We start from the raw sequence: 54,540 nt of genomic DNA, 5'->3' as shown, positions 1-54,540 counted from the left end.
TGTGCTGCATTTCATCGCGCAGCTTGGCGGTCGGCTGCGAGCCATTGGCATGGCGGAGCCGGTCGAAACGGGCGAGGATTTTCTCGTCCTCGCTCTTATTGATCCCCGGCACCGGCGCGGCCTTGTCGAGCACCTTGCCGGCCCGCAAGGCGGCGGCGCGGCCAAAGACCACAAGGTCGGTCAGCGAGTTCGAACCCAACCGGTTGGCGCCATGCACCGAGGCGCAGGCCGCTTCGCCGACGGCCATCAGGCCCGGCACGATGCGGTTCGGGTCGTCGGCAGTCGGGTTGAGCACTTCGCCGTGATAGTTCGCAGGAATGCCGCCCATATTGTAGTGCACTGTCGGCAACACCGGGATCGGCTCTCGGGTCAGATCCACCCCGGCGAAAATCTTGGCACTCTCGGTGATGCCCGGCAGGCGCTCATGCAGCACCTTGGGATCGAGGTGATCGAGGTGCAGGTAAATGTGGTCCTTCTTGGGGCCCACGCCCCGGCCCTCGCGGATTTCGAGCGTCATGCAGCGGCTGACCACGTCGCGCGAGGCCAGGTCCTTGGCATTGGGGGCGTAGCGCTCCATGAAGCGCTCGCCTTCCGAATTGGTGAGATACCCGCCCTCGCCGCGCGCACCTTCGGTGATGAGCACGCCGGCGCCGTAGATGCCGGTGGGGTGGAACTGCACGAATTCCATGTCCTGCAGCGGCAGGCCGGCGCGCGCCACCATGCCATTGCCATCGCCGGTGCAGGTATGGGCCGAAGTGGCCGAAAAATAGGAACGGCCATAGCCGCCGGTGGCCAGCACCACCATCTTGGCGCGGAACCGGTGCAGCGTGCCATCATCAAGCTTCCAGGCCATCACGCCCTGGCACTCGCCATTCTCGCCCATGATCAGGTCGAGCGCGAAATATTCGATGAAGAACTGCGCGTCATTGCGCAGGCTCTGGCCATAAAGCGTATGCAGGATCGCGTGGCCCGTGCGGTCCGCGGCAGCACAGGTACGCTGCACCGGCGGGCCATCGCCAAACTCGGTCATGTGGCCGCCAAACGGGCGCTGATAGATCTTGCCCTCTTGGGTGCGGCTGAACGGCACTCCATAATGCTCGAGCTCATAAATCGCCGCCGGAGCCTCGCGCGCCAGATATTCCATGGCGTCATTATCGCCCAGCCAGTCCGACCCCTTGACGGTGTCGTACATGTGCCACTGCCAGCTATCGGGGCCCATATTCTGCAGCGAAGCGGCAATCCCGCCCTGCGCCGCAACAGTGTGCGAGCGCGTGGGGAAGACCTTGGTGATGCAGGCAGTGTTGAAACCCTGCTCGGCCATGCCCAGCGTCGCGCGCAGCCCGGCGCCGCCGGCCCCCACCACCACAACGTCGAATTCGTGGTCGATCAGTTCGTATTCAGCCATTTTTCGATCAACCCCAGAAGACGATTTTGAGCACGGCGCCGGCGCCCAGAAGCGCCACGGCAAGGCAGAACAGCGTGTTGAGCAGCATGGCCAGACGATAGAGCGAGCCGGCGAGGTAATCCTCCAGCGTATCGCGCATGCCATTGCGCATATGGATCGCAGCAATCGCGATCAACCCAGCAAAGGGAATGCCGACAAACCAATTGCTCAGCAGCCCCACCACATCGGCGCGGTCCTGTCCGGCCAGGCGCACCACCACGAACAGCAGCAGCAAAAGAAAGGCAATATTGATCGCCCCGGTCAGCCGCTGGGTGATGAAATGCCGGGTCGAGGCCTTGGCATCCCCGTAATGGGTCTTGGGATCGGCAATGGTCTCTGTCGTTATCACGGTGTCACGCATATCAGGCCATCCACACGAAAACGGTCCAGATCAGGAGGGTGATGACCACCGAGGCGACGAGCGTGGCCCAGGCCATCCTGTCGCGCTGGCCCGGCTCCATCATCACGGCGAAATCCCAGACGAAATGCCTTAGGCCGCCGCACATGTGATGCACCAGGCTCCAGGTGAAGCCGAACAGCACCAATTGGCCGAACCAGCTCCCATAGATGTAGTTGACGCTGGTCAGCGCATCCTGGCCGATGGCCGCGGCAACCAGCCAGATGGCCAGCAGCGCCATGCCGCCATAATTGGCGATGCCGGTGGCACGGTGGATGATGGACATCGCCATGGTGACGGTCCAGCGGTAGATTTGCAGATGCGGTGAAGTGGGGCGGGCTCTGACCGACATGGGGCGTTCCGGGGCCTTTCCTGATGCGGCGCTGTGCCGCGTCCAGTTTGGAATGGTTCGAACCTTTAGCGCCCATTTGTTACCAAATTAAAGCCCTTTGGCGGCCCAGACAGGCAAGTTTCGGCGCAATCCGCACTTTGTTCGTATAGCGCACAGCATGTTCGAGATGCGAAGCGCCTTCGCGCGGCCGGCACACAAGTTCCAACCATTCTGGAGAGGACATTCGGCAAAAAAACCGCCCGCTCACGCTTCCGTGTTCGATCATCGGCCATATGGTAAACAATTATTAGCCGCCTCCGTGGAACTTATGAGTCGACTACGGAGAATTCCCAATGCCCCTGTTTGCCAGCGTCAAATCCCGCATCTATGCCGCCTTTGCCGGCGTCACCGTCATCATCCTTGTCGTCGGCGCCATGTCGATCTTCATGATGGCCTCGGCCGGAAACCTGTTCGGCCAGTATCAGTTTGCGGCCCAGCAATCCCAGGAAATCAATGACTATGTCCGCGACGTGGAGACCTTGCGGCAGGATTTTGAGACCTATCTTCGCGCCCCGTCTGCCGCCGGCGAGGCGCGGGTCCGCGAAATGATCCTGGATGTCGGCACCACGGACGCGGACGGCTACGCCTTCTTCCTGCACGACCCGGTCTCCGTGGCGGCAATCGATGAGGTGACGCTGCAATCTCAGGCCTATGACACGGTCTTCACCGATCTGGTCGCCGCCCTTGGCGATGGCACCCCGGCCCAGGACATCCCCCAGGCCGGCGAGCTGCGTGCGCTGGGGGAACAGATGAGCGTGCTCTACAACGAAATGTCGGATCGGGCCAAAGAGGCGCAGAGCACGCTGGGCCCGCAGATCGTCGACCAGCAACAGCTCCAGTTCTACATTATCGTGGGGGTCAGCCTTGTCGGCCTGATCGCCGGCATCGCGCTGGCAGTCATCACCGCCCGCTGGCTCAGCGGCGCCTTTGCCAATCTGACCTCGATCATGCGTATGCTTGTCGAAGGCAATTACGAGATTGCCATTGCCGGCATCAATGACCGTAACGAGCTCGGCGAGATGGCACGGGCGCTTGAGACATTCCGCAGCAACGGTCAGCAAATGGCCGCGGCCGAAGCCGAAAAGGCTGCCCATGTCAGCCAGACTCAGGCACGCGCGGAAATGATGGCCCGCTTCCAGTCCACATTCGACGGGGTCATTGCCCAGGCCATGCGGGGCGACTTCTCCGGTCGCATTGACGAGCGCTATGACGATCCGGAAATCGACCGCATTTCCGACAATCTCAATGCCATGCTCGGCTCTGTCGAAGAGGCGCTGGGTGAGGCTGAGCAGGTGCTTGACGCCCTGGCCCGCGCCGATCTGCGCCAGCGCATGCTGGGCGCCTATGCCGGGGCCTTTGACCGCCTCAAGACCTCGACAAACAACGTGGCCGACAAGCTGGCCGACATGGTCACCGAACTGCGCGACACCTCGCGCGCCCTAAAGACCGCCACCAGCGAAATCCTTTCTGGCGCCAACGACTTGTCCGAACGCACCACGCGCCAGGCTGCCACCATCGAGGAAACCTCGGCCACCATGGAGCAGATGGCCTCCACCGTCTCGCTCAATGCCGACCGCGCTCGCGAAGCCAGCGCCAGCACCGACAAGGTGACCCAGGTGGTCCAGGCCAGCAGCGCCGTGATGGACGAGGCAACCAGCGCCATGAGCGCCATCGAAACCTCTTCGGGCAAGATTTCCAATATTATCGGGCTGATCGACGACATCGCCTTCCAGACCAATCTGCTTGCGCTCAACGCCTCGGTCGAGGCGGCGCGCGCTGGCGAGGCGGGCAAGGGCTTTGCCGTTGTCGCCGTGGAAGTCCGGCGCCTGGCACAGAGCGCCGCCGAAGCCTCCTCCGAGGTCAAGGCATTGATCGAGCAGAGCGCCGGCGAAGTGCGCAACGGCACCCGGCTGGTGGCCGATGTGGCCGGGCGCCTCGCCGAGATCATCGAGGGCGTCAAGCAGACCGCAGGCGTCATGGAAACCATTGCCAGCGACAGTCAGGCCCAGGCCTCCGGCATTGCCGAGGTCAATGTCGCCGTTCGCCAGATGGACGAAATGACCCAGCACAATGCCGCGCTGGTGGAAGAAATGAACGCCTCGATCGAGCAGACCGAAGGCCAGGCCACCAAGCTCGATACGATTGTTGCGACCTTTACCCTCAGCACGGCCAAATCGCCCACTCAGCAGCCCCGTGCCGTCCCCGCTTCCGGCAATGCCGCGGCCAAGCCGGACGATGCCCGCGGTCTCCTGGGCAAGGTGCAAAAAGCCGCCAAGGCCTATTTCGGCGGCGCGGCCGCCGAGGACTGGAACGAGTTCTAGGATTTGTCACCGCAAGACACGCGATAGTCTCCAGCCACGCTTTTCATCGCACCAATGAAGGTTTATGCGGTCCCTGCATTCTTCGCGGGGACCGCATGATTGATCGCATATCCATTATTGGCGCCAAGCTGCTGGTGAAGAATTGGGGCACCCTGTCCAATGTGACGCTCGACTACCGGCACAAATCGGGCACAGTGCAGCGGCTTGAACGCGAAGTCTACGACCATGGTAGCGCCGCGGCCATGCTGCTGCACGACCCCGAACGCGATACGGTCCTGCTGGTCCGCCAGTTCCGCCTGCCGCCTCTGCTCAACGGGGACGCGCCCGACCTGCTCGAGGTTTGCGCCGGCCTGCTCGATGGCGAGGCGCCGGCCATTGCGGCGGCCCGCGAGGCGCTTGAGGAAACCGGACACGAGCCCAAGGGCGTCCGGCATGTCTGCGACATCTATGCCTGCCCCGGCTCGTTGACCGAAAAGGTGAGCCTGTTCATTGGGGCCTATGACCAGGGCACGCTACGCCATGCCGGTGGAGGCCTCGAACATGAAGGCGAAGAGATCGAGCTGGTGGAACTCGATTTCCCCGAGGCCCTGGCCATGATCCGCGATGGCCGCATCGTCGACGCCAAGACCATCATCCTGCTCCAGCACCTGGCGCTGCAGCGCGCCTAATAGTCGACCAGCTTCTTGTCCGGATCATAGGGCTGGTCCTTGGCGGTGCGCGTCACCGCCTGGCCGCAGCGCATTTTCTTGGACACCGCGTCATAGGCATAGGTCGGACCGCCATGGAGCTGCCATCCCTCGGACAGCGCCTTGGTGACCTTGTGGCAAAAAGCACTGTCATCCTCGCCTGTGAGCAATCGGTAGATCAGCATGAATACCCCCGTTTGTGCTGGCGCCCCAACGCCGGTGATTGATCTTCTCGCCTCTTACAGCTAATCGAAACGACATGCACAGCTTTCCTCAGCACCTTCTCGATGGCCACGCCAATTTCATGTCCGGTCGCTATGCCCGGGAGAAAGAACGCATTCGCGATCTGGCCGAAACAGGCCAGAAACCGACCACGCTGATCATCGCCTGCTGCGACAGCCGCGCGGCGCCCGAAATGATCTTCGATGCGGGCCCCGGTGAACTCTTCGTGCTGCGCAATGTGGCCAATCTGGTGCCGATCTACCAGCCCGACGGTGGGCAGCACGGCACCTCGGCCGCCATTGAATTTGCCATCAAGGGGCTTTCGGTGTCCAACATCGTGGTGATGGGACATGGCCGTTGTGGTGGCATCAAGGCCGCGCTCGATCCGCACATGAAGCCGCTCGACAGCGGCGACTTCATCGGCAAGTGGATGAGCATGCTGGGCGATCTGCCCGGCCAGTTGGGCCAGAATACCGGAATGACAGATGCCGAGCGCCAGACTGCCATGGAGCGGATATCGATCCGGAATTCCATCCGCAATCTGCGCACCTTCCCTTACGTCAAATCGCTCGAAGACAAAGGGCAACTGGCGGTGCACGGCGCCTGGTTCGACATTTCGACCGGCGAATTGTGGATCATGGATAATAATGGCGACTTCATCCGCCCGGTGCTCTGAACGCTGCCACCGACGCATCGACACGCATAACCCGCGCGCTTGATTTGTGTACGGCCGCTTGTCCCGCTTTTGCCCCAAACTTGCACTGGCCCCGCCGCAATCGTGAGCACTAGAGCGGCGCGAAATGCTGCGCAGAGGCGGTCTTTCACGCTTTCGTGATTACCAAAGGCCCGGATCACAAGCACCTCACAGCGCCCGAAAAATGCCCCCGAATGGGTCCGGCTGCGCCCTTCTGCCAGCCATCACCGGCCACAATGCCCAGCGATTGTCTGTCTCACGGAACGCCAATCAGCGCTCCGCCGGCCGGGATGTCCCCAGCCGTTTCTGACACAATCAACATGGAGCAGTCCCATGCAGAAGATCGTCCTCACCTCGCTGTTTGCCCTCGGCCTGACCGGCGCCGCCCTGGCCCAGGCCGCCACCGACTTCGTGGCCGTCGATACCGATATGAATGGTGGTGTGTCGCTGACCGAGGCCCAGGTTGCTTGGCCGGATCTGACCGAAGACGCCTTCACCGCCGCTGACACCGATGGCAATGGCGAACTTTCGGCCGACGAATATGACGCTCTGGTGGCCGCTACCGCTGCTCCGGCCGCCGAGTAAGGCCCGACCTGTCCCGCAGAACGACGGTCGCACCCTCCCTACTCCGGCCGGCGGCTCCGAAATTACGGGACACCCAGCCGGTCACCCCAGTCGTCACGGGGTGGCCGCGGCTTTGAAAACAGGGGTGAAGACACCCCGATCTGGAGAATACTGCCATGAACAAACTTGCCCTGGGTCTGATGGCCCTGACCTTTGTTGCCACCCCGGCACTGGCCCAGACATCAATGACCTTTGCCGATGTCGATCTCGACGCCAGCGGCGAGCTCAGCTTTGCCGAACTGCAAGCGGCCTGGCCCGACCTGACACAGGACGAATTCACCGCCGCCGACATGGATGCCAATGGTAGTCTGAGCGCCGATGAAGTCGCTGCCCTGCAGCCCACAACCCTGCCGGCCCCGGCCCCGATGGACGGAGGCCCCATGGATGGAGGCATGAGCGCACCCGCCGAAGTCCCCCAGTCGCTCTCCGACACTGTCGAAGACTGACGGACGAAGGCCGCCACGCGCGGCCTTCTCCCCCCTAGTCGAGCCGGATCGGCGGCTCGCTCTTTTTCGCCTTGCGCAGGGTCACGATCAGCCCGCAGATCACCAGCAAGGCGCCCAGCACCTCGATCCGCGTGATCGTCTCGCCCAGCACCAGATATCCCGAGGCCAGCCCGGTAATCGGCACCAGCAAGGTGAACGGCGCCACCACCGAGGCCGGATGCCGGCCCAGAAGCCAGCTCCAGATGCCCCCGCCCAGCAGCGTGGCCGGATAGGCCAGGAACACGATCAGCCCCGCATCGCTCCAGGAAAAACCTGCCAGCGCGTCCGCGACCGCCGGCCAGCCCTCGGTCAGCAGCGACAGGGCCAGCAAGGGCACCGGCGCCGCCAGCACCCCCCAGACCGTGAACGACACCGCATTGACCTTGCCCGCCTTCTTGGTCAGCACATTGGCCACACCCCAGCTCAGCGCCGCCAGCAGCACCAGCCCCAGCGGCAACAGATTGGTGGCCTCCAGCCGCTCCGAGGCAATCACCGCAATCCCGGCAAAGGCAATCCCCGCCCCGATGATCTGAAACCGGCTCGGCCGTTCGCCCAGCAGCACAAAAGCGATCACCATGGTGAAAAAGGCCTGCGTCTGCAGCACCAGCGAGCTCAACCCCGCCGGCATGCCCCAGGCCAAAGCCAGGTTGAGAAAGCCATAAAGCGCTACACCAAAGGCCAGGCCGAAGGAAATGACCACCCAGGCCGGCGCCTTGGGGGGACGGACGAACAGCACTGCCGGAAAAGCGGCCGCCGCAAAACGCAACGCCGCCGCCAGGATCGGCGGCAGCGCTTCCACGCTCAGCTTGATGACAACGAAATTGAAGCCCCAGATGGCGACGACCAAAAGGGCGAGAAGGATATGGCGGATTGGCATGCAACTGAGGTCCGGTAAGACGTCGCTTGTACGCCCGGTCCCTCTCCCTCTCAAGGCCGCAAGGCCGCAATCCGTCCATGCATCAACGCAACCGGCCTCCCCAAAGGGAGGCCGGTCGCAAGGGTCAATTCCCTGTTCCCCTTTCGTCGGGGAAAGGGATAGTCAAGCTCAGGCCGCCAGCGCGCGGGCCTTGTAGCCCTTTTCAATCAGCGTCTCGGCAATCTGCACCGTATTGAGCGCCGCGCCCTTGCGCAGATTGTCGCTGACCACCCACAGCACCAGGCCATTTTCCACCGTCGTGTCCTCGCGGATGCGGCTGACAAAGGTGTCGTACTCACCAACGCTTTCCACCGGGGTCGCATAGCCACCCGCCTCGCGCTTGTCGATCACCGATACGCCCGGGGCCTCGCGCAGGATGTCGCGGGCCTCATCGGCACTGATCGGATTGGCAAATTCGAGATTGACCGCTTCGGAATGCCCGACAAACACCGGCACGCGCACGGCAGTGCAGGTCACCTTGATCTTGGGGTCGAGCATCTTCTTGGTTTCGGCCAGCACCTTCCACTCTTCCTTGGTGTAGCCGTCTTCCATGAACACATCGATATGCGGGATGACGTTGAAGGCGATCTGCTTGGGGAACTTGCCCGGGGTCGGGCTGTCATTGACGAAGATGCCCTTGGTCTGGTTCCACAGCTCATCCACGCCTTCCTTGCCGGCGCCCGAGACCGACTGATAGGTCGACACCACCACGCGGGTGATCCTGGCCGCGTCATGCAGGGGCTTGAGGGCCACCACGAGCTGCGCGGTCGAGCAATTGGGATTGGCGATGATATTGGTGCGCTTGGGGTCGGCCAGCCAGCGATCCAGGATATCCCCGTTCACTTCCGGTACCACCAGCGGCACGTCCGAATGATAGCGCCAATAGCTCGAATTATCGATCACGATGGCGCCGGCAGCGGCAATCTTGGGGCCCCACTCCTTGGAGATCGAGCCACCCGCCGACATGATGGCGAAGTCGACCGTCGAAAAGTCGAAATGCTGCAGGTCCTTGGCCTTGAGCACCTTGTCGCCATAGGACAATTCCCTGCCGATCGAGCGTGACGAGGCCAGTGCAAAAACCTCGTCGGCCGGGAACTTGCGCTCGGCCAGAATATTGAGAACTTCGCGGCCCACATTGCCTGTGGCCCCGACGACAGCGACGCGATAACCCATAATGGAACTCCGGTTCCTTACCATTTTCGCCCCCCGCACGATGGCAAGCCATCGCGGTCAATGCTTTTGCGCCTCTCCCCGTCGGGAGTGCGACCCGGGGAAAAGCGTCAGGCGGTTTTGGTGGTTTTGGTCATGGCCGGCATGCCCCCGGTGGTGAACCGGGTGGTGGCAAGAGCTGCTTTGATGCTGCTGCGGCTGCGCATGACGAACTAGGCTTCCTCTAGAAAAGCAGGACTTCTCATACTCCGAAATAGGAAAGAGTCAATGTTCTTGCCGAACGGTCGCCGGCCCGCCCGGTCCATGCCTGGGCTTGATCCGGGCCCCATTTGCAGCGCATACCGCCTCCAGAATGCGCCACCAAACCGGTCCGGGTGCAGCAGGCCAGCCGTCTCTGCCGGCGCAAAGGAAACTGACAACATGCCCGATTTCGACGTCATCGTTCTGGGAGCAGGCGCCGCCGGCATGATGGCGGGCATCGAGGCCGGCAAACGGGGCCGCAAGGTACTGGTTGTCGACCATGCCCGCGATCCGGGTGAAAAGATCCGCATTTCAGGCGGCGGACGTTGCAATTTCACCAATGTGAATGCGACTCACACCTTTGGCCGCGAGCGGTTCCTCGGCCAGAACCCGCGCTTTGCGCTCTCCGCGCTCTCCCGCTATACCCCCGAAATGTTCATTGCCCGGGTCAAAAAGCAGGGCATTGCCTATCACGAAAAGACCCTTGGCCAGCTTTTCTGCGATGGTCCGGCCACCCAGATCGTTTCGATGCTGACCAATGATCTGCGCGCCGCTGGCGCCGCGATCTGGACCGGACGCGAGGTGGGCAGCATCGAAAAGGCCACTGATGGCTTTGATGTGATGATCGGGGACGGGCGGGTGACAGCCTCCAGCCTGGTCGTGGCCACCGGCGGCAAATCCATTCCCAAGATGGGCGCGACGGGCCTGGCCTATCAGATTGCCCGCCAGTTCGGCTTGGCCGTTACCGACACAAGGCCGGCCCTGGTGCCGTTGACCTTCGAGCCGGGCGCGCTCGAGCAGTTGAAGCCCCTGGCCGGCGTGTCGACCAATGCCGTGGTCGGTCACGGCAAGACGCGGTTTGAAGAAGCCCTGCTCTTCACCCATCGCGGACTTTCCGGTCCCGCCATTTTGCAGATCTCGTCCTATTGGCGCGATGGCGACGCCATTTCGGTCGATCTGCTGCCCGGCCAAGACGCACTTGAGCTGTTCCGGGCCGCGCGCAAGGCCACACCAAAACTGCATCTCCAGACAGTGCTGAGTGACAAGCTGCCCCGGCGCCTGGCCCAGCTTGTGGGCGAGCTGATCGACCAGCCCGGCATGATTGGCGATCTGTCCGACAAGAAGCTGATGGCCGCCGCCGAGCAGGTTTCAAACTGGCGCCTCAAACCGGTCGGCTCGGAAGGCTACCGCACCGCCGAAGTGACGTTGGGCGGCATCGACACCACCGGGCTCGACGCCAAAACCATGGCGGCGCGGGACGTGCCGGGCCTGTTCTTCGTCGGCGAAGCGGTGGATGTGACCGGCTGGCTGGGCGGTTACAATTTCCAGTGGGCCTGGGCCTCGGGCTGGGCTGCGGGCCAGGCCGCCTGAAACAGCGCGCGGAAAACTGAGAACCGGTTTCCCGCACGAAGCTATGCCATCTCAAGCAGGCAGAGCGTACGATCCGATCCCGTCGGATCGCCCGGCGCTCTAGAACTTCCAGCCCAACCGTAGTCCGAAATTGGACAGCCCATCATTGGCTGCGCACCAGCCATTATTGGACGTGTGTTCGTAGGTCAGCGTGGCGGTGGCGTTCTCGCTCATATTCACGCCCACCCCCCAGCGTTCGTAGAAATTGACCCGGCAGCCGAAGTTCTGCCGGCCCGGCGCCGCCCCGGTCAGCGCGCCATCATGAATGGCGGCCCCGAGCCCTGCTTCGAGATAGATCGGCGTATCGAAAATCGGCAATTGCCAGGTCAGATTGGCATGCACCAGGCTGTCGCGCCCGGCAAAACTGATCGTGGTGCCGATCTCGGGGCGCGGCGCACCAATCCAGCGGAAGGCATCGATATCGGGGGAAGTGAACAGGACGTCGAAGCTGACATCTTCGACATCGCCCAGATCCCATTCATGCACCAGGAATGGCAGCGCGGCGTGATGCACGCGATGCGCATGCAAACCGATGCGCAATTCGTCCACGACACCGGCCAGCGGATGCGGATCGAGCAAGTCCTGCGCCGCAGCCGGGCCAATCGACAGGCCGATCAGGCTCCCCAGGACAAGACCAATCCACTTCTTCATCTGCTACTCCCGCAACCGAAGCGCATAGAGCCACCCACAATGGCGTGAGTCAATCAGCCCGCAACGGCATCCATGGCAACAAAATTAGCCCGCAAACCTTGACGCATGGTTCTATCATCGTGATCTACCGATCATACAATCTCATGCGAAAGTCATTCATGCCCGCTCCTTTTACGCTCTCCTTGCAGGATCTCGCGCCCATTGCCCAGGGCACCTCAACCCAACAGGCCATGACCGAAACCGTCCTGCTCGCGCGCGAAGCCGACCGGCTGGGCTATACCAGGCTCTGGTATGCCGAACATCATGGCATGCCCTCGATTGCCTCTTCGGTTCCTGAAATCCTGATTGCCAGCGCCGCCGCCGCCACAACCGGCATGCGCGTCGGCTCGGGGGGCGTCATGTTGCTCAACCACGCGCCTTTGCGCATCGCCGAAGCCTATCGCACGCTCGCCGCACTGCATCCGGGACGCATTGATCTCGGACTGGGCCGCGCACCCGGCGGCGACGGCTATGCCATGCGGGCCCTCAAGAGCGGCAGCGGGGAGGAATTCTCCAGCTATCTGGCTGAACTGATGGCGTTTGACGAGGACAGCTTTCCGCCAGACCACCCCTTCTCGCGTGTGCCGGTATCCCCTGGCGGCATCACCCTGCCGCCCAAATGGCTGCTGGGCTCTTCAGGCGCCAGCGCCCAGGCCGCCGGCCAGCTCGGTTTCGGCTATGCCTTTGCCGCCCATTTCAGCCATACCCCGGCCGCGCCGGCCTTTGCCGCCTATCGTGATGCCTTCCAGCCGTCACCGGACTTTCCCGAGCCAAAGACCATTCTGTGCCTCTCGGCGATCTGCGCGCCCACCCAGGAAGAGGCAGAATTCCTTGCAACCTCGCAGGCGGTGAGCTGGGCCCTGTTTGTCACCGGCGAACAGCGCGATCTGATGCCGCCCGAAGAGGCCGCCGCCCGCGTGCTTTCGCCGCAGCAGCAACAGGTCATCGAGCATCAGTCCTCGCTCTGGCTGGTGGGAGACCCGGACCATCTGGCCGCCACCATCACCGAAAAGGCCCACGCCGCCGGGGCCGACGAGGTGATGATCACCACCACCATTTACGACTATGCCCTGCGCCGTCGCTCTTTTGCCCTTCTGGCAAACTCACTGGGCATTGCCCCCCGGCAGGATCAATAAGTGGCGATCATTAACCTCGCGTTCTGCCCGCGCCTCTAGCATCGCCCGGGTTCGAACCTTGGTACAATTGCCATGAGCGCTGCAGCCTTCGTGCTGGCCATAAACCTGTTTATCGCGGGGATTTTTGCCACCGCCTTCGGCGTCGTCGCTGCCTATCAGCGTTCGGCGCTCGGCGCGCGCTGGCTGGCCTTTGCCTACGGGCTTGGCATGGTCAATGTCTCACTTGAGTTCATCCTGCCGTTTCAGGACGACCATCGCCTGGTCAGCTTTGGCATTTTCGCGGTGTTTCTGTTCGCGCTGGCGGGCTGTGTCGTTGGCCTGGCCCATCACTACCGCATCCGCCCGCCCTGGACGCTGCTGGCCCTTGCCGTCATTGCCTCGCTGCTGGTCAATTTCGCCATCCTTGAAATGCCGCGCGCCAGCTTTGTCCGCAATCTGCTCTATCAGGCCCCCTATGCACTGGTGCAGGCGATTGGCGTCGGCGTGATCCTGGCCAACAAGCGCAAGGGCGCGCTCGACCTGGCCTTGCTGGTCATCTATTTCATCTCGGCCTTGCACTTTCTGGCCAAGCCGGTCCTGGCCATGGCCATCGGCTCGGGCGCCGCGCCGCAGGCCTATATCGGTTCGACATATGCCGCTGTTTCCCAGACCGTTGGCGCCGTGCTGCTGATTGCCAATGGCCTGATGATGCTGCTCATCATCGTGCGCGATGTCATGGCCGACATGACCGCACGCTCGGAAACCGACACGCTGTCCGGCCTGCTCAATCGCCGCGGCTTTGAAGATCGCGGCGAGAACGCCCTGACCCTGGCCGCGCGATCAGGCGTGCCTGCCGTGATGATCGTGGCCGATCTCGATCATTTCAAGCAGATCAACGACACCTACGGTCATGCCACCGGCGACAAGGTCATTGCCGCCTTCGCCGCGGTCCTGGAAGAATGCGCGGCTCCACATGCCGTCCTGGGTCGCCTGGGAGGTGAAGAGTTCGGCGCTTTCCTGCCCGGTGCCAATCTGAACACCGGCAAGCTCTATGCCGAAACTGTTCGCCACGCCTTCCGCAGCCTGCCCTCGGATGCAACCGGTCTGCGGGATCCCGCCTCCGCCTCGTTCGGTGTAGCCCAGCTCATGCCTTACGACCATCTCGCCGACCTGCTGCGCCGTGCTGACGGCGCGCTTTACGAGGCCAAGAACGAAGGACGCGATTGCGTCCGCATGGCCATGCCGACGCCCGCGCGCAAGCCGGAGAGCCCAAATATGGCGGATCGCAGCGACCGCTTCAGTTCATAGCCTGCCGCGAAACCAGCTCGCAATCGCCGGTCGGATCGACCCGCAGCGCCAGGTTTTGACGGTCCAGTTCCGCCAGCCAGGCGGTCCAGGAACACGGGCTCATGCCCGCATCGACCCGGCCTTCGCTTTGCTGCGCGAACCGCAATTTGAGCTGGGCCCGTTCCTCACCGAACCGGTCGCGCACCCGGGCAATCGCTGGCCGTCCGCTTCGGTCGGTGACCCAGTTCTGGATATCCCGATGCCGGGTCAGCATATGGGTCTGCTTCATCTCTGGCCTCCTCACCTGCCATAGTCTTAGCCTTGCGCGCGAAACGGGCCGGTCCTCCACCGGTTCCCCCTCGCCCGTTCAATTCTCCATCCACTCGGTGACGAGAACATAACGTTCCATCTCTTCAGGAGAAAAGTAGTAGAGCCGGTCTGGCGGCGTCTCCAGCGCATGCAGCCAGAGCGCCGGGTCCACTCCGGTTTCGCCCAGGTGCCGGGTGATCTCGGCCGTCGCAGACTGTGCATCCGCCATCGCCACCCCGGCCACGCTGAGTGCATCGAGCGGGGTTGCGCTCAGCGCCGCCGCATAGATCTGGTGCACGCCGATGGCGGCCTCGCGCCCGGCTATCCGCTGTGCGCCCGAGGCAAAAACGATCGGGCAGGAGGACGCGCAAAGCGCCCCATCCGGCACCTGTGTGTTGAGACCATGTTCCAAGATCTGGCGCCCCATTTGCAGGGCATCGTCCACCGAGCCGCCGGGCGAATCCAGCAGCACGGTTGACACATACTCGCCTCTTTGCGCGATCTCCTGTGCAAATCTGGTCGCCGCGCCCGGATCGATGGTTCCGGTCAGGCGCAGCACCCCGCCCGTGGTCAATTCGATCCGCAAGGGATCATCGAGCAGCTCCGGCGACGTATCCAGCGCAGGCCGCGCCCGCCCGCCCCCATCTTCGGTAGACGCCGGGGGCAGAATGGGTTGCGGGCTATAGGTCAGCGCTTCGGGCGCATTGGCACTCAACTCGCGGTAATCGACAAACAGCACGCCCATCGTGCCCGCGAGCAGAGCAAAGAACGCAAAGCGCAGGATCGCTCCATCTTCGATGCGCGCAAGCCTGCTGACCACATGCCGATGGAACGGGCTCGCATCGCTGGCGGCGCGGGCATTGGCCTCGGACTTCATGCCTGGCGCGGTCCATCGCCACGCTTACGCTGCGCCGCCTCGATCGGGGTCACGGTCCCCTCTTCGGTGGTGGCCACTGCGTCTGGGACACCTTCGTCCGGGGGCGCAACATTTTGTTCATCTTGCACCCCCAGGACCTCTGCCGCTTCGGCCGCGCCCTCGGCCTCCATGCGCTTGTAAAGCGCCATGGCCCGCAGCATTTCCGCCGCCGTGATCGTCTCGGCTTCCTTGAGTGACTCGGCCTCGCGCCGCATCGCGTCATTGACGATCATCAGCACCAGCACCAGCACAACCGGCAGCAAATCAATGGAAATCGCCCCGGCCCACGAGGGCACAAAATCGCTCCAATAGCGGATCACCGCTTCCGCCGAAGAGAGCGGCACGAACCGCCGCTGCTCGACCGGGGGCGTGGCCAGGATTTCCTCGGCCGCGGCCACCAGCGCCGCCGATTGGGCATCGACCGAACTTTGCACCGTCGCCATGACCTGGTTCTGCCGCACCGCCAGATCGCCCACACGGCCATCGGCCACCGGCGCGATGAAGCCCGCAGACAGGTCGGTTGCCGCGCGCTTGACAGAGGCCGCGACGTCCGTCTGCTGCAATGCCGCAATCACCGCGGAAAGCTGCACCGCCTCGGCCTGGAAGGCATCCGAGCGCGGCTCAATCTGCCCCGGCGTCGAGACCAATTCGCGCATTGTCGCCAGCCGTTCTGACCCTTGGGCGAACAGGCCGGACACGTCTTCACGCGAGCCGGAAATCGTGCCGGCAAGCTGGGTCATCTGCTGGCTCATCTGGGTGAGCAATTGCACCACGCTGCCCGACCCTTGGGTCCCGGTCAGGGCCCCGCTCTCGCGCTCATCCTGTGCCAGGGCAGAGAAGCGGGCCGAAGCGCGCTCTACATCGGGCAACAGGCTTTGACTGGCCAGCGCATTGGCATGGGCCTGGTCGAGGTCCTCGGCATAGCCCTGCAGCGTGACCGCCATGTGCTGCTCAAGCGCGGCCGATCCCGCCAGCGCCGCCGCATTGAGCCATGAACTCATGGCAATGATCATCACAGACCCCACCAGCATGGTGAGAAACAGGCTGATCCGCTGCACCCCGCTGACCACCAGCGGAATAAAGCGCATCATATACGTCCAGAAGGCGTAGATCGCGACCGACACCGCGGCCGAATAGATGATGGCGGCAAAGAACACGAAGCTCGCCGAGCCATCGAGCAGGCCCCTGACCCCAAGATAGGTATAGACTCCCGAGGCCAATGCCAGCACGGCCAGGGCAAACCGGCTCATGGTTTCGACGCCGCGCGCGGTTTCGTGCAGGCGGAAGGCATTTGGCTTGAGCTGCATGGACGGCCCCAACATCGATTGCGGCCCCAATCGGGCCTTTAACCCCAGGTTAACACAAGCTTGTCGGCTAAACCGAGGCAGCATGCGTAAGGGTTAATCGAAGCACGATGACATCTCGGTGATCTCGTCCTTGCCTCACAGGTCCGGACCAGTCCCTCCGGTCTCGGCATGGGACAATCGGTTCCTGGCAACGCAGACAGTCTGTTGGGATCGAATGGGCGGGCGACTGGGCCCGGGTCAGGCGCTAGCCCAGATCGGGCCCTAGCAGTCGCGCCACGACCAGTTTGAGGTCCGCAGCCAAGGTCTCGGCAGCGATGGATTTCTGTGCCACCCCAAAACTGGCATCAAATACCAGCCGCGCCAGCCGCTCGGCGTCCACGATACCAGCCTTGGCCAGTTCATCGCTCAGGCGATCACGCACGATGCGCTCCGAAGCGGCAAACAGTGAGGCGCCCTGTCGGTGCGCCGAGAACAGCTCCTCGACATGAGGTGAGCCGGCCAGCGCAGATGCAATGACCCCGAACTCGGCCGCCAAAGCACCACCTATGCGTTCCAGCAAGGGACCGGGCCGATCAAGCTCGGTTTCAAAGCTTTCGAGCTTGTCGGCCACCAATTGCTCGAGAATGGCGAGAAACACGGCGTCCTTGTCAGAATATTCGGCGTAGAGCGTTGGCTTGGCCATGCCGGCACTCTTGGCGATGGCCTCCATGGTGGTCGCCCGCAGACCCTGCCGCAGGAACAGCTCGCGTGCCGCCGCCAGGATACGCATCCGCTTTTCGGACTGTCTTTGGTTGCTCATCGCAAATATGTGTATCCGTCGCTATTGAACGAATTGAACGAATAACGTACATATCGTTCAATTGTTGAGGAGACCAGCCCATGACTGCCCCCGCACCACAGACCGATCGCGTCCTGCTGACCGGTATTTCCGGCTTTCTGGGCGGTCACGTCGCCCTCGCTCTGCTCAAGGCCGGTTATATCGTGCGCGGCAGCGTGCGCAACCTCGACAAGGCCGAGTCGGTTCGCGCCACGCTTGAGCGCGCCGGAGCCGATGTTTCAAAGCTCGAATTCGTTACCCTGGATCTGCTCTCGGACAAGGGCTGGGACGAGGCGATGGAGGGCGTGCGCTACCTTCAGCATACCGCCTCACCCTTTGTCATCGACCTGCCTGAAGACAAGATGGACCTCATCCGTCCCGCCGTCGAGGGGACAGAACGGGCCTTGAACGCTGCCCTGCGCGCAAATGTGGAGCGGATCGTTCTGACCTCATCCATGGCCGCCATCGCCTATGGCCATGACAAAGCACACACAAGACCTTTCACCGATACGGACTGGACCAATCTCAACGGTCGCGACGTCAATGCCTATATCGAATCCAAGACCCTGGCCGAACAGCGGGCCTGGGACATCATGCGCGCTGCCGGTCGCGCCGCCGACCTGACAACCATCAATCCGAGCGCCATTCTGGGCCCCCTGCTTGACCAGGACCCGGGCACTTCGGCACTGATTGTCAAACGCCTGCTCGATGGCTCGGTCCCGGCCTTGCCGCGGCTGCCCTTTGTCGTCGTTGATGTGCGCGACATTGCCAATGCCCATGTCGCGGCAATGACGACGGAAAGCGCTCGCGGCCGGCGCTTTCCTATGGGCGAACGTCCCATCCTGATGGGCCAAGTGGCCGATATCGTCCGCAAGGCAGCACCGGACCGCAAAGTCCCGCGCCTCAGCATGCCGGACTGGGCGGTCCGCATCTACGCCCTGTTCGACCGCGATGTCCGCGGGATAGTTAATGAACTGGGTGTACTCAAACATCTCGACTCCAGCGGCGCGGTCGCCCTGCTGGGCCGCCCGCTCATCCCTGCCGATCAGGCCATCACCGCCACCACGCACGCCCTGATCGAGAACAAGATCGTATGACCGGACCTCTTGCCCTGACGCCAGACTTTGTCCATATACGCAAGTGGTGAGGGGCTGTAGCTCAGTTGGGAGAGCGCGTCGTTCGCAATGACGAGGTCAGCGGTTCGATCCCGCTCAGCTCCACCACTTCGCCGCTGGTCTGCGGAGCGGACCAAGCGCTTCAGCGAAGCGATCAAAAGCAAGCAGGCCGCCAGACCTTCGCTCGAAAGGCAAAGGTTGTCGTGGCGATGTTGCCCTGGTAAAGCAGCCGGACCCCAAGGCAGGCAGACCCTGTCTACCCCTCTTTTTCCATCCGTCCCGCCGCGCGATCGAAGCCCTGAGAGATCGCGTCGCGCATGGCCAGCCGTGCCGCATGCGAATCGCCATCCCGGATGGCTTCGGCAATGCGCCGGTGCACGCTCACCGTGACGCCCAGGGCCACTGGATCATTGACCGGCGACGATATGGTAAAGGCTGCCGTCAGTGCCATTTCCACCAAAGCGCTGATCGAGGCCATGAAGGGATTGCCCGACGCCTCCGCCACCAGCCGGTGAAACTCAAGATCGTGGCGCGCAAAATCGGCGGGCGTCTCCGCGATTGCCATCAGCTCGACACATGCGATCAACGCCGCTGACAGCTCTGGCACGCTGCGTTCCGCCGCCAGCGCCGCCGCTTCGATCTCGATGCCGATGCGCACTTCGGCCAGACTGCGCAGGAACCCCACTTCCGGGCCCAGCTCGAAAAACCAGGCCAGCACGTCGGCATCGAACAGGTTCCAGCGATTGCGCGGCAGGACGCGGGTGCCGATCCGTGCGCGTGCCTCAATCAATCCCTTGGCCGCCAGGGTCTTGAGCGCTTCGCGCAACACGGTGCGCGAGACCCCGAAGCGGTCGAGCAGATCGCTGTCCGGCGGCAGGATTTCGCCTTCGGCATATTGGCCCGAGACAATCGCCAGGCCCAATTCCCAAAGCACGTCCGAATGCAGATTGCGCGCCGGGTTGCGACCGGAAAGCGAAGCGATCAGGTCACCCGAGTGCCGCGCGCGTCCACCGGATCTGTCCATGCCAACCCCATTCACCCTTGATGCGCCGAGACCTAACCACAGCCGCAATAGTATGACAATAACATCGACCGCGATGCCACTGGACAGCCCGCCGCGCCGCGCGCGATGGTGCGCCACCGCTCCATCGGATTCGCAAGCAAGGACGCTCCCACATGACCAGCCCCGCCACCATCGACACCGTTCTCGCTGCCGTCGATTCCGGGCTCGATCAAAGCCTTGAGCGCTTGTTTCACTTGTTGCGGATCAAGTCCATTTCTACCGACCCGGCATACGCTGAGGAATGCCGGAAGGCCGCCGACTGGATTGCCGGCGAGCTGGTCGCACTCGGTTTTGATGCTACCAGCCGCCCCACGCCGGGCCATCCTGTCGTGGTGGCCCACGGCCCGCAGCAGCCCGGCCCGCACGTGCTGTTCTACGCCCATTACGACGTACAGCCAGTCGATCCGCTCAACTTGTGGGACACCGATCCGTTCGAGCCGGTGATCAGGGAGAAGAACGGTCGCAAGATCATCGTGGCGCGGGGCGCTTCGGACGACAAGGGGCAGATGCTCACCTTCATCGAAGCCTGCCGCGCCTGGAAGGCTGCCACCGGCTCGTTGCCTATCCGCGTCTCACTGATGCTTGAGGGCGAGGAGGAAAGCGGCGGCAAGAACCTGCCCCCCTTCATGCGCGAGAATGCCGAAGAGCTGAAGGCCGACATTGCCCTGGTCTGCGACACGGACATGTGGGACCACCAGACCCCCTCGATCACCACCATGCTGCGTGGCCTGGTGGCAGATGAGGTGGAAATCACGGCAGCCAACAAGGATCTGCACTCCGGCATGTTCGGCAATGCCGCGCGCAATCCCAATCAGGTGCTGGCCGAGATCATTGCCAGCCTGCGAGCGCCGGACGGCTCGGTGACACTGCCCGGTTTTTATGACGATGTGGCGGAAATCGCCCCCGAATTGAAGGCGCAATGGGCCGGTCTCGGCTTTGACGAGAAAGGCTTTCTGAGCGGGGTCGGGCTATCGACCCCGGCGGGCGAACAGGGCCGCTCGGTGCTCGAACAGCTCTGGGCACGCCCGACCTGCGAAATCAATGGCATGAGCGGGGGCTATACCGGCGATGGCTTCAAGACCGTCATTCCGGCCAAGGCATCGGCAAAGATTTCCTTCCGCCTGGTCTCGGGCCAGGACCCGGACAAGATCCGCGCCGCCTTCCGCGCCCATGTCGAAAACAGGCTGCCCCCCGACTGCACGGTGACCTTTACCCCCCATGGTGGATCGCCTGCCATCACAGTTCCCGCCGATGGTGCGTTTCTGCACCAGGCCCTCCAGGGCCTGTCAGATGAATGGAACACGCAGGCCGTTATCACCGGCGCCGGCGGCTCGATCCCGGTGGTCGGCGACTTCAAGAAGATCCTGGGGCTCGATACGCTGCTGATCGGCTTTGCCCATGTGGACGACCAGATCCACTCGCCCAATGAGAAATACGATCTTGAGAGCTACCACCGGGGCATCCGCTCCTGGGTCCGCGTGCTGGGCGCGCTGGCGCAATAGGTCCAGCGTCGACCTGGCTAGGCGCTTCTGGGTGCCCGGCTCAACACTCCGCGCCGATGGCCTGTTGCGCTGCCGTAGCGCCCGAGAGCGAATAGGACTGCACCACTTCCATGCCCGCTGCCGTAGTGCCCGTGATGGTCACGGTGGAGCCAGCGCGGATGGCCGCGGCCAGATTGGCGCCCTGGGTGCTGTCATCGAGCCAGGCCGCGTCATTCTGGGTAAAGAGCGCAAAATCCTGCCCGCCCACACTGGCGACGGCCATCGACCCGGTCTGGAAGGTATAGCCGGCAACCACGTTGAACTCGTTGACCACATCCTCACCGGGGCGATTGGTGACATAGAGATAGGCCTCGCCGTAGCCCTCAGGAGTCGGTTCGGTGGTTTTTGGCCGGGTCATGGCAAAGCAGACCGTGCCGCTGCCGTCATCGGCCGCATAGCTCGACCAGTCACGGAAATCGCCGAGCACGCGCGCCGATTGCGCCCAAGCCGGCACAATGGCGGCGAGCGTGGAGAAAAGGGCAAGCGAGAGGGCGGGGATACGGATCATCAAGTCTCTTACCATTGACATAACCGGGCAACGGGCCGATGGCCCGACGCCCAGTTAGGGTGTTTGAAAGCCTGTCGGCAAGCCCCTACTGACAGGCTGCGTCGATCGCATTCATGGCAGCAGTGGCACCGGAGAGTGAATAGGTGTCGACCGTATCGGTGCCCCGCTGGCTGGTGCCACGCACCACCATCTGGTTGCCAGCCTTGAAGGCTTCGACAAAACCCGGCTCGTCGCTGCTCGAGGCCAGCCATGCGGTCGAACCGCGGGCCGCCATCACATAGCTCTTGCCATCCACCGTGGCCGAGGCCTTGGCGTCGGTGGTGTTGTAGGGATAGCCGATCTGGGTCTGGACCTCGTTTTTAGAGCCCATGCCCTTGCGGTGCACAATCAGGAATTTGACCGGATCGCGATTGACCCCTGTCGGTTCGCTGCGCTGTGGCTCGCCAATGATGAAACAGAGCTGTCCGCTCTGGTCGCTCGCCGTATAGGCGGACCATGCATTGAAAGTGCCCAGCTCGGTGGCCTGCTGCGCCTGAGCGGCCGGGGCCAGAGCCATGACCGTTGCCACCGCGAGCCCAAGGATGAGGCTACCGGTTTTCATCGTCATCGCCAAATCTTCCTCTTGTCTTGCTGGTGTTCGAAGGCAGTTTCGTCCGCCCATTGTGCCCCGAACATGGTTACCAAGGTGTCAAAACCCGCGCGATCTCGGGCATTTGCATCAAATGGAAGGCAAAGGCGGCGGGAATTGGGCATATCCGGCCCGGTCCCCGGCGCTCTCTCATCACAGGGTTAAGCGGGCGCTAACAAGGGCGTGATCCGAACTGCCTCAGGCGGCCAGGGGATAGCTTTGTTCCACCAGATAAGGCCCACCCCCCACCGAATCCCGGCTCGAAAACAACACGAACCGCGCTGGCACGAAGCTGAGCGGTTCGAACCGCGCTGCTTCGGCAATGAACCGCGCCACGTCAGCGGCTGCCGTGCCGCGCAAGCGCGCCAGTGACACATGCGGGACGAATTTGCGTCCCTCCGGCGGCAGACCGGCCCGCTGCAGCACCCGCTCCTGTGCAGCCTGCAAACGGCTAAGTGCCTCGGACGGCTCGACTCCCGCATAGAGGGCCCGCGGCTTGTCGCCGCCAAAGGTGCCCAGATGGGTCAGCCGGATAGGAAATTGCAGCGAGTTGGACAGCCGATCGAGGCTATCGACGACCTCGTCAGCGGTCTTGCCGTCGACATCCCCGATGAAGCGCAAGGTGATATGGTAGTTTTCCGGGTCGATCCAGCGGGCGCCGCTGAGGCCGCCCCGCTTGAGCGAGAGGGCAAATCCCACATCGGCGGGGATTTCGAGGCCGGTAAAGAGCCGGGGCATCACGGACCTCCCTGGCAAGTGTCTGCGCGATTCGCCCAAAGACCCTAACACAAACGCTTTATCCGGCCAGTCCCGGTGTCGCAGCCAACCGATTATCCTTGTCAATCCAGCAATGGCTCCCCATATTCCGGTCCAAGTGGCAACGCCAATTGCCCCCGGCGGTGAACAGACCGCGTCTATTTTTGGAAAGGGAACCAAAGAATGGCTGAATATGACCGTCAGACCCTCGGTGCGCGGGCCGGCTCGGCCTTGGCCATCGACGAGGGCCTTCGCAGCTACATGCTGCGCGTCTACAATTATATGGGCCTCGGCCTGGTGGTAACGGGGCTTGTGGCCTTCTTCACCAGCCAGTGGGCCATGTCGAGCCCGGCCAACGCCGAGCTGATCTATGGCAGCCCGCTGTCCTGGGTCATCATGCTCTCGCCGCTGGCCTTCGTGCTGGTGCTGAGCTTCGGCATCAACAAGCTTTCCGTGGGTGCATCACAGGCGATCTTCTGGGCCTTCGCGGCCGTGATGGGCCTGTCGCTGTCATCCATCTTCCTGGTCTATACCGGTGCTTCGATCGCTAAGGTGTTCTTCATCACGGCCGCAACTTTCGGGGCGATGAGCCTGTACGGCTACACCACCAAGCGCGACCTGACCGGCATGGGCAATTTCCTGATGATGGGCCTTATCGGCATCATCATTGCCTCGATCGTAAACATCTTCATGGCCTCGTCCATGCTCGACTTTGCGATCTCTGTCATCGGCGTGCTGATCTTTACCGGTCTGACCGCCTATGACACCCAGAAGATCAAGGAAAGCTACTCCGAGCACTATGGTGCTGACGTGATGGCCAAGAACGCCATCATGGGCGCGCTCTCGCTCTATCTGGACTTCATCAACCTGTTCATGATGCTGCTCCGCCTGTTCGGCAATCGCGAGTAGCAATCAATGCCTTGATCGCCCGATCAAGGAAATTGGTTGGACGTCACAAGGGACCGCAGCTTATGAAGGCTGCGGTCCTTTTCTTATGTCCAAAGCCATGTCCGATTATCTCCTGCGTCCCTTCTCCTGGTCCGATATTCCCGCGATCACCACGATCTATCGCCATTATGTGGCCCACACCGCCATCACCTTCGATACCGAAGCACCCGGAGAGGAGGCCATTGCCGAGAAGTATGCGGGCCTGAAAAAGCTCGGACATCCGCTGATCATCGCCGAACGCGCAGGCAGGACTGTCGGCTATGCCTATGCCAGCTTCTACCGACCCCGCGCCGCCTATCGTTTCACCTGCGAGGATTCGATCTATCTCGATCCAGAAGAAACCGGCCGTGGCCTGGGCAAGCTGATGCTGACCGAATTGCTGGTGCAGTCGAAGGCGTTCGGGTTCAAGCAGATGCTGGCCGTCATCACCGCCGACACCGCCAACTCCATTGCCATCCACGAAAAATTCGGCTTCAGCAAGGTCGGCTATTACACCGGGGTCGGCTATAAGTTCGACCGCTGGCACGACATCGTGCATCTGCAGAAGGCGCTCTAGCCGGCCAATCGCTTATGCATGGCAAAACAGGCCGTGCCACCATCCTGGCTGGCATCAGCCGACCAGCCCTGAGCCCGATAGAAGGCCTTTGCCGTGTTCGTCGCCCTCAGCCGTCCCTCTGCAAACCCGCGCGATCTCAGATCGGCCTCCATATGTGCCAGAAGAGCCTTGCTGATACCGCGAAAACGGGCCTCAGGCGCGACATAGTTGAGGGCGATCTCGCCATCCGCCGTAGTGGCTCCGACAGCGACCACCTCCCCATCCAGTTCGGCTACCACCATGAAGAAACCGTCCCGCGCAAGCATTGAGAGAATGCCGTCAGGGGTCTTGTTGGCGGTCCAATCGGCAATGCGATTCGGATCATTCTGATGATCGGCATGACAGAGTTCGGTGATCGAGGCGGTCAGCACCCGGCTCATCACCGGGGCATCCATGGGACCGGCCGCGCGGATACGCAACTTCACCCCACAACCATCAGGTCGGGATCAAGCACCCGCAACACCTGCGCCAGATCGTGCCCGCGCTTGAGAATGCGCCCCTGTTGATTGATGACCATGAACTGGCCCTGCTTGTTGCGCAGCTTGGGGTTCTTCTCGACCACGAACAGGGGCCGCTCCGAGACCCGCGCATAGATCGAAAAAAGCGCCCGATCCTTGAGGAAATCCATGGCGTAGTCGCGCCATTCACCCGAGCCGACCTTGCGGCCATAGACAGACAGGATCTGCATCAGCTCCCGCCGGTCAAAGGCAACCACGGGTTGCACGGGCCGGTTGGACTGGCCGGAGGGCTCGCCCACATGCACCAGTGCCAGATTGTTCGAACTCGTCTTCGGAGGACCCTGCACGCCGCCTCAATGCCCTGTCATCGTTCCGTAATGATCGGCGCAATCGCCCGGCTTGGCAAGAGGCACGAAAAACCGCAATTCGGCCATTATTTGTCCCTCAACACGCCCCAATGGGGCAGCATCGTTCAACCATTGCCTCCAGTGGCTGGCGGCAGGCCGACCGAGCCCCCAAACCAGAAAGCCCGCTGCCAGCCGCCCTTATTTGAGTTGACTCCAAGTCAGTCGCCCGCTCCTGCCCCCGGAGCGGGCGTTTTTGTCAGGCAAAGCTAGAAGCTGTAGGCGGCAGCGCCCAGGATCGGGCCAGGCAGGCCATTGCGTTCGGGCTGGACCAGGATGGCAATGCCGCCATTGGCGCTGGGATCGAACTGATCCAGCGGCAGCTTGATCTCGGCCCCGGCCCCCGCCTCCCACATGCCCACGATCTGCCGATCGACAACAACCTGGGTATAGACCATGGACTTGCCGGCATTCTCACCCTTCTCGATGGCGACATCGGCCCGGTCGAGATAGCGGATCAGCCAGATCGAGGCGTCTTCCAGCGCGGCATCGGCGGGCACCTGCAGCTTGAGCATGTCGCCATAAGCGGTGAGCGACACCGCCAGCGGCAATTGCGCCGAAGCGACCGCATCGTGCACGTCGTCACGCTTGGATCCGACGACACCCTCGGCACCGTTAATGACCATTTGCGGGGTGAAGATACGCGAGGACCCCCAGCTCTTGGCATAGCCGCGTTGCCGGTCAGAAAAATCCTTGTCGCCAAAGGTATCTTCCCAGCCGATATAGTCCCAGTAATCCACGTGATAGGCCAGCGCCACCACGTCATCACGCTCGGCAAGGCTGGTCAGCAATGCATCGGCCGGCGGACAGGACGAGCAACCCTGGCTGGTGAACAGTTCGACCACCGCCTTGGGGTTGAGGCGCACGGATTCTGCGGCAACCGAGCCCGAAAGGATCAGCGCCAGAGCCGTGCCTGCAATGGATGCGGAAAAGCCGTGAAGAAACATGGGCGCTGTTGTAGGCCGGGCCCATATCGATTGCCTAGTCAAAAGCGGGTGAGCCGCGCTGGCAAAACGAAAAAATGGCGGCCCCGAAGGGCCGCCATCTGTTCTGTCGTTGGATGTAAGCGGCGCTTACGCCGCGACCAGACTGCGCAGCACATAGTGCAGAATGCCGCCATTCTTGTAGTAGTCGAGCTCGTTGGCGGTATCGATCCGGCACAGGGTTTCGACATTGAGCACTTCGCCATTGGGGCGGGTGATCTTCACATTGACCGTTGCGCGTGGCTCGATGCTTTCCACCCCGACAATGTCCACTGTCTCGGTGCCGTCCAGCCCCAGGCTCTGCCAGCTTGTCCCGTCCTTGAACTGCAGCGGAATGACGCCCATGCCGACCAGGTTGGAGCGGTGAATACGCTCGAAGCTCTGGGCAATGACGGCCTTGACGCCAAGCAGATTGGTGCCTTTGGCCGCCCAGTCACGCGATGAGCCGGTGCCATATTCCTTGCCTGCAAACACCACCAGCGGCGTGCCCTGCTGCTGATAGGCCATGGCCGCATCATAAATCGGCATCTGTGATCCATCCGGACCCTTGGTAAAGCCGCCTTCGACGCCGTCGAGCATCATGTTCTTGATGCGGATATTGGCGAAGGTACCACGCATCATCACTTCGTGATTACCGCGGCGGGCGCCGTAGGAGTTGAAGTCCTTCGGGGCCACCTGACGCTCGGTCAGATACTGGCCCGCAGGCGTGGCGGCCTTGAACGAACCGGCCGGGGAGATGTGGTCGGTGGTGATCGAATCGAGGAACAGCGCCAGCACCCGGGCCGAAACCACATCGGTCACCGGCTTGGGCTCCATGGTCAGATCCTCAAAATAGGGCGGGTTCTGAACATAGGTGGACGATGCGTTCCAGCCATAGGTTTCCCCGCCTTCCACGGCGATACCCTGCCAGTGTTCATCACCCTTGAACACGTCCGAATAGCGCGACCGGAACATTTCGGCGGTCACATGCTGGCGCACGATCTCGGCCACCTCATGATTGGTCGGCCAGACATCCTTGAGGTAGACCGGCTTGCCATCCTTGCCGATGCCCAGCGGCTCGGTGGTGATGTCGATGTTCATTGAACCGGCCAGGGCATAGGCCACCACCAGCGGCGGGGAGGCCAGATAATTGGCGCGCACGTCCGGGTTCACGCGGCCTTCGAAATTGCGGTTGCCCGATAGGACCGAGCAGGCGACCAGCTTGTTCTCGTTGATGCAATCGGAAATGGCCTGCGGCAGCGGACCCGAATTGCCGATGCAGGTCGTGCAGCCATAGCCGACCAGGTTGAAGCCGATGGCATCGAGATCTTCCTGCAGGCCCGCTGCAGTCAGATAGTCGGTGACCACCTGCGAGCCGGGGGCCAGCGAGGTCTTGACCCAGGGCTTGGAATCCAGCCCCAGCGCCCGCGCCTTGCGGGCCACGAGGCCGGCCGCGACCAGCACGGAGGGGTTCGAGGTATTGGTGCAAGAGGTGATGGCGGCAATAACCACCGAACCATCGTCAATGTGATAATCGGTGCCCTTGACCGGGAATGCAGCCTCTTCGGGAATATCGTCGACGCCGGTGGCGCCTTCATCGACATAGCGGCTTTCCTGCTTGTCGTCCGGCATACGCGTGCGATCGGCGCGGCCACCGGTCAGCTCGGGCAAGACCTTTGCGAACGCCGATGCGGCGGTATTAAGCGGCACACGGTCCTGCGGACGCTTGGGGCCCGAAAGCGAGGGCACAACGGTGGACAGATCGAGCTCGAGCGTGTCGGTAAACACCGGATCGTCGGATTCCGAGGTACGGAACATGCCCTGGGCGCGTGAATAGGCTTCCACAAGGGCCACGCGCTCCGGGTCACGCCCGGTGGTGGTGAGGTATTTCAACGTATCGGCATCGACCGGGAAATAGCCGCAGGTGGCGCCATATTCAGGCGCCATATTGGCAATGGTCGCCTGGTCTTCGAGGGAGAGGTAATCCAGGCCCGGCCCGTAGAACTCGACGAACTTGCCAACCACACCCTTCTTGCGCAGCATTTCGGTGACTGTCAGCACCAGATCTGTGGCGGTGATGCCTTCATTGATCTTGCCGGTCAGCTTGAAGCCGACAACTTCGGGGATCAGCATGGTGATCGGCTGGCCGAGCATGGCCGCCTCGGCCTCGATGCCGCCCACGCCCCAGCCGAGCACGGCCAGGCCATTGACCATGGTGGTGTGCGAATCCGTCCCCACCAGCGTATCAGGATAGGCGACGGTTTCGCCATTCTCGTCCTTGGTCCAGACGGTTTGGGCCAGATACTCCAGGTTCACCTGGTGGCAGATGCCCGTGCCGGGGGGCACAACGCGGAAATTGTCGAACGCCGACTGGCCCCAGCGCAGGAACTCATAGCGCTCGCCATTGCGCTCATATTCGAGCTCGACATTCTGCCCGAAGGCCAGCGCGGTACCGAAACTGTCCACCATCACCGAGTGGTCGATGACCAGATCGACGGGGACCAGCGGATTGATCTTCTGCGGATTGGCGCCGAGCTTGGCGGTGGCATCGCGCATGGCGGCCAGGTCCACCACGGCCGGCACACCGGTGAAATCCTGCATCAGCACGCGCGCCGGGCGATAGGAAATCTCGTGATCGGATTTGCGGGTCACCAGCCAGGTGGCGACGGCCTCGATATCGGCCTTGGTTACGGTGCGGTTGTCTTCGAAGCGCAGGAGGTTTTCCAGCACCACCTTCATCGAGCCGGGGAGCTTGGAGACGCCCGCAAGGCCGTTCTTCTCGGCCTCAACGATCGAATAATAGGTGTAGGTCTTGCCGCCGACCGTCAGTGTCTGCTTGGATTTGAAGCTGTCTATCGAGGTCACTTGTGCTCCGCCCTTCTTGCTGCTTTTGCGCCGGATCATTCGGGGCGTGGGGCCGAAGAACAAACCGCGCTTTTCTGGAATGACTCCAATCTCTTTGGGCTTATAGTCAATCAACCAAGCCCTTGCCAGTACGACCATGGGTCCAATACGAGATGGGGCCATGACGCAAAGGCAAGTCCAGCACCGGATAAATCTTAAGACACAGGGCCTTGCCTGTGGTCGCGGCGATACTGTGCTGGCCGCAGATTTGTCGCTGGAGGTCGCCGCCGGCAGCGCCCTGCTGCTGCGCGGACCCAATGGCGCGGGCAAATCCACCCTCCTGCTCACCCTGGCCGGCCTGCTGCATCCCCTCTCGGGCAGCATTGCCTTTGAGGGTGCAGATCCCGAAGCGGGGCCCTTCCTTCATCACTGCGGACATCGGAACGCCGTGCGGCCGCGTCTTAGCGTGGTCGAGACCCTCAAATTCTGGGCCGACATCAACGGGCCGGGTGATGTGCCCCCCACAACCGCGCTCGATCGGGTCGGGCTCGGGCGCACCGCCCATCTTGATGCGGGCTATCTCTCGGCGGGCCAGCAGCGCCGCCTCGTATTGGCCCGGCTATTGGTGTCGCCCCGCCCCGTCTGGCTGCTCGATGAACCCAGCGCCGCGCTGGACGCCGCAGGGCGCGACCTGGTGGCGGCCCTGCTCGCGGACCATCTCAGAAACGGTGGCCTGGCCGTAGTCGCCACCCATGACGACATCGCCCTGCCCCGCGCGGCCACGCTGACCCTGGGGGCCAGGGTATGAGCGGCTTTCTTGGCGTTCTACGGCGCGAACTGCGTTTGAGCTTTTCGGGGGGCGGCGAAGTCCTGACGCTGGTGCTGTTCTTTGTCATTGTGGGCGCAATCGTCCCCTTTGCCATCGGCCCGGACCGGGCGCTGCTGGCCAGCATCGCCCCCGGCATCATCTGGATCGCGGCGTTTCTCGCCATGCTGTTGGGGCTCGACCGCCTGTTCCGGCCCGATCGCGACGACGGCACGCTGGCCCTCTACCGGATGGCGGACATGTCGATGGCCAGCGTGGTTGCCGCAAAAGTGATCGCCCACTGGCTGACCGCCGCACTGCCCCTGATCCTGGCGTCACCTTTCCTCGCCATGATCCTGGCCATGGATGGCCCGACCTTTTGGCGTACGGTGCTCTCGCTGCTTCTGGGCACCCCGGCCCTGGCAGCCTTCGGGGCCTTTGGCGCCGCGATAACCGTGGCCCTAAGGCGCGGCGGCCTGTTGGCGCCGATCCTGATCGCACCGCTTTGCGTGCCGGTGCTGATCTTTGGTGTCGGTGCCATTGCACCGCTTGGCGGACCCGACCAGGCCTCCAGCGCCATGCTGTTCCTTGCGGCACTCAGTCTCATGGCATTTGCGCTCTCTCCCTTTGCCGCTGCGCTTGCGATAGATTGGGGAGAAGAGTAGAGCGCCTGCATGAGCATTGATGACACCCCGAAAATGAGCTGGTGGAACCGGCTGGCCCATCCTGGCCAGTTCCTGGGCTGGACGCGGCCGCTGATCTGGCCGCTGGCCGGGGTCACGACCGCCTTGTTTCTGCTCGGGCTATGGTTCGCATTCTTCAACTCGCCCGCCGACTATCAGATGGGCGATACGGTCCGCATTATGTATGTGCATGTGCCCACCGCCTGGCTCAGCCAGTTTGTCTATGCCGCCATGGCCGTTTCGGCACTGGGCACGCTGGTCTGGCGCCATCCGCTCGCCGATGTGTCGATGAAGGCAGCCGCACCACTGGGCGCCGCCTTTACCGCCATGGCGCTGTTCACCGGCTCGATGTGGGGCCGCCCCACTTGGGGCACCTTCTGGGAATGGGACGGGCGCATGACGTCTACGCTCATCCTGCTTTTCATCTATCTCGGCATTGTCGCCCTCTGGCGCGCCTTTGACGACCAGTTGCGCGCTGCCCGCGTCGTCGCCGTCTTTACCCTGGTTGGCGCGGTCAATGTGCCGATCATCAAGTTCTCGGTCGACTGGTGGTCGACGCTGCACCAGCCTGCCAGCGTGTTCCGCGCCGACGGACCCACCATGCCCGGCTCGCTGCTGACCCCGCTCTTTGTCATGTTCTTTGCCTTCACCCTGCTCTTTGTCACCCTGCAATTGCTGGCCATGCATACCGAAATTCGCCGCCGGCGCCTGGTGACGCTGGAACGACGCGCCGCGCGGGGAGACACCCTGTGATCGCCCTTGGGGAACACGCTGAGTTCATCATCGCCGCCTATGCTGGCGTGTTCATCGGCCTTGGACTGCTGATCGGCTGGATCGTCTATGATAGCCGCCGCGTCCGGGCCCGGCTCGAGACACTTGGGGACAAGCGCGGCTGATGCGGTATGCGCTCTTTGCCCTCCCCCTGATCCTGTTGGTGGCGCTGGTCTCGGTCTTTGCCTTTTCCATCGACCGCGATACCACCCTGGTTCGCTCGGTCCTGATCGACAAGCCGGTGCCCGACTTCGCCCTGCCAGCAGTCGAGGGCCTGGACGCGCCCGGCTTCGACACCGCTGCGCTTAGCGGTGACGTGACGGTTGTCAATGTCTTTGCCTCCTGGTGCATTCCCTGCCGCGACGAACATCCGCTGCTCGAAACGCTCAAGGCAGAAACCGGCGTCAGACTGTTCGGCATCAACCATTCCGACGCGCCGGAAAACGCGCGGGCATTTCTCGCGGAACTCGGCAATCCCTATGACGCGGTCGGGGCCGATCGCGATCGTCGTGTTTCCATCGACTGGGGTGTTTATGGCGTGCCCGAGACATTTCTGGTCGATGCCGATGGTGTCATTACCTACAAGCATGTCGGCCCATTGACGCCCGCCGCTATTGAAACCGAGCTGCTTCCTGCCCTAGAAAAGGCGCGGAGCTGAGCCATTCAGGCTCCGTTCATCTTGTCTGCGGCATCTTGGCCGTCTTCGTCATCTGGAAGAGACCTTAATGTTGCGTCGCGTTCTTAGCCATCTCCGCAATCAGCCGCTGATCACCCGCATCGAATATGTGCTGATTGCCGCGATCGTGACGGTTGCCACCACCTTCGCCGTCTCGGCCGCCGGCTACAACATCACCGATTTCTTCCCGGGCTGACCCGCCCCACTGGCTCAGAAGTCGCTGGTCAGGCCCTTGATCTCCCAATCGCCGTAACGCACTGGCTCAAGGCCCCCGCGACCGCCCTTTTCCTTGGGCGCCATGGCCGAGGCGGCATCGATGTCCAGTCGCCGGGCCTCGGCCTCGGCCAGAGCACGTTGGGCCGCCGGGCTCAACACGCGGGGCGCATCCTGCTGTGGTGCCTCGGGGCGTTGCTGGTCGTCGTTCATCGTCTCTTCCATGACAAATTGGTCACGCTGCTTGCGCGGAACCGCCTGACACACAACATAGTTGCTCAGCAAAGCCAACCCAAGGGGTTCGAGACGATGTTCAATACGCTGCGCACCTTTGCCCTTCTGGCGGCAATGACCGCGCTGTTCATGGTTGTGGGCTATTTCATCGGCGGCACGGCCGGCATGATGATTGCTTTTCTGTTCGCCGCCGGCACCAATCTGTTCGCCTTCTGGAACTCGGACAAGATGGTGCTGCGCATGCAGAACGCGGTGCCCGTAGAACGCTCCCGTGCCCCCGAACTTTATGACATGGTCGATGTGCTTTCCCGGCGCGCCGGCATCCCGACCCCGGCGGTCTACGTGATTGAGACCGACCAGCCCAATGCCTTTGCCACTGGGCGCGACCCCAACAACGCCGCTGTCGCCGTGTCCTCGGGCCTGCTGCGGCAACTCGATACCCGCGAAGTTGCGGGCGTGGTGGCCCATGAGCTGGCCCACATCAAGAATCGCGACACCCTGACCATGACCATCACCGCCACGCTGGCCGGTGCCATTTCGGCGCTGGCCCAGTTCGGCCTGTTCTTTGGCGGTGGCAATAATCGCGACAATCCGCTGGGCGGGATTGGAGCGCTGCTGATGGTGTTTCTCGCCCCTCTCGCCGCCATGCTGGTGCAGATGGCGGTGAGCCGCACCCGCGAATACGAGGCAGACAAGCTCGGGGCCGAAATTGCCGGCGACCCGATTGCCCTCGCCTCCGCGCTCAACAAGATCGCCACTCTGGCCGGCCGTCAGGTCAATGTGGCTGCCGAGCGCAATCCAGCCATGGCCCATATGTACATCATAAATCCGCTCAACGGACAGCGGATGGACAATCTGTTCTCCACCCACCCCGATACCGGCAACCGCATCGCCGCGCTGCAAAGGCTTGCCGCCGAGATGCGCGTGGACGATAAGGGGCCAACGCGTCAGCCTCGCCGGCGCGCCGCTTCAAGTGGCCGCAATACAGGCACCGGCTGGCGGGTACCGACCGCTGGACGCCCTTTGGACGAGGGTGAAAACCGCGGACCCTGGGGATAGTGCTGCGCCCATATGGCGCCGCCCAAACTGAGTTGACGAATTGGCGCAACGGACCGAACCGGCGGGCTTGAAACTCCGCCTCGCCGCCGCACAGCGGCTCAAGACTGTGTTGGCAGGCGAACATTTCGCCCCGCTTGGCGCGAGCGATCTCGCTGACGGGCGGGATCGTGCCCTGGCCAACCGGTTGATCACCACAGCCCTGCGGCGGCATGGCCAGATCGATGTCATGCTGGCCGACCTGCTGGAAAAAGGCCTGCCCGCGCGCGCGGGTAGCTTCGAGGCAGTGCTGCGCCTCTCGCTCGCCCAATTGGTCTTCCTGCCCGATCTAGGTGCCCATAGCGCCCTGTTCCTGGCCGTCGAAGCCATCAAGCGCGACGCCAAGGCCCGCCATCTTTCCGGCCTGATGAACGCGGTATTGCGCCGCGCCCAGGCCAATTCGGCCCGCTACGGCCTGATGGATGACGCGCTGCTGCTACCCGAACATTTTGCTACCGGCTGGACTGCGGCCTATGGCGCAGACGCCGTTGCCCAATTCGCCACAGCCCTGACCGAAGGCGCACCTCTCGACCTGACCTTGCGTGACAACGACCCGGCGCTGATCGAGGCGCTGGGTGCCGAGCCCCTGCTTGCCGACAGCGTCCGCCTCGAAAGCCGCGACCGGGCCGTCGAGGCCCTGCCGGGCTATGACGATGGCCGCTGGTGGGTGCAGGATGCCGCTTCGGCCATTCCCGCCCGCCTGATGGGGCTGGAAGCAGGCCGCAGCGTGCTCGACCTTTGTGCCGCGCCCGGCGGCAAGACCGCCCAATTGATCAAGGCCGGCTATAAGGTCACCGCGCTCGACAGCGATGGCACGCGCCTTCAACGCCTCAGGCAGAACATGGCGCGCCTTGGCTATACGCCGGGCGTAATCGAGGCCGATGCGGCCAATTACGACCCTACCAGCCCATTTGACGGCATTTTGCTCGATGCGCCCTGCTCGGCGACCGGAACCTTCCGCCGGCATCCCGAAGTGCTCTGGAACCGGTCGGCCCGCGATATTGCCGGTCGCGTGACCTTGCAACAGGCCCTGCTGACCAATGCCTTCCGTTGCCTGGCACCTGGCGGAACGCTGATCTACTGCGTCTGTTCGCTCGAGGTGGCCGAAGGCGAGCAGCAGGTCGCCTGGGCGCTCGACGCCCTGCCTGGCCTTGAACTCTGGCCAATCGCCCCCGGCGAGATGGCCGGACTCGAACAGGCGGTGTCTGCCGAGGGCTTGGTACGCACCCACCCCGCCATGTCGCCCGGAAACGGAAATGCGGGGATGGACGGGTTCTTCGTGGCGCGGTTCAGGCGAACACGCTAAGGGCTTTGGTAACAGGCGCCAGCCATGATTGGCCGGCGAGGCTTTTCGAGTGGGATTACCAATGGACAAGGCAATGGCCTTTTCCCCGAATCAGGGGGGAGGGACGCGGTGAACGGACGGCTGGTTCCGGCTGGGCGCAGATTGGCGCTCGGCCTGGCCGACAGCGTGGTCACCATGCCATTGCTGCGCTGGACATGGCGCGGCCAGACCGATCACGCCTATGCCGGCGACCTGCCCGACTTCCGCCCCGCCGACCGCGAAGCGGTGCGCGAAATGATGTCCGGGCGCTATCTACTCGCCTCAAAGCTGTTCGAAACCGGCGGCGCCTCCCCCTTTTCGCTCGATGTCGAGCATCCCGATTGGTGGAACAATCTCCACAGTTTCTCGTGGCTCAGGCATTTCCGCGATTGCCGCGATCCGGGCGAAAAGCTCTTCGCCCGCACCTTGGTCCTGGACTGGATCGGCCGCGAAGGCCAGTTCGAGGCCGATAGCTGGACGCTGACGCTGACGGCCCAGCGCGTGCTCAACTGGTTGCGCCATCTGACCTTGGTGCTGGACGGCGCCACGCCCGAACAGACCCGCACTATCCAGCGCAGCCTTGGGACACAGGTGCAGAGCCTGCGCGTGCGTGGGCCGCTTGCTGCCGACCCGATCGAGGCGCTGTTTGCCGCTATTGGTCTGTTGGGAGCCGAATTGTGCAATCTGGACGATGTGCCTGATATCGACACCAATGTCGCCCGGCTCGATGCCCTGCTTGCCCAGCAACTCGATAGTGACGGGCTGCACCTGTCGCGCAATCCGCGCCAGCAACTGGCCTTGCTGGTCGAACTGGCGAGCCTGCGCCGTGCCGTGGGGCGCCATGGCAGCCCGGCCATGGCCGAACTGACCAACCGTGTCGACCGCATGCACGAGGCACTCGACGCCCTGACGCTGTCGAGCGGCGAGCCGGTCTATTTCAACGGCTGCGGCCAGGTGCCGCACGACGTCCTGGTGGCAGTGCAGGCCAATGGCCCTTCCGCCTCGCGCCGCTCGCGGCTGATCGGCGGCTATGGCATTGTGCGGGCCGGTGACACCGTGGTGATCGCCGATAGCGGTTTGCGGCCGCCACCGGGTTTCGATGGCGAGGCCCATGACAGCGCCCTGGCATTCGAGTTTGCCCATGGCAGCGAACTGGTGGTCGGCAGTTGCGGCCCCGCCCCCTCCGATCTGCCCGAGAGCCGGGACCTGTTCCGCCAGACGGTAGCCCATTCTGCCCCCACTATCGATGCGGAAGGCCCCGAGCACAGGCAGCGCCGCACTGCCGCCCCGGCCATGTCCATCGACACCGTCGAGCACATGCTGACCCTGACCAGTGCCGGCTATGCCCAGCGCTATGGTGTTGAGATCGAGCGCCGGCTGACCCTGCTCTCGGGCGGCACCACGCTGGTGGGGCAGGACCGGATCGTGCCCGCAGGGGAGCCCCAGGGCCTGCTGTCCCTGCGCTTTCACCTGGCCCCTGGGGTCAAGGTGCGGCGCACCACTGGCGAGGGCATCGCCCGGCTGGTGCTGCCCAATGGCGTGACCTGGAGTTTCCTCTGGGAAGGAGCGCAGTTCCGCGAAGAGGACAGCGTACGTCAGTCGGCCTATCTGGGCTTTCATCGCACCCGGCAACTCGTGCTGGAAACCGATGTCACCAGCACCACGGAAGTCGCCTGGATCTTCACGCTCGAACAGCAATAGTGCGCAAATCCGGGCCCTATGGGCGCAAAGCGATTGGCCTTTTGCCCGTCTCGTGCTAGCGCAGCCGCGAAATCCTCCATTTTTCAAAAGCGCGGGACAGATCTCATGGGCAAGACGGTAAGTGTCGGTCGGGCACTGCTTTCGGTATTCGACAAATCCGGCATGGCCGATTTCGCCCGGGGATTGTCCGAGGCCGGGGTTGAACTGGTCTCGACTGGCGGCACCCATCGCCTGATCAGCGAGTCCGGCCTGCCGGTGCGCGATATTTCCGACCTGACCGGCTTTCCCGAAATGATGGATGGCCGCGTCAAGACCTTGCATCCCAAGGTGCATGGCGGTCTGCTTTCGGTACGCGACAACCCCGAACACCAGGCTTCGATGGACACGCACGAAATCGGCCCGATCGATCTTGTCGCGGTCAATCTCTACCCCTTCGAGAAGACCGTCGCCTCCGGCGCCTCCTACGACGAAATCATCGAGAATATCGACATTGGCGGCCCGGCCATGGTCCGCTCGGCTGCCAAGAACCATGCCTTTGTCACCGTCGTGGTTGATCCGGGCGACTACCCGGCCATTCTTGAGGCCATCCGCAATGGCGGCATTCCCTTCGAGATGCGCCAGCGCCTCGCTGCCAAGGCCTATGCCCGCACCGCCGCCTATGACAGCGCCATTTCGAGCTGGTTCGCCCGCGAAATCAACTTTGCCGATGTCAATTACCGCAGCTTTGCCGGTACCTTGAGCGAAGTCATGCGCTATGGCGAAAACCCGCATCAATGGGCCGCCTTCTACAAGACCGGCGAAAACCGTCCGGGCGTGGCCACAGCCACCCAGGTGCAGGGCAAGACCCTGAGTTACAACAACATCAACGACACGGACGCCGCCTTCGAACTGGTCTCGGAGTTCGATCCCGCCCAGACCGCCGCGGTCGCCATCATCAAGCACGCCAATCCCTGTGGCGTGGCCGTCGCCGATGATCTCAAGACCGCCTATGTGAAAGCACTGCGCACCGATCCCGTTTCGGCCTTTGGCGGCATTGTGGCGACAAACCGGGAGATCGATGCGGAAACCGCTACAGAGATCGTAAAAGTCTTCACCGAAGTGATCGTTGCCCCGTCCGCCACGCCTGAAGCACAGGATATCATCGCCGCCAAGAAGAACCTGCGTCTGCTGCTGACCGGCGGTGTCGCCGATCCCAAATCCGAGGGCCTGACGGTCAAATCGGTGGCCGGGGGCCTCCTGGTGCAGGGGCGCGACAATGCCAATGTCGATGATTGTGAGTTGAAGGTCGTCACCAGACGCCAGCCGACCGAACAGGAACTGGTGGATTTGAAGCTGGCCGCCAAGGTGGCAAAACACGTCAAGTCCAATGCCATCATCTACGTCAAGGACGGCGCCACCGCCGGCATCGGCGCTGGCCAGATGAGCCGCGTGGATTCGGCCCGTGTGGCCCATCGCAAATCCATAGACGCGGCCGAGGCAGCCGGCATCGACGGGGCTCTGACCCAGGGTTCGGTCGTGGCCTCCGACGCCTTCTTCCCCTTTGCCGATGGCCTTGAAGCACTGGTAGCCGCAGGCGCCACCGCCGTCATCCAGCCCGGCGGCTCGATGCGCGACGATGAGGTGATTGCCGCTGCCGACGCCGCCGGCATCGCCATGGTGATGACCGGCATGCGCCATTTCCGGCACTAGGTCCGTTTACGTATCCGTAGGATTACCAAGAATTAATTCCTGCCGCGCCGGCAGGTAAGAGGTTCTTGAGATCAATGTGACAGTTTGCTTCCGTCGCGCGGCACCAGACGCGGCGGAAGAGGCATGCCGATGCGGCTAAACATTCCCACCGACCTTGCTGGCCTGCTCCAGACCGGACTGCTGCGCTCGGTCGGCTCGCTGGGCATTAAGGTGGCGACGGCCGGCCTGACCTACCTGACCTATGTGGTGCTGTCCCGCACCCAGACCAATGACGAATACGGCCATTTCGCTTTTGGCCTGGCCCTGGCAACGATGCTGGCTATCGTGGCGGGAGCCGGCCAGCCGCTGGCCGTCCTGCGGCTCTGGGCCGAGCAACGCAGCAAGGGCGACGATACCGGCGCCCAGTCTGTCATCGCGGCCGGGTCGACCATCACCATTTACGCCAGCATTGCCATGGCGGTCCTGCTTTGCCTGGTGGCGCTGGTCTATCGGCCATTTGCCGGGCCGAACGAAACGCTCAACCATATCTTTGGTGCTGCTATCCTGATCCTGCCGCTGGCACTATCCGAGTACAACTCCTCGGCCCTGCGCGCCCAGGGGTCGTTGTGGACGGCATTGCTGCCGCGCGACATCTTCTGGCGCCTGGCCCTGCCCACGCTCGTGCTGGCGCTGTTTGCGCTCGGCATGGTGCTCAGCGGCCCTGATGCCCTGGTCCTGGCCGCAGCCCTGCTGCTGGGCATGCTGGCATTGCAGATGTTGCTGGCGACCCGCCGTGGCTACACCATCATGCCGGCCCGAGCGCCCGTACCGGGCCATTGGAACCGCTGGGGCAGGCTCAGCCGGTGGTTGCTGCTGGGCGCCCTGATCGAGACCGCTGCCCTGAATGCCGATGTGATCCTGGTTGGTCTCATGCTCGACCTTGAAAGCTCGGGCCTGTACTTCAATGCCTTCCGCACCGCCGGCTTGATGACACTGTTCACATTCGCCATCGAGTTGGTGATTGCCCCCATGGTGGCCGAGCATTTCCATACCGGGAACATGCGTAAGGCCCAGGCCATAACGGCATTATGTTCCTGGGCCGGATTTGTCTTTTCGCTGGTCATCTTCCTCGGGTTTGGCCTGTTCGGCACCGAGATCCTGTCCCTGTTCGGCGCCAGCTATGCCGAGGGCTGGCTGATCCTGATGCTGCTGTCTTTTGGCCTGCTGTTCGACGCCATTACCGGCCCTTCCAAGATCGTGATGATGATGACCGGCCATGAGCGGCCCTATGTCGCCATTTTCGGTGCCATCATGGGTGTTGGCCTGCTGGTGCAGATCCTGGTGATTCCGTTCTGGGGCCTGATTGGCGCCGCCGCGGTCAATATGGCCGCCCGCATCTGCGCCCAGATCGGTATTGCCCTGTGGTGCCGCTTCCGGATCGGGCTGGACACTAGCCTGCTCGGCGTCCTCTGGCTGCGTAAAGGTCAGGACGCGGCCCAGGCCTGACGCCCCGGAGGCAAGCGTACCCGCGAGTACGGTTCTGCTTGACCCCTGCCCCGGCTTGGGCTTAGAACCACTCCAGTCTTTCATTCCTGCCCCGGAACCTACGGATATGACCAAGGCCCGCACGCTCTACGACAAGATCTGGGACGACCATCTGGTCCAGAACAATCAGGACGGCACCAGCCTGCTCTATATCGACCGGCATCTGGTGCACGAAGTGACCAGCCCGCAGGCCTTTGAGGGCTTGCGGATGAACAACCGAAAGGTGCGCCATCCCGAGCGGACCCTGGCCGTGGTCGACCACAATGTGCCCACCACCGACCGCTCGCTGCCCAATCCCGATCCGGAAAGCGCTGTGCAGATCGCCGCACTGGCCGAGAACACCAAGCACTTCGGCATCGAGTATTACGATCCGTTCGATAATCGCCAGGGCATCGTACATATCGTTGGCCCGGAACAGGGCTTCACCCTGCCCGGCATGACCATTGTGTGTGGCGACTCGCACACCTCGACCCATGGTGCTTTTGGCGCTCTGGCCCATGGTATCGGCACCTCAGAAGTCGAACATGTGCTGGCCACCCAGACGCTGATCCAGCAAAAGGCCAAGAACATGCTGGTGCGCGTCGACGGGCAATTGCCCCCGGGCGTCACCGCAAAGGATATTATCCTGGCCATTATCGGCGAGATTGGCACGGCCGGAGGCACCGGCCATGTGATCGAATTTGCCGGCGAAGCCATCCGCGCGCTCTCAATGGAAGGCCGCATGACGGTCTGCAACATGACCATTGAGGGTGGCGCCCGCGCCGGCCTGATCGCGCCTGATGAAAAGACCTTTGCCTATGTCAAGGATCGCCCGCGCGCCCCGACCGGCAAGGCCTGGGATATGGCGCTGGACTACTGGAAGACGCTGCATACCGACGAAGGCGCCCATTACGACAAGGTCGTGGTGCTTGATGCCGCCAACCTGCCCCCGATCGTGTCTTGGGGCTCCTCGCCCGAAGACGTGATCTCGGTGCAGGGTGCCGTGCCCAACCCGGATGACATTGCCGATGAGAACAAGCGCGCCTCCAAGTGGCGAGCGCTGGACTATATGGGACTAAAGCCCGGCACGCCCATTACCGACATCAAGCTCGACCGGGTCTTTATCGGCTCTTGCACCAATGGCCGCATCGAAGACTTGCGCGCTGCCGCCGCCGTTATTGGCGATCGCAAGGTGGCCGGCCACGTCTCGGCCATGGTCGTGCCCGGCTCGGGCCTGGTGAAGGCCCAGGCTGAGGCTGAAGGCCTCGATGTGGTCTTCAAGAATGCCGGTTTCGAATGGCGAGAACCGGGCTGCTCGATGTGCCTGGCGATGAACCCGGACAAGCTGGCGCCGGGCGAACGCTGCGCCTCGACCTCTAACCGCAATTTCGAGGGTCGACAGGGCTTTAAGGGCCGCACCCATCTGGTGTCCCCCGCCATGGCCGCGGCAGCAGCCATTGCCGGCCACTTCGTCGACATCCGCGAGTGGCGCTAAGCAAGACCGACTGGTCGGGGCTCTATGCCCCGACACTGGACGATATCGAGGCTCTGGCGAGCGCCGCCCTGGCTGGGCTGCCGGAGCCTTTTGCCTCTCTTGCCGCGGACGTTACCTGCGCGGTTGCCGAATATGCCGAAGACGAGATCCTGCAAGGCTTCGGAATGGAAAGCCCGTTCGAGCTGATGGGACTGTTTTCCGGTGTCGGCCTGACCGAAGACGGTGCCACACCGCAAACTGGTCAGATGCCCAATACAGTCTATCTCTACCGCCGGGCCATCCTCGATTATTGGGCCGAAAACGACGAAAACACGCTGGGCGAAATCGTCACCCACGTGCTGATCCACGAACTGGGTCACCACTTCGGCTTTTCCGACGAGGACATGGAAGCTCTGGAAGCGGAGGCCGAGAAGGCCGGCATTCCAGCCTTTTCCAAGGACTAGTCGCGCTCCACAAAGCTGAATTCGGCCTCATTGCCGCCGGACGGGTCATCCGAGACCATCAGGGCCAGATTGCCGTTCTCGAGTGCGGTGAACCATTCTTCCCAGCTCACCAGTTCGAAACCGCCGATCCGGTCCGGCCCTTCATTGCCGAGCGAGTTGAGGCTGGCCTGCCCGAACGACAATTGCAGCACCGTACGGGTCTTGCTGCCATCGGGCACATCCATCAGCACCGGATTGCCGCCACGGGCAATGACCCATTCACGGATGGCCTCTCGGTCGGTGAGCATTTTGGACATTGCAACCTCCTTGTCTGGTCTGCTTGAGAAAGCATCATTTGCGTGCAAGGTTCCTTGATCTGAAACAAGGCAGGCAAAAGATGCGAAATTTCCGTACGCGCCGCTTTGCGGCCCTGCTGCTGGCGGCAGTGCTGATGCCCATCGCAGGCACGCTGGCCTGCCAGGTGCCCGATGCCGCCCCGATTACGCCATTCGACGGGGACCGCATGACCGGCTTTGAGGCGGCCCGCTTCCGTGGCCTTGCCGAAGCCCTGCTCTCCGACAACGCTGCCGAACGGGCTCTTGTCTCAGCGCTCTTTGCCCCCGGCGAGACCCCGATCTCGCAGATGCCGGATGGGAGCTATCGCTGCCGCACCATCAAGCTGGGCGGCCTGCTGCCCCTGACAGCCTATACCCAATTTGCCTGCACCGTTTCAAATGACGGCACCCGCATCGAAAAGCTGACCGGGTCGCAGCGTTTCAGCGGCGACCTCCTACCCAGCGATGGCGGGGGCCTGTTCTATTGGGGGGCGCTGCATTATGGCGATGAGACCCCATGGACTATGATGCCGACCCCGAACGCCGTCAGGTCGGCTGTCTCTACAAGGTTGCCGGCAAGCCCTTGCGATATCGCCTGGAACTGCCCTTTCCCCGCTTTGAATCGACACACGACGTAATCGAACTGGTGCCGACGCGCTGACAAGCCCTTGCGCCTTCTGGTGGCGCTGCTATGGAGCCATACAAACAAGAAGAGAAGGCCGATGGCAGACACTTCATCCCGCATTCTGATGGGCACGATCGGCGCCGCGCACGGCATCAAGGGCGAGGTACGCATTGCCTCCCACACCCAGGATCCCGAGGCCATTGCCGATTATGGCCCACTCGAAACCAACCGGCCGGGGCTGGTCATCACCATTGAATCGGCGCGGCTGCAAAAGACCGTGCTGATCGCCCGCATCAAGGGCGTGCGCGACCGCAATGCAGCCGAATTGCTCAATGGCGTCGAGTTGTATGTCGAGCGCAGCCGCCTCCCGGAAATCGAAGATGAAGACGATTTCTACCACGCCGATCTGATCGGGCTCGATGCGCGTCTCGACAATGGCGTGTCCATTGGAGCGGTCAGCGCCATCTATGATCACGGCGCCGGGGACATCCTGGAGGTACGGGATGAACGCTCGGGCGACACATTCCTTTATCCCTTCACCAAGGCCGTTGTGCCCCTCGTCCGTATTGCCGATGGCTATCTGGTGATCGCCCCGCCGCTCGACGCCGAGCCTGGCGAGGAAGAGCCCGATTGATGTTCTCCGCCCATATCATCAGTCTTTTCCCTGAGCTGTTCCCCGGGCCGCTGGGTGCGTCCGTGCTGGGGCGCGGGCTCAATGACGGCTTGTGGGCCTTGCAGGCGACGCAGTTGCGCGACTTTGCCACCAACCGGCATCGCACCGTGGACGACACACCGTCGGGCGGTGGCGCCGGCATGGTGCTCAAGCCCGACATTCTGGCAAAGGCCATCGATACCATCGCACCGGACGGTGACCCGCGCCCACGCATCCTGATGTCGCCGCGCGGCACCCCGCTGACCCAGGCCCGCGCCCACGAGCTGGCCAGCGGACCCGGCGTAGTCATTGTCTGCGGTCGCTTTGAAGGCGTGGACCAGCGCGTCATCGAGGCCCGCCAGCTCGAGGAAATCTCCATTGGCGACTATGTGCTGGCCGGCGGGGAAGTGGCCGCCATGGTGCTGCTTGAAGCCGTCGTGCGGCTTATTCCCGGCGTGCTTGGCGCGCCGGACAGCCGCGACGAGGAAAGCTTTGAAAACGGCCTGCTCGAGTATCCGCAATATACGCGGCCACAAAGCTTCGAAGGGCGGGAAATCCCCGCAGTGTTGACCTCTGGCGACCATGGAAAAATCGCCCAATGGCGGCGTGAGCAATCCCTGGCGCTGACCGGGGCGCGCAGGCCGGACCTGCTGCCCGCCAAAACGCGCTGAAACCGGCATAGGCACTGGACTCTTATCCCATTTTCCCCTATGAGCCGCCCATTCGTGTGCCCGGCGTATCGGACCGGCACGCAGCAAGACCAAGAAGACTGCCCTTCCGTTACCAACCAAGACCGGGCGACGGGGCCGAACAGGCCCAAAAAAGAGTCGTCCCTATGAAAAGATCAGAACGGATCGAAAAATGAACATTATCGAACAGATCGAGGCCGAACAGGTCGCGGCACTCGCCACCCAGCGCGAACATCCCGAATTCACCCATGGCGATACCGTCAAGGTGTGGGTCAAGATCCGCGAAGGCGACAAGGAACGCCTGCAGGCCTATGAAGGCGTCGTGATTGCCCGCTCCGGCGGCGGCATCATGGAAAGCTTCACCGTCCGCAAGATCTCCTATGGCGAAGGCGTGGAACGCGTGTTCCCGATCTACTCGCCCAATATCGCTTCGATCGAAGTGATCAAGCGCGGTAAGGTCCGTCGCGCCAAGCTGTACTACCTGCGTGATCGTCGCGGTAAGTCGGCCCGTATTTTCGAATCGACCAATTCGCGCACCAAGAAGATCCAGGACGCCGAGCGCACTGCCGCCCAGGCTGCCAAGGAAGCCCGCGAAGCCGAGAAGATTGCTGCTGCCGAGGCCTTCGCCGCTGAACAGGCTGCCAAGGACGCTGAAGCGGCCGCTGCTGCTGCCGCCGCCGAACAGGCTGCTTCCGCTGAAGGCGAAGAAGCCAAGAGCGAATAGGCGCTGCCGCTCTTTGAGAATTGGAAAGCCCGGTCATTGTGCCGGGCTTTTTGTTTGGATGCCGTTCTGAACGCAAAGCGATTCACGTGAAACGCTGCTGACAGATCCTGTCGTGCCAGCGCCATTTCCGGCTTTACCCTCAACCCCGCCTTGGCGATAACAGGGCACACCTGCCAATGCCCGATTCTCCGGACGCCCAATGACCCATTCCGTCGTCACCTGGAACATCAACTCCGTGCGCCTGCGCCTGCCCATGGTGCTTGATTTCCTGGCGCAGTATCAGCCCGACGTGCTGATGCTGCAGGAGATCAAATGCACCAATGACCAGTTCCCGCGGAACGCTTTCATCGCGGCCGGCTATCCGCACATGGCGGTGCATGGCCAGAAGGGCTATCACGGCGTCGCCATCATCTCGAAATTTCCGCTGACCGAGATTTCCAGCCGCGTCTTCTGCGAAATCGAGGAATCGCGCCATATTTCAGCACTGGTGGATCTGGGGCACGGCCCCTTTACCCTCCACAATTTCTACATCCCCGCCGGCGGCGACGAGCCCGATCCCGAGCTCAACCCCAAGTTCAAGCACAAGCTGGGGTTCCTCGACGAACTCAAGACCTGGTTCGCCGAGCCCGTATTCCAGCGCGGCCATCTGATCGCCGGCGACTTCAACATTGCCCCGCATGAGAATGATGTCTGGAGCCACAAGCAGCTCTTGAAGGTGGTTAGCCATACTCCGGTTGAAACCGAGGCGCTCGATGCCATTCTCAATGGTGGTCACGGCTGGACCGATCTGGTGCGCAAGCATGTGCCCCATGACACCAAGATCTATTCCTGGTGGAGCTATCGCGGCAAGGATTGGGAAGCCTCGGACCGCGGCCGGCGGCTCGACCATATCTGGTCCACCGCCGATGTGGCAGAACGCTCGGTGGGGGCGGAGATCATCAAGCCGGCTCGCGGCTGGACCGACAAGCCATCCGACCACGTGCCGGTGATTGCGCGTTTCGCGCGGCCCTAACCGCCCCTCATCTTGCCCTTCAGCGGCTCAAGCGCATGCATATAGCGCCCCAGCTCCTGCTCGATGCGCTGGGCCGCGCGCGCAGCCAAATCCGGGCTCTGCCGCGCCAGCTTGAGAAATGCCGTCCGGGGCACGAACAGCAATTCGCAATCGGTGACGGCAGTGAAAGTGACAGGGCGGGGTTTTTCCAGAATCAGCGAGGTGGGCGAAATGACGCTGCCCGGTTCTGAGAGCGCATAGGGCTTGCCAGCCTCGGCGCCTTCATGCCTGGCTTTGACGGTCCCTTCGATCAGCACATAGGCGCCGCTGGGCACATCGCCGGCCTTGTAGATGACCGCATCGGCATCGAAATGCTTGCGGTCGCCCGCAAAGCCGAGCATGCGCAATTGCTCATCGTCGCAAATGTCGAAGAAATCGGCCCGGGCCAAGACCCCGGCCGCGTCATCCATTCTCATAGGCCCCAGACCCAACGCGCCAAATTGCGTCGCCCGCTGGCTGCGGGCGACTGTTCCGGCTCAAGCTATAGTCTGGTTCGGGCAGGAAATGAAAGGCTTTGCGCCGCTCAGGGGACGAGACGGTAGCCCCCATCCTCGGTCACCAGAAGCCGCGCATTGGAGGGGTCGCGCTCGATCTTCTGCCGGAGGCGATAGATATGGGTTTCCAGCGTGTGCGTGGTGACCCGGTTATTATAGCCCCAGACTTCCTTGAGCAGCACATCTCGCGTGATGGTCTTTGGACCCTGGCGATAGAGATACTTCAAAATGGAAGTCTCCTTGTCGGTCAGGCGCACCTTGATGCCTTCATTGGTCTCGAGCACCTTGGCCGCCGGCTGGAAGCTGTATTGCCCGATGGTGAAGACCGCATCCTCGCTCTGGTCGCGCTGGCGCAAGGCCGCATTGATCCGCGCCAGCAACACCGGATAGCGGAACGGCTTGGTCAGATAGTCATTGGCCCCGGCTTCGAGCCCCTTGATCTCGTCGGCATCGGTGTCGTGACCGGTCAGCATCAGCACGGGGCTCTTATAGCCCTCCTGGCGCATCAGACGGACGGCCTCGCGTCCATCCATATCGGGAAGGCCGACATCGAGAATGGTCAATTCAACATTGTGCTCGCGCACCGCCTTGAGCGCGTCATTGGCGGTTCCGGCCTGGAGAATATCAAAATCAGGCTCGCCCTTGAGTTGTTCAACCAGGGTCTGGCGCAGGTCCGCGTCGTCATCTACGACAAGGATGCGTCGCTTGTTCATTGTTTTCTCCGGTCTTTTCCGTGCTGGCCGACCAAGGCCACACTATTGCGACCCGTTTTTGGCCAGCCAATCACATCGGCGTTATTTCACCGGGAGCAACGCGGTAGCCGGACGAAAAGTTGCAGGCGGAGCTGTCAGCGCTGCCGGGGAAGGCGATCAAGGCAATCCGCCAAATTGAGGCGAGAAAGTCCCAGGGATTGGCTCAAGCCATCAATCATAGTGCCCAGCCACGGCTTTGGCGGCAAATAGCGGTCGACAAGAACCTTTGCACTGCTTGATCGAAGCTGAAGCGCCACCCCCCTGGACACACCAAGATCGAAGACGGCCAGGGCATCGGCCAACTTCAGGCCGTCCGCCAGCGCCGTTTCTGCCACAATATCAGAGCGATGATCGTGCGCGGCAATGGCCGCAAGAGCATCCGGTGGCAATCGGCCTTGGAGCCACTGCGCAGCAGTCGGTCCGTGCAAAGACGGCGTATCCGCCGTGACCAGAATATCCAGATCGTGGCAATAACCGGTGACCTGCCACAACAAGGCATCCTGTCGGACCAAATCGGCAAGCAAGGCCATCAGATCACCGACAAAGATGCTGTGGTCGGCAACGGCACTTCCCGCCAGATGAACATCGACCAGTTTCAATGCCTGAGCGCGGCTCAGCATGCTCAGCGCTTGCCGAACAGCGCCGACCCCACCCGCACATGGGTGGCGCCCATGGCAATGGCTGTTTCAAAGTCGCCACTCATGCCCATGGAGAGCTGCTCGACCCCCGCCGCACGGCCCAATGTGGCCAGATGTGCGAAATAGGGGCCGGCCGGCTGGCCGTCGGGTGGGATGCACATAAGCCCGGCAATAGTGAGCCCATGCACCTCTCGGCAATTGCGCACGAACGCCACTGCCTGATCGACCGGCACACCGGCCTTCTGCTCTTCACCGCCGATATTGACCTGCACGAAACACGGCAGATGCCGGTCCGCTCGGGCCATTTCCGCAGCCAGGGCCGCCGCGATCTTCTCACGGTCCACCGTTTCGATGACATCGAACCGCGCCACCGCCTCGCGCGCCTTGTTCGACTGCAGCGGCCCGATCAGATGCAGGCTGAGATCGGGATATTTCTGGCGCAGACCGGGCCATTTTTCCTTGGCTTCCTGCACACGGTTCTCACCGAACACATGCTGACCCGCCGCGATAAAAGGCTCGATGACGTCGGCCGGAAAGGTTTTGGAAACGGCAACCAGTTCCACCGCCTCGGGTGGCGCGCCGAAGCGGCGGCGGGCCTTTTCCATGCGCGTGCGGATAAACTCCAGGCGCGCTGCGGCGCTTTCGGCGCTATTGGCCATGTCCGGCCCCCGTTTCTGTTGACCTTGGCAGGGATTTCTGGTGATGGTCCGGGTAGCCAAAAACCCTCAAAAACGCAAGCTGTGCCGCCATTTGCGGCGGGCCAGGCGTGAAATCTTGCAAGGACGACCATCACGTGAGCGGCGAACGCTACAATCCGCGCGAAAGCGAACCGAAATGGCAGAAGGTCTGGGACGAGAACAAGAGTTTCGTCACCGCAAATGATGATCCGCGCGATCCCTATTACGTCCTTGAGATGTTCCCCTACCCTTCGGGCCGCATCCATATGGGCCATGTGCGCAATTACGCGATGGGCGATGTGGTGGCGCGCTACCACCGCGCCCGCGGCAAGAATGTGCTGCACCCCATGGGCTGGGACGCGTTCGGCCTGCCCGCGGAAAACGCCGCCATAGAGCGCAAGACCCATCCCGGCGCCTGGACCTATCAGAACATCGAGGCGATGAAGGCCCAGCTCAAGTCGATGGGCCTGTCGATCGACTGGACGCGCGAAATCGCCACCTGCTCGCCCGACTATTACAAGCACCAGCAGGCCATGTTCATCGACATGCTCGAAGCGGGCCTGGTCACCCGCAAAAGCTCCAAGGTCAATTGGGACCCGGTGGACATGACCGTGCTCGCCAATGAACAGGTGATCGACGGCAAGGGCTGGCGCTCCGGTGCGGTGGTCGAACAGCGCGAGCTGACCCAATGGTTCTTCAGGATCTCGGACTTTGCCGAGGAGCTGCTCGAAGCCCTGGATGGCCTGACCGACTGGCCTGAAAAGGTGCGCGTCATGCAGCGCAACTGGATCGGCAAGTCCGAGGGCCTGCGGCTGCTGTTCGAGTTGGAGGCCAGCGACAGGACCGATGCCAATAGCATCGACGTTTTCACCACGCGACCGGACACGATTTTCGGCGCCTCCTTTATCGCGCTCTCGCCCGACCATCCTCTGACGGCCCAGTTAGCAGCTAGCAATCCGGCGCTGACCGAGTTCATCGCCGAGTTCCACCGTCAGGGCACCGCCACCGAAACGCTGGAAAAGGCCGAGAAAAAAGGCGTTTTCACCGGCCTGCGCGTCAAACATCCGGTGATCGAGGGCCAGTCCCTGCCCGTCTATGTCGCCAATTTCGTGCTGATGGACTATGGTACCGGCGCCGTATTCGGCTGCCCGGCGCATGACCAGCGCGATCTCGACTTTGCCCGCAAATACGACCTGCCGGTCACCCCGGTGGTCCTGCCGCCAGGCGCCGATCCGGCCAGCTTCACGATTGGCAACGAAGCCTATGTGGACACTGGTAACATCTTTAACTCTGACTTCCTCGATGGCCTGACCATCGACGAAGCCAAGGCACGGATCGCCGAGCATTTCGCGGCCCGCACGGTCGATGGCAAGCCGCAGGGCAAGGTCGAGGTCAACTACCGGCTGCGCGACTGGGGCATTTCGCGCCAGCGCTATTGGGGCTGTCCGATCCCGGTGATCCATTGCGAAGTCTGCGGCACCATCCCTGTGCCCAAGAAGGACCTGCCAGTGGTGCTGCCCGAGGACGTGACCTTCGACAAGCCCGGCAATGCGCTGGACCATCACCCGACCTGGAAACATACACATTGTCCGCAATGTGGTGCTGCCGCACGCCGCGAAACCGATACCATGGACACTTTCGTGGATTCGTCCTGGTATTTCGCCCGGTTCACCGCACCCCATGCCGATACACCCACTATTCCCGAGGTCGCCAATCACTGGCTGCCGGTGGACCAGTATATCGGTGGCATCGAGCACGCGATCCTGCACCTGCTCTATTCGCGCTTCTTCACCCGCGCCATGAAGGCGACCGGCCATGTGGGCTTGAGCGAGCCGTTCAAGGGAATGTTCACCCAAGGCATGGTGACCCACGAGACCTATAAGGGCGACAAGGGCGAATGGGTGCCCCCCACTGACATCATCATCGAGACCGACGGCGACACCCGCACCGCCCGGCACGCCCAGACCGGCGCGCCGATTACCATCGGTTCGGTCGAAAAGATGAGCAAATCCAAGAAGAACGTGGTGGATCCCGACGAGATCGTGCGCAGCTATGGCGCCGATACCGCCCGTTGGTTCATGCTCTCGGACTCCCCGCCCGAGCGCGACGTGCAATGGACCGAATCCGGCGTTGAAGGCGCCAGCCGGTTCCAGCAGCGCATCTGGCGCCTGGTGCATGACACGGTCGAATTGTCCGAACAAACTTCTGTAACTGTTTCACAGGATGGCACTGATATCCTGGCCCTGCGCAAGACTATCCATCGCACCGTCGCCGGCGTTGCACAGGACATCGAGGGGCTCGGCTTCAACCGCGCCGTCGCCCGCATCTATGAACTGACCAATGCGCTGGTAAAGGCCAAGGAGGGCAAGGCGGCAGCCGATCTCGCCCCGACCTTGCGCGACGGCGTCGAGAAACTGGTGCAACTTATCAACCTGATGATGCCGCATCTGGCCGAAAGCTGCTGGGAAGTGCTTGGAAAACAGGGGCTTGTTGCAGACGCCCGGTGGCCCGAGGTCGATCCGGCCATGCTGGTCGACGATGAGGTGACCCTGCCCATCCAGATCAATGGCAAGCGCCGCGGCGAGGTTACCGTCGCCAAGGACATGCCTGCGGCTGAAGTCGAGGCCATGGTGCTGGCCCTTGAGATCGTCCAGAAGGCCCTGGACGGCAAGGCGCCAAAGAAGGTGGTGGTGGTGCCCAACCGCATCGTCAACATCGTCGTCTAGATGACGGCCCTCAAGGCCCATGAAGTGGCGCGCTACTTGGCGCGCCCCGATCTCAGCGAGGGGATTTTCCTCGCCTATGGGCCGGATGGCGGCCTGGTGCGCGAGACCGCACAGCGCCTGATTCGCCATTTGAGCGGAGACGACCCGGCATCGGCGAATGTCACGATCTTTGACGGACCGGAACTGGCCTCCGATCCGTCTCAACTGGTGCTGGAGGCCCGCTCAGTCTCCCTGTTTGGCGGCAAGCGCATCATTCGTGTGCGCAATGCCACCAAGGCGCTGGTCATGCCACTCACCGAGCTGCGGGACGACCCCGGCGGCACGGCCATCGTGCTCGAGGCAGACAATCTGACCCCACGCGATGCACTGCGCTCGCTGGTCGAGGCGGCCAAGCTCGGCCGCGCCCTGCCCTGCTACCCGGATTCAGACGAAACCCTGATGGCGCTGATGCGCGAAACCTTCAATCAGGCCGGCATCAGGACCGATAGCGATGTCGTGCCCACATTGCGCGAAATTCTCGGCAATGACCGGGAAGTAACGCGTCGCGAGCTGGAGAAACTCACGCTCTACGCCGCTTCGAGCAAGGTGCTGACGCGCGAGGATGTGCTGCTGCTCTGCGCCGACAATGGCGCTCTTGCCATCGACGCCATCCTCGATGCCACTGGCGGTGGGCATGCAGAAAGGCTTGAACTGGCCCTGAATCGAGCGCTGGCGGCCAATGTCAATCCGCAGCAATTGTTGGCCATGCTGACGAATCACTTCGCCAACCTCCGCCGCTGGCGTACCGAAGTCGATAGCGGCAAGACCGCCCGGGCCGTTCTTGACGGTCAGCGGCCCAAGCCGCACTTCTCACGCATGGGCGCCCTGGAGCAGCAGCTACGCCTGTGGACGGACCCAGCCCTCTCCCAGGCCGTGGAACGGCTGCTGCAAGGGGTATCGGATTCGCGCCGCAAGCCGACGCTGGCCGATGCAATACTGCGCCGCACCACCTTGGCGTTGTGCATGATGGCGGCCACCCATTAGCGGGAAGACGGTCTGGAGTGAACGCAAAAACCGCCCAGGACGAGGCGGTTTCACGTGGAACAACTTTGTTTTCAAGAAGTTAGTTGGTGCGACCGGTCAGGCGCAGGCAGATGTCGTCAAGCTGCTCCAGCGTCTTGTAGCGGATCTCGACCTTGCCCCCGCGCTCGGAATGATTGAGCGCGACGCTGAGGCCAAGCGCGTCGGCCAGGCGTCGCTCCAGTGCCAGCGTATCCGCGTCACGCTGCGCCGGCGTAGCCGCAGGCTTCCGCTTGGGCAGGTCACGCTGCTGGCTGAGCGCTTCCGCCTCTCGCACCGAAAGCCCTTTGTCAACGATCTGGCGGGCCAACGCGGCCGGGTCCTCAGCCGTAATCAACGTCCTGGCGTGCCCGGCGGTCAAGGTGCCGCTCGACACCATGCCGCGCACATCCTCGGGTAGCTTGAGCAGCCGCAACGTATTGGCGACATGCGAACGCGACTTGCCGATTACCTGCGCCAGATCCTGCTGCGTGTACTCAAACTGCTCGATCAACTGCCCGTAGCCCAGCGCTTCTTCGAGCGGATTGAGGTCGGCACGCTGCACGTTTTCGATGATCGCCAGCTCAAGCGCTTCCTTGTCATCGACCTCGCGAACGATGACCGGCACATCATGCAAGCCGGCCTTCTGCGCCGCCCGCCAGCGCCGCTCCCCGGCGATCAGCTCGAAAATATTCGGATCATCCGTCGGCCGCACCAGGAGCGGCGACATCACACCCTTCTCGCGGATCGAGTTGGTCAGCTCTTCAAGCTGTTCAGCGTCAAAGCTGCGGCGCGGATTGGACCGATTGGCGATAATGAAATCAACGGGGAGGCGCTTGCTGCCACCGGACGACTCGGTCACCCGCGCGCCCTCAATGGCCGCCATATCACCAATCAGCGCGGCAAGGCCCCGGCCCAGTCGGGTTGGTTTGTCGGTCATGTTGAGCTCCTAGGCAGCATTCAACCGTCGCTCACGACGGATTACTTCGGTGGCAAGGCGAAGATAGGCCTGGCTTCCCGCACATTTGAGATCATAAAGCAGCGCCGGCTTGCCATAGGACGGCGCCTCGCTGAGCCGCACATTGCGCGGAATCACCGTCTCATAGACCAGCTCACCCATTTCGCTCCGCACATCGTTCAGCACCTGCTCGGACAGGTTGTTGCGCTTGTCAAACATGGTCATCACCACGCCCTGGATGGACAGGCGCGGATTGAGCGTTGAACGGATCTGCTCGATGGTCTGCAGCAACTGGCTCAACCCTTCAAGCGCGAAGAACTCGCATTGCAGCGGCACCAGCACGGCGTCGGCCGCGACCAGCGAATTGACCGTCAGCAGGTTCAACGAGGGCGGACAATCGATCAGGATATAGCTGATAGACTGGTCGTTGATCCGCAGTTCATCCAGATTCTTGAACGCATTACGGAGCTTGAAGGCACGATCGGCCTGATCGGCAATGGTCAGCTCGACGCCGAGCAGGTCCATGGTCGACGGCACAATGGCCACATTGGGCACGCTGGTCATCACCGCGGCCTGCGGCACACTCGCCTCACCTACCAGCACATCATAGGCTGACAGGGCGCGATCCGTCCGCGAAATGCCCAAACCAGTGGAGGCGTTGCCTTGAGGGTCTAGATCGACGATCAGGACGCGTTCACCGATGGCCGCCAGAGCGGTCGCCAGATTGATGGCAGTCGTCGTCTTGCCGACGCCACCCTTCTGATTGGCCAAAGTCAATATCCGGGGTGCCAAATTGGCCTCCGTGTGCCGCTAACGCATTGTTTTCCGGCGCAGATTCGTAACCGTCAGGATCACGCCGCCAGGATCTGTGTCACTGACCCTTACTAGCACGTCATGATGCCATTGCGCACCCGATTCCACGAGCTCTTCAACATGTTCCCGTCCTTTATGCAGCAAGGCCCTGCTGTTTGGGCCGAAAAACGGGGCCATCCAGGCACATAATTGAGGCATCGCCGCCAAAGCACGCGACGTGATGACGTCTGGGACGCCTGTTTCACGTGAATCAATCTGGTCGCAGCGCCGCCCGATCACCGTGACATTCAGATCAAGCTCACGTGCCACGGTACGCAAAAAGCTGACTTTCCGGGACGTTGGCTCAATCAGGACGAAGTGGCGATCCAGGCCCTTGCTGGCAATCGCCATGGGGAGGGCCGGAAAGCCCCCGCCACTACCGATATCGACACAGAGCCGGTCAGCTAATGTCATCAGGCTGAGCACCTGTAGACTATCAGCAAAATGCCGCGTCC

General features: G+C 62.6%; 60 protein-coding genes and 1 tRNA gene (2 of these 61 only partly in view). 33 read left to right on the top strand and 28 right to left on the bottom strand.

What is annotated here, in order from left to right; translation table 11 throughout:
• The 3 genes in view from sdhA to sdhC are tightly spaced (at most 7 nt apart) and all read right to left on the bottom strand, a layout consistent with a single transcriptional unit that may run on beyond the window.
• A protein-coding gene (sdhA, locus tag DDE76_RS12195) for a succinate dehydrogenase flavoprotein subunit (protein ID WP_104892753.1) crosses the window boundary here: on the bottom strand, nucleotides 1-1,405 show its 5' portion. The gene continues 407 nt to the left of window position 1, outside the view; 1,405 of the gene's 1,812 nt are visible here — the first part of the coding sequence; it begins with the start codon at nucleotides 1,403-1,405; its stop codon lies beyond the left edge, outside the window.
• Nucleotides 1,406-1,412: 7 nt separating this feature from the next.
• A complete protein-coding gene (gene sdhD, locus DDE76_RS12190) occupies nucleotides 1,413-1,805 on the bottom strand; it encodes a succinate dehydrogenase, hydrophobic membrane anchor protein (RefSeq protein ID WP_104892752.1) in 393 nt (130 codons plus the stop codon).
• Between the two features lies 1 nt (nucleotide 1,806).
• Entirely contained in the window at nucleotides 1,807-2,193 is a 387-nt protein-coding gene (gene sdhC, locus DDE76_RS12185) for a succinate dehydrogenase, cytochrome b556 subunit (RefSeq protein WP_104892751.1), read from the bottom strand.
• A 332-nt stretch (nucleotides 2,194-2,525) separates the two neighbouring features.
• Here sdhC and DDE76_RS12180 point away from each other — a divergent pair, with 332 nt between their 5' ends.
• Both DDE76_RS12180 and DDE76_RS12175 read left to right on the top strand, forming a co-directional pair.
• Nucleotides 2,526-4,553: a methyl-accepting chemotaxis protein gene (locus DDE76_RS12180; RefSeq protein WP_245891897.1), complete on the top strand. Its 2,028-nt coding sequence runs from the start codon at nucleotides 2,526-2,528 to the stop codon at nucleotides 4,551-4,553.
• 95 nt (nucleotides 4,554-4,648) lie between these two features.
• Complete coding sequence (locus DDE76_RS12175; protein WP_104892750.1) at nucleotides 4,649-5,221, top strand: NUDIX domain-containing protein; 573 nt, start codon at nucleotides 4,649-4,651, stop codon at nucleotides 5,219-5,221.
• On the opposite strand, the gene DDE76_RS12170 is transcribed toward DDE76_RS12175, so the two are convergent.
• Complete coding sequence (locus tag DDE76_RS12170) at nucleotides 5,218-5,424, bottom strand: DUF1737 domain-containing protein (protein WP_104892749.1); 207 nt, start codon at nucleotides 5,422-5,424, stop codon at nucleotides 5,218-5,220. The genes DDE76_RS12175 and DDE76_RS12170 overlap by 4 nt on opposite strands.
• A 74-nt stretch (nucleotides 5,425-5,498) precedes the next feature.
• Here DDE76_RS12170 and DDE76_RS12165 point away from each other — a divergent pair, with 74 nt between their 5' ends.
• The 3 genes from DDE76_RS12165 (at nucleotide 5,499) to DDE76_RS12155 (ending at nucleotide 7,225) form a co-directional block, all read left to right on the top strand.
• A complete protein-coding gene (locus tag DDE76_RS12165; RefSeq protein ID WP_104892748.1) occupies nucleotides 5,499-6,137 on the top strand; it encodes a carbonic anhydrase in 639 nt (212 codons plus the stop codon).
• Nucleotides 6,138-6,488: 351 nt separating this feature from the next.
• Entirely contained in the window at nucleotides 6,489-6,740 is a 252-nt protein-coding gene (locus DDE76_RS12160; protein ID WP_104892747.1) for an EF-hand domain-containing protein, read from the top strand.
• A gap of 155 nt (nucleotides 6,741-6,895) precedes the next feature.
• A complete protein-coding gene (locus DDE76_RS12155; protein ID WP_108463695.1) occupies nucleotides 6,896-7,225 on the top strand; it encodes a calcium-binding protein in 330 nt (109 codons plus the stop codon).
• 34 nt (nucleotides 7,226-7,259) lie between these two features.
• Here the strand turns inward: DDE76_RS12155 and DDE76_RS12150 are convergent, their stop codons facing one another.
• Both DDE76_RS12150 and DDE76_RS12145 read right to left on the bottom strand, forming a co-directional pair.
• Nucleotides 7,260-8,141 carry an EamA family transporter gene (locus DDE76_RS12150; RefSeq protein ID WP_104892746.1) on the bottom strand — a complete coding sequence of 294 codons (882 nt, stop codon included), beginning with the start codon at nucleotides 8,139-8,141 and terminating at the stop codon, nucleotides 7,260-7,262.
• 168 nt (nucleotides 8,142-8,309) lie between these two features.
• Entirely contained in the window at nucleotides 8,310-9,353 is a 1,044-nt protein-coding gene (locus DDE76_RS12145) for an aspartate-semialdehyde dehydrogenase (protein ID WP_104892745.1), read from the bottom strand.
• A gap of 417 nt (nucleotides 9,354-9,770) precedes the next feature.
• On the opposite strand from DDE76_RS12145, the gene DDE76_RS12140 reads away from it, so the two are divergent.
• Nucleotides 9,771-10,961, top strand: coding sequence for a BaiN/RdsA family NAD(P)/FAD-dependent oxidoreductase (locus tag DDE76_RS12140; protein WP_104892744.1), 1,191 nt, complete (start codon nucleotides 9,771-9,773; stop codon nucleotides 10,959-10,961).
• 99 nt (nucleotides 10,962-11,060) lie between these two features.
• On the opposite strand, the gene DDE76_RS12135 is transcribed toward DDE76_RS12140, so the two are convergent.
• Nucleotides 11,061-11,651 (bottom strand): acyloxyacyl hydrolase, encoded by a 591-nt coding sequence (locus DDE76_RS12135; RefSeq protein WP_104892743.1) that lies wholly within the window; start codon nucleotides 11,649-11,651, stop codon nucleotides 11,061-11,063.
• Nucleotides 11,652-11,809: 158 nt separating this feature from the next.
• Here DDE76_RS12135 and DDE76_RS12130 point away from each other — a divergent pair, with 158 nt between their 5' ends.
• On the top strand, nucleotides 11,810-12,826 hold the full coding sequence (locus DDE76_RS12130; RefSeq protein ID WP_104892742.1) for an LLM class flavin-dependent oxidoreductase: 1,017 nt from the start codon (nucleotides 11,810-11,812) through the stop codon (nucleotides 12,824-12,826).
• A 72-nt stretch (nucleotides 12,827-12,898) separates the two neighbouring features.
• The gene (locus DDE76_RS12125) at nucleotides 12,899-14,113 is read left to right on the top strand and encodes a GGDEF domain-containing protein (protein ID WP_104892741.1); all 1,215 of its coding nucleotides are present in this window, start codon (nucleotides 12,899-12,901) and stop codon (nucleotides 14,111-14,113) included.
• Here DDE76_RS12125 and DDE76_RS12120 read toward each other — a convergent pair.
• The 4 genes from DDE76_RS12120 to DDE76_RS12105 form a co-directional block, all read right to left on the bottom strand.
• On the bottom strand, nucleotides 14,103-14,381 hold the full coding sequence (locus DDE76_RS12120; RefSeq protein WP_104892740.1) for a hypothetical protein: 279 nt from the start codon (nucleotides 14,379-14,381) through the stop codon (nucleotides 14,103-14,105). The genes DDE76_RS12125 and DDE76_RS12120 overlap by 11 nt on opposite strands.
• A 78-nt stretch (nucleotides 14,382-14,459) precedes the next feature.
• Nucleotides 14,460-15,278 carry a COG3904 family protein gene (locus tag DDE76_RS12115; protein WP_245891896.1) on the bottom strand — a complete coding sequence of 273 codons (819 nt, stop codon included), beginning with the start codon at nucleotides 15,276-15,278 and terminating at the stop codon, nucleotides 14,460-14,462.
• Nucleotides 15,275-16,624 carry a hypothetical protein gene (locus DDE76_RS12110; protein ID WP_104892739.1) on the bottom strand — a complete coding sequence of 450 codons (1,350 nt, stop codon included), beginning with the start codon at nucleotides 16,622-16,624 and terminating at the stop codon, nucleotides 15,275-15,277. The genes DDE76_RS12115 and DDE76_RS12110 overlap by 4 nt, the downstream gene beginning before the upstream one ends.
• 244 nt (nucleotides 16,625-16,868) lie before the next feature.
• Nucleotides 16,869-17,423, bottom strand: a complete 555-nt coding sequence (locus tag DDE76_RS12105) for a TetR/AcrR family transcriptional regulator (RefSeq protein ID WP_104892738.1) — start codon at nucleotides 17,421-17,423, stop codon at nucleotides 16,869-16,871.
• An 80-nt stretch (nucleotides 17,424-17,503) separates the two neighbouring features.
• On the opposite strand from DDE76_RS12105, the gene DDE76_RS12100 reads away from it, so the two are divergent.
• Together DDE76_RS12100 and DDE76_RS12095 are read left to right on the top strand one after the other, a co-directional pair.
• A complete protein-coding gene (locus DDE76_RS12100) occupies nucleotides 17,504-18,538 on the top strand; it encodes an SDR family oxidoreductase (protein ID WP_104892737.1) in 1,035 nt (344 codons plus the stop codon).
• Nucleotides 18,539-18,588: 50 nt separating this feature from the next.
• Nucleotides 18,589-18,664: transfer RNA gene (locus DDE76_RS12095), tRNA-Ala, on the top strand.
• A gap of 148 nt (nucleotides 18,665-18,812) precedes the next feature.
• On the opposite strand, the gene DDE76_RS12090 is transcribed toward DDE76_RS12095, so the two are convergent.
• A complete protein-coding gene (locus tag DDE76_RS12090) occupies nucleotides 18,813-19,580 on the bottom strand; it encodes a FadR/GntR family transcriptional regulator (protein WP_104892736.1) in 768 nt (255 codons plus the stop codon).
• Between the two features lie 152 nt (nucleotides 19,581-19,732).
• Here DDE76_RS12090 and DDE76_RS12085 point away from each other — a divergent pair, with 152 nt between their 5' ends.
• A complete protein-coding gene (locus DDE76_RS12085) occupies nucleotides 19,733-21,121 on the top strand; it encodes a M20/M25/M40 family metallo-hydrolase (protein WP_104892735.1) in 1,389 nt (462 codons plus the stop codon).
• A 40-nt stretch (nucleotides 21,122-21,161) separates the two neighbouring features.
• Here DDE76_RS12085 and DDE76_RS12080 read toward each other — a convergent pair whose 3' ends face one another.
• From DDE76_RS12080 to thpR, 3 genes are all read right to left on the bottom strand, one after another.
• Nucleotides 21,162-21,668, bottom strand: coding sequence for an invasion associated locus B family protein (locus tag DDE76_RS12080; protein WP_104892734.1), 507 nt, complete (start codon nucleotides 21,666-21,668; stop codon nucleotides 21,162-21,164).
• An 85-nt stretch (nucleotides 21,669-21,753) separates the two neighbouring features.
• On the bottom strand, nucleotides 21,754-22,275 hold the full coding sequence (locus DDE76_RS12075) for an invasion associated locus B family protein (RefSeq protein ID WP_104892733.1): 522 nt from the start codon (nucleotides 22,273-22,275) through the stop codon (nucleotides 21,754-21,756).
• 219 nt (nucleotides 22,276-22,494) lie between these two features.
• Entirely contained in the window at nucleotides 22,495-23,034 is a 540-nt protein-coding gene (gene thpR / locus DDE76_RS12070; protein WP_104892732.1) for an RNA 2',3'-cyclic phosphodiesterase, read from the bottom strand.
• 201 nt (nucleotides 23,035-23,235) lie between these two features.
• Here thpR and DDE76_RS12065 point away from each other — a divergent pair, with 201 nt between their 5' ends.
• On the top strand, nucleotides 23,236-23,961 hold the full coding sequence (locus DDE76_RS12065) for a Bax inhibitor-1/YccA family protein (RefSeq protein ID WP_104892731.1): 726 nt from the start codon (nucleotides 23,236-23,238) through the stop codon (nucleotides 23,959-23,961).
• Nucleotides 23,962-24,058: 97 nt separating this feature from the next.
• Nucleotides 24,059-24,556, top strand: coding sequence for a GNAT family N-acetyltransferase (locus DDE76_RS12060; RefSeq protein ID WP_104894841.1), 498 nt, complete (start codon nucleotides 24,059-24,061; stop codon nucleotides 24,554-24,556).
• On the opposite strand, the gene DDE76_RS12055 is transcribed toward DDE76_RS12060, so the two are convergent.
• The 4 genes from DDE76_RS12055 to acnA all read right to left on the bottom strand — a co-directional run bounded on the left by DDE76_RS12055 (nucleotide 24,553) and on the right by acnA (nucleotide 29,284).
• Nucleotides 24,553-25,020, bottom strand: coding sequence for a GNAT family N-acetyltransferase (locus tag DDE76_RS12055; protein WP_157955776.1), 468 nt, complete (start codon nucleotides 25,018-25,020; stop codon nucleotides 24,553-24,555). The genes DDE76_RS12060 and DDE76_RS12055 overlap by 4 nt on opposite strands.
• Entirely contained in the window at nucleotides 25,017-25,400 is a 384-nt protein-coding gene (locus tag DDE76_RS12050) for a DUF2794 domain-containing protein (protein WP_104892729.1), read from the bottom strand. The genes DDE76_RS12055 and DDE76_RS12050 overlap by 4 nt, the downstream gene beginning before the upstream one ends.
• Nucleotides 25,401-25,666: 266 nt before the next feature.
• Entirely contained in the window at nucleotides 25,667-26,404 is a 738-nt protein-coding gene (locus DDE76_RS12045) for a DUF1223 domain-containing protein (protein ID WP_104892728.1), read from the bottom strand.
• 126 nt (nucleotides 26,405-26,530) lie between these two features.
• A complete protein-coding gene (gene acnA, locus DDE76_RS12040) occupies nucleotides 26,531-29,284 on the bottom strand; it encodes an aconitate hydratase AcnA (protein ID WP_425430625.1) in 2,754 nt (917 codons plus the stop codon).
• Nucleotides 29,285-29,444: 160 nt separating this feature from the next.
• Here acnA and ccmA point away from each other — a divergent pair, with 160 nt between their 5' ends.
• From ccmA to DDE76_RS19425, 6 genes are all read left to right on the top strand, one after another.
• On the top strand, nucleotides 29,445-30,071 hold the full coding sequence (gene ccmA, locus DDE76_RS12035; RefSeq protein WP_104892727.1) for a heme ABC exporter ATP-binding protein CcmA: 627 nt from the start codon (nucleotides 29,445-29,447) through the stop codon (nucleotides 30,069-30,071).
• The gene (ccmB, locus tag DDE76_RS12030) at nucleotides 30,068-30,733 is read left to right on the top strand and encodes a heme exporter protein CcmB (protein ID WP_104892726.1); all 666 of its coding nucleotides are present in this window, start codon (nucleotides 30,068-30,070) and stop codon (nucleotides 30,731-30,733) included. The genes ccmA and ccmB overlap by 4 nt, the downstream gene beginning before the upstream one ends.
• 9 nt (nucleotides 30,734-30,742) lie before the next feature.
• Entirely contained in the window at nucleotides 30,743-31,504 is a 762-nt protein-coding gene (locus DDE76_RS12025; RefSeq protein ID WP_245891895.1) for a heme ABC transporter permease, read from the top strand.
• Nucleotides 31,501-31,647, top strand: a complete 147-nt coding sequence (gene ccmD, locus DDE76_RS12020; RefSeq protein ID WP_245891894.1) for a heme exporter protein CcmD — start codon at nucleotides 31,501-31,503, stop codon at nucleotides 31,645-31,647. The genes DDE76_RS12025 and ccmD overlap by 4 nt, the downstream gene beginning before the upstream one ends.
• On the top strand, nucleotides 31,647-32,180 hold the full coding sequence (locus DDE76_RS12015) for a DsbE family thiol:disulfide interchange protein (protein ID WP_104892725.1): 534 nt from the start codon (nucleotides 31,647-31,649) through the stop codon (nucleotides 32,178-32,180). Before ccmD ends, DDE76_RS12015 begins: the two co-directional genes overlap by 1 nt.
• Nucleotides 32,181-32,247: 67 nt before the next feature.
• Nucleotides 32,248-32,394: a Flp family type IVb pilin gene (locus DDE76_RS19425; protein ID WP_114341092.1), complete on the top strand. Its 147-nt coding sequence runs from the start codon at nucleotides 32,248-32,250 to the stop codon at nucleotides 32,392-32,394.
• 14 nt (nucleotides 32,395-32,408) lie between these two features.
• On the opposite strand, the gene DDE76_RS12010 is transcribed toward DDE76_RS19425, so the two are convergent.
• Nucleotides 32,409-32,624 carry a DUF1674 domain-containing protein gene (locus DDE76_RS12010; RefSeq protein ID WP_104894837.1) on the bottom strand — a complete coding sequence of 72 codons (216 nt, stop codon included), beginning with the start codon at nucleotides 32,622-32,624 and terminating at the stop codon, nucleotides 32,409-32,411.
• A gap of 96 nt (nucleotides 32,625-32,720) precedes the next feature.
• Here DDE76_RS12010 and htpX point away from each other — a divergent pair, with 96 nt between their 5' ends.
• The 7 genes from htpX to DDE76_RS11975 all read left to right on the top strand — a co-directional run bounded on the left by htpX (nucleotide 32,721) and on the right by DDE76_RS11975 (nucleotide 41,895).
• A complete protein-coding gene (gene htpX, locus DDE76_RS12005; protein ID WP_104892724.1) occupies nucleotides 32,721-33,704 on the top strand; it encodes a zinc metalloprotease HtpX in 984 nt (327 codons plus the stop codon).
• Nucleotides 33,705-33,771: 67 nt separating this feature from the next.
• Entirely contained in the window at nucleotides 33,772-35,046 is a 1,275-nt protein-coding gene (locus DDE76_RS12000; protein ID WP_158672391.1) for an RsmB/NOP family class I SAM-dependent RNA methyltransferase, read from the top strand.
• A gap of 108 nt (nucleotides 35,047-35,154) precedes the next feature.
• Complete coding sequence (locus DDE76_RS11995; RefSeq protein ID WP_104892722.1) at nucleotides 35,155-36,765, top strand: heparinase II/III family protein; 1,611 nt, start codon at nucleotides 35,155-35,157, stop codon at nucleotides 36,763-36,765.
• A 105-nt stretch (nucleotides 36,766-36,870) separates the two neighbouring features.
• Nucleotides 36,871-38,454 (top strand): bifunctional phosphoribosylaminoimidazolecarboxamide formyltransferase/IMP cyclohydrolase, encoded by a 1,584-nt coding sequence (gene purH / locus DDE76_RS11990; protein ID WP_104892721.1) that lies wholly within the window; start codon nucleotides 36,871-36,873, stop codon nucleotides 38,452-38,454.
• A gap of 129 nt (nucleotides 38,455-38,583) precedes the next feature.
• Nucleotides 38,584-39,939: a lipopolysaccharide biosynthesis protein gene (locus DDE76_RS11985; RefSeq protein ID WP_158672390.1), complete on the top strand. Its 1,356-nt coding sequence runs from the start codon at nucleotides 38,584-38,586 to the stop codon at nucleotides 39,937-39,939.
• A gap of 106 nt (nucleotides 39,940-40,045) precedes the next feature.
• Nucleotides 40,046-41,452, top strand: a complete 1,407-nt coding sequence (leuC, locus tag DDE76_RS11980; RefSeq protein WP_104892719.1) for a 3-isopropylmalate dehydratase large subunit — start codon at nucleotides 40,046-40,048, stop codon at nucleotides 41,450-41,452.
• Nucleotides 41,443-41,895 (top strand): metallopeptidase family protein, encoded by a 453-nt coding sequence (locus DDE76_RS11975; protein WP_104892718.1) that lies wholly within the window; start codon nucleotides 41,443-41,445, stop codon nucleotides 41,893-41,895. Before leuC ends, DDE76_RS11975 begins: the two co-directional genes overlap by 10 nt.
• Here the strand turns inward: DDE76_RS11975 and DDE76_RS11970 are convergent.
• Nucleotides 41,892-42,191, bottom strand: coding sequence for a hypothetical protein (locus DDE76_RS11970; RefSeq protein ID WP_104892717.1), 300 nt, complete (start codon nucleotides 42,189-42,191; stop codon nucleotides 41,892-41,894). The genes DDE76_RS11975 and DDE76_RS11970 overlap by 4 nt on opposite strands.
• Nucleotides 42,192-42,271: 80 nt before the next feature.
• On the opposite strand from DDE76_RS11970, the gene DDE76_RS11965 reads away from it, so the two are divergent.
• The 5 genes from DDE76_RS11965 to DDE76_RS11945 all read left to right on the top strand — a co-directional run bounded on the left by DDE76_RS11965 (nucleotide 42,272) and on the right by DDE76_RS11945 (nucleotide 45,911).
• Nucleotides 42,272-42,847, top strand: a complete 576-nt coding sequence (locus DDE76_RS11965; RefSeq protein ID WP_104892716.1) for a DUF4893 domain-containing protein — start codon at nucleotides 42,272-42,274, stop codon at nucleotides 42,845-42,847.
• An 84-nt stretch (nucleotides 42,848-42,931) separates the two neighbouring features.
• Complete coding sequence (rimM, locus tag DDE76_RS11960) at nucleotides 42,932-43,468, top strand: ribosome maturation factor RimM (protein ID WP_104892715.1); 537 nt, start codon at nucleotides 42,932-42,934, stop codon at nucleotides 43,466-43,468.
• Complete coding sequence (gene trmD, locus DDE76_RS11955) at nucleotides 43,468-44,157, top strand: tRNA (guanosine(37)-N1)-methyltransferase TrmD (protein ID WP_425430624.1); 690 nt, start codon at nucleotides 43,468-43,470, stop codon at nucleotides 44,155-44,157. Before rimM ends, trmD begins: the two co-directional genes overlap by 1 nt.
• A gap of 190 nt (nucleotides 44,158-44,347) precedes the next feature.
• Complete coding sequence (rplS, locus tag DDE76_RS11950; protein ID WP_104892713.1) at nucleotides 44,348-44,899, top strand: 50S ribosomal protein L19; 552 nt, start codon at nucleotides 44,348-44,350, stop codon at nucleotides 44,897-44,899.
• A gap of 199 nt (nucleotides 44,900-45,098) precedes the next feature.
• Complete coding sequence (locus tag DDE76_RS11945; RefSeq protein ID WP_104892712.1) at nucleotides 45,099-45,911, top strand: exodeoxyribonuclease III; 813 nt, start codon at nucleotides 45,099-45,101, stop codon at nucleotides 45,909-45,911.
• On the opposite strand, the gene DDE76_RS11940 is transcribed toward DDE76_RS11945, so the two are convergent.
• From DDE76_RS11940 to DDE76_RS11925, 4 genes are all read right to left on the bottom strand, one after another.
• On the bottom strand, nucleotides 45,908-46,360 hold the full coding sequence (locus DDE76_RS11940) for a Crp/Fnr family transcriptional regulator (RefSeq protein WP_157955775.1): 453 nt from the start codon (nucleotides 46,358-46,360) through the stop codon (nucleotides 45,908-45,910). The two genes, DDE76_RS11945 and DDE76_RS11940, sit on opposite strands and share 4 nt — an antisense overlap.
• Before the next feature lie 113 nt (nucleotides 46,361-46,473).
• On the bottom strand, nucleotides 46,474-47,157 hold the full coding sequence (locus DDE76_RS11935; RefSeq protein ID WP_104892710.1) for a response regulator transcription factor: 684 nt from the start codon (nucleotides 47,155-47,157) through the stop codon (nucleotides 46,474-46,476).
• 134 nt (nucleotides 47,158-47,291) lie between these two features.
• Nucleotides 47,292-47,816: an HD domain-containing protein gene (locus tag DDE76_RS11930; RefSeq protein WP_104892709.1), complete on the bottom strand. Its 525-nt coding sequence runs from the start codon at nucleotides 47,814-47,816 to the stop codon at nucleotides 47,292-47,294.
• 2 nt (nucleotides 47,817-47,818) lie between these two features.
• The gene (locus DDE76_RS11925) at nucleotides 47,819-48,493 is read right to left on the bottom strand and encodes a YggS family pyridoxal phosphate-dependent enzyme (RefSeq protein WP_104892708.1); all 675 of its coding nucleotides are present in this window, start codon (nucleotides 48,491-48,493) and stop codon (nucleotides 47,819-47,821) included.
• A gap of 134 nt (nucleotides 48,494-48,627) precedes the next feature.
• On the opposite strand from DDE76_RS11925, the gene leuS reads away from it, so the two are divergent.
• Together leuS and holA are read left to right on the top strand one after the other, a co-directional pair.
• Nucleotides 48,628-51,237: a leucine--tRNA ligase gene (gene leuS / locus DDE76_RS11920; RefSeq protein ID WP_104892707.1), complete on the top strand. Its 2,610-nt coding sequence runs from the start codon at nucleotides 48,628-48,630 to the stop codon at nucleotides 51,235-51,237.
• Nucleotides 51,238-52,260, top strand: a complete 1,023-nt coding sequence (gene holA, locus DDE76_RS11915; protein ID WP_104892706.1) for a DNA polymerase III subunit delta — start codon at nucleotides 51,238-51,240, stop codon at nucleotides 52,258-52,260.
• A gap of 79 nt (nucleotides 52,261-52,339) precedes the next feature.
• Here the strand turns inward: holA and DDE76_RS11910 are convergent, their stop codons facing one another.
• The 3 genes in view from DDE76_RS11910 to rsmG are tightly spaced (at most 18 nt apart) and all read right to left on the bottom strand, a layout consistent with a single transcriptional unit that may run on beyond the window.
• A complete protein-coding gene (locus DDE76_RS11910) occupies nucleotides 52,340-53,215 on the bottom strand; it encodes a ParB/RepB/Spo0J family partition protein (protein WP_104892705.1) in 876 nt (291 codons plus the stop codon).
• 9 nt (nucleotides 53,216-53,224) lie between these two features.
• The gene (locus tag DDE76_RS11905; protein ID WP_104892704.1) at nucleotides 53,225-54,025 is read right to left on the bottom strand and encodes a ParA family protein; all 801 of its coding nucleotides are present in this window, start codon (nucleotides 54,023-54,025) and stop codon (nucleotides 53,225-53,227) included.
• Between the two features lie 18 nt (nucleotides 54,026-54,043).
• A protein-coding gene (rsmG, locus tag DDE76_RS11900) for a 16S rRNA (guanine(527)-N(7))-methyltransferase RsmG (protein WP_104892703.1) crosses the window boundary here: on the bottom strand, nucleotides 54,044-54,540 show its 3' portion. 151 nt of this gene lie beyond the right edge of the window; 497 of the gene's 648 nt are visible here — the last part of the coding sequence; its start codon lies beyond the right edge, outside the window; the stop codon is at nucleotides 54,044-54,046.

The organism is Devosia indica, from assembly GCF_003056405.1.
GTDB classification, from domain to species: domain Bacteria; phylum Pseudomonadota; class Alphaproteobacteria; order Rhizobiales; family Devosiaceae; genus Devosia; species Devosia indica.
The sequence above is the reverse complement of the archived record's forward strand: the minus strand, read 5'-3'. Positions and strand labels throughout refer to the sequence as shown.

Coding starts and splice junctions, on each gene's coding strand:
- sdhD (WP_104892752.1), bottom strand. CDS start 1,805: ATGCGTGACACCGTGATAACGACAGAGACCATTGCCGATCCCAAGACC.
- sdhC (WP_104892751.1), bottom strand. CDS start 2,193: ATGTCGGTCAGAGCCCGCCCCACTTCACCGCATCTGCAAATCTACCGC.
- DDE76_RS12180 (WP_245891897.1), top strand. CDS start 2,526: ATGCCCCTGTTTGCCAGCGTCAAATCCCGCATCTATGCCGCCTTTGCC.
- DDE76_RS12175 (WP_104892750.1), top strand. CDS start 4,649: ATGATTGATCGCATATCCATTATTGGCGCCAAGCTGCTGGTGAAGAAT.
- DDE76_RS12170 (WP_104892749.1), bottom strand. CDS start 5,424: ATGCTGATCTACCGATTGCTCACAGGCGAGGATGACAGTGCTTTTTGC.
- DDE76_RS12165 (WP_104892748.1), top strand. CDS start 5,499: ATGCACAGCTTTCCTCAGCACCTTCTCGATGGCCACGCCAATTTCATG.
- DDE76_RS12160 (WP_104892747.1), top strand. CDS start 6,489: ATGCAGAAGATCGTCCTCACCTCGCTGTTTGCCCTCGGCCTGACCGGC.
- DDE76_RS12155 (WP_108463695.1), top strand. CDS start 6,896: ATGAACAAACTTGCCCTGGGTCTGATGGCCCTGACCTTTGTTGCCACC.
- DDE76_RS12150 (WP_104892746.1), bottom strand. CDS start 8,141: ATGCCAATCCGCCATATCCTTCTCGCCCTTTTGGTCGTCGCCATCTGG.
- DDE76_RS12145 (WP_104892745.1), bottom strand. CDS start 9,353: ATGGGTTATCGCGTCGCTGTCGTCGGGGCCACAGGCAATGTGGGCCGC.
- DDE76_RS12140 (WP_104892744.1), top strand. CDS start 9,771: ATGCCCGATTTCGACGTCATCGTTCTGGGAGCAGGCGCCGCCGGCATG.
- DDE76_RS12135 (WP_104892743.1), bottom strand. CDS start 11,651: ATGAAGAAGTGGATTGGTCTTGTCCTGGGGAGCCTGATCGGCCTGTCG.
- DDE76_RS12130 (WP_104892742.1), top strand. CDS start 11,810: ATGCCCGCTCCTTTTACGCTCTCCTTGCAGGATCTCGCGCCCATTGCC.
- DDE76_RS12125 (WP_104892741.1), top strand. CDS start 12,899: ATGAGCGCTGCAGCCTTCGTGCTGGCCATAAACCTGTTTATCGCGGGG.
- DDE76_RS12120 (WP_104892740.1), bottom strand. CDS start 14,381: ATGAAGCAGACCCATATGCTGACCCGGCATCGGGATATCCAGAACTGG.
- DDE76_RS12115 (WP_245891896.1), bottom strand. CDS start 15,278: ATGAAGTCCGAGGCCAATGCCCGCGCCGCCAGCGATGCGAGCCCGTTC.
- DDE76_RS12110 (WP_104892739.1), bottom strand. CDS start 16,624: ATGCAGCTCAAGCCAAATGCCTTCCGCCTGCACGAAACCGCGCGCGGC.
- DDE76_RS12105 (WP_104892738.1), bottom strand. CDS start 17,423: ATGAGCAACCAAAGACAGTCCGAAAAGCGGATGCGTATCCTGGCGGCG.
- DDE76_RS12100 (WP_104892737.1), top strand. CDS start 17,504: ATGACTGCCCCCGCACCACAGACCGATCGCGTCCTGCTGACCGGTATT.
- DDE76_RS12090 (WP_104892736.1), bottom strand. CDS start 19,580: ATGGACAGATCCGGTGGACGCGCGCGGCACTCGGGTGACCTGATCGCT.
- DDE76_RS12085 (WP_104892735.1), top strand. CDS start 19,733: ATGACCAGCCCCGCCACCATCGACACCGTTCTCGCTGCCGTCGATTCC.
- DDE76_RS12080 (WP_104892734.1), bottom strand. CDS start 21,668: ATGATCCGTATCCCCGCCCTCTCGCTTGCCCTTTTCTCCACGCTCGCC.
- DDE76_RS12075 (WP_104892733.1), bottom strand. CDS start 22,275: ATGACGATGAAAACCGGTAGCCTCATCCTTGGGCTCGCGGTGGCAACG.
- thpR (WP_104892732.1), bottom strand. CDS start 23,034: ATGCCCCGGCTCTTTACCGGCCTCGAAATCCCCGCCGATGTGGGATTT.
- DDE76_RS12065 (WP_104892731.1), top strand. CDS start 23,236: ATGGCTGAATATGACCGTCAGACCCTCGGTGCGCGGGCCGGCTCGGCC.
- DDE76_RS12060 (WP_104894841.1), top strand. CDS start 24,059: ATGTCCGATTATCTCCTGCGTCCCTTCTCCTGGTCCGATATTCCCGCG.
- DDE76_RS12045 (WP_104892728.1), bottom strand. CDS start 26,404: ATGTTTCTTCACGGCTTTTCCGCATCCATTGCAGGCACGGCTCTGGCG.
- ccmA (WP_104892727.1), top strand. CDS start 29,445: ATGACGCAAAGGCAAGTCCAGCACCGGATAAATCTTAAGACACAGGGC.
- ccmB (WP_104892726.1), top strand. CDS start 30,068: ATGAGCGGCTTTCTTGGCGTTCTACGGCGCGAACTGCGTTTGAGCTTT.
- DDE76_RS12025 (WP_245891895.1), top strand. CDS start 30,743: ATGAGCATTGATGACACCCCGAAAATGAGCTGGTGGAACCGGCTGGCC.
- DDE76_RS12015 (WP_104892725.1), top strand. CDS start 31,647: ATGCGGTATGCGCTCTTTGCCCTCCCCCTGATCCTGTTGGTGGCGCTG.
- DDE76_RS19425 (WP_114341092.1), top strand. CDS start 32,248: ATGTTGCGTCGCGTTCTTAGCCATCTCCGCAATCAGCCGCTGATCACC.
- DDE76_RS12010 (WP_104894837.1), bottom strand. CDS start 32,624: ATGAACGACGACCAGCAACGCCCCGAGGCACCACAGCAGGATGCGCCC.
- htpX (WP_104892724.1), top strand. CDS start 32,721: ATGTTCAATACGCTGCGCACCTTTGCCCTTCTGGCGGCAATGACCGCG.
- purH (WP_104892721.1), top strand. CDS start 36,871: ATGGGCAAGACGGTAAGTGTCGGTCGGGCACTGCTTTCGGTATTCGAC.
- DDE76_RS11985 (WP_158672390.1), top strand. CDS start 38,584: ATGCGGCTAAACATTCCCACCGACCTTGCTGGCCTGCTCCAGACCGGA.
- leuC (WP_104892719.1), top strand. CDS start 40,046: ATGACCAAGGCCCGCACGCTCTACGACAAGATCTGGGACGACCATCTG.
- DDE76_RS11970 (WP_104892717.1), bottom strand. CDS start 42,191: ATGTCCAAAATGCTCACCGACCGAGAGGCCATCCGTGAATGGGTCATT.
- DDE76_RS11965 (WP_104892716.1), top strand. CDS start 42,272: ATGCGAAATTTCCGTACGCGCCGCTTTGCGGCCCTGCTGCTGGCGGCA.
- rimM (WP_104892715.1), top strand. CDS start 42,932: ATGGCAGACACTTCATCCCGCATTCTGATGGGCACGATCGGCGCCGCG.
- trmD (WP_425430624.1), top strand. CDS start 43,468: ATGTTCTCCGCCCATATCATCAGTCTTTTCCCTGAGCTGTTCCCCGGG.
- rplS (WP_104892713.1), top strand. CDS start 44,348: ATGAACATTATCGAACAGATCGAGGCCGAACAGGTCGCGGCACTCGCC.
- DDE76_RS11945 (WP_104892712.1), top strand. CDS start 45,099: ATGACCCATTCCGTCGTCACCTGGAACATCAACTCCGTGCGCCTGCGC.
- DDE76_RS11940 (WP_157955775.1), bottom strand. CDS start 46,360: ATGGATGACGCGGCCGGGGTCTTGGCCCGGGCCGATTTCTTCGACATT.
- DDE76_RS11935 (WP_104892710.1), bottom strand. CDS start 47,157: ATGAACAAGCGACGCATCCTTGTCGTAGATGACGACGCGGACCTGCGC.
- DDE76_RS11930 (WP_104892709.1), bottom strand. CDS start 47,816: ATGCTGAGCCGCGCTCAGGCATTGAAACTGGTCGATGTTCATCTGGCG.
- DDE76_RS11925 (WP_104892708.1), bottom strand. CDS start 48,493: ATGGCCAATAGCGCCGAAAGCGCCGCAGCGCGCCTGGAGTTTATCCGC.
- holA (WP_104892706.1), top strand. CDS start 51,238: ATGACGGCCCTCAAGGCCCATGAAGTGGCGCGCTACTTGGCGCGCCCC.
- DDE76_RS11910 (WP_104892705.1), bottom strand. CDS start 53,215: ATGACCGACAAACCAACCCGACTGGGCCGGGGCCTTGCCGCGCTGATT.